The sequence below is a fragment of the Aeromonas sp. 5HA1 genome (assembly GCF_029237245.1).
Taxonomy (GTDB): domain Bacteria; phylum Pseudomonadota; class Gammaproteobacteria; order Enterobacterales; family Aeromonadaceae; genus Aeromonas; species Aeromonas salmonicida.
Genome location: NZ_JAACFW010000001.1, coordinates 1 through 57,671, shown reverse-complemented (window position 1 = coordinate 57,671; position 57,671 = coordinate 1). Strand labels below are relative to the sequence as shown.

Genomic DNA, 57,671 nt, shown 5'->3' with positions numbered 1-57,671 from the left:
CGCAGGCGGCGGCAGACGTCAAAACCCGAGAGGGTCGGCATCATGACATCCAGCAGTATGAGGTCCACCGGCTCCTGGGCCAGCTTGGCCAGGGCGTCGTGGCCATCGCTGCTGGGCAGGATGCGGTAACCGCGGGGTTGCAGCAGATGGCGCAGGATATGCAGATTGATGGGCTCGTCATCCACCACCAGTATGAGAGGCGCATCATGGGGCGGAGGCGGCAGATCATCGCTCTCCCAGTCCGGCAAGATGAGCGGCTGCTGGCGCACCAGCTGGTGTTCAATCTGGCGGCTGTCCAGGGTCAGGTTGCCCGCCTTGCCGCTGGCGAGCGGCAGGGTGAAGGCGAAGGTGGAACCAACGCTCGGCTCGCTCTCCACGAAGAGCTCGCCTCCCATCAGGTGTACCAGCTGGCGGGTGATGGAGAGGCCGAGGCCGGCACCCTGCTTGCTCACCTCGGGGCTCATCTGTACCAGTGGTTCGAAGATGTGCTCCAGATGGTCTTTGGCAATCCCGATGCCGGTGTCGGTCACCTTGATGCGCAGGAAGTTGCCCTCCACCAGGGCGCTCAGCACCACCTTGCCCTGGGGCGTGTACTTGATGGCGTTGCCCACCAGGTTGTAGAGCACCTGTTCGAGGCGCTGCTCGTCGGCCAGTACCGGCGGCAGTTCGGCCGGGCTTATGTCCACCAGAGTGAGGGGCTTGGCCTGCACCAGGTGCTGACAGAGATCCAGCACCAGCCGTATGACCCCCTTGGAGGCGACTGGCTGGGAATGGATCTCCAGCTGGCCGTAGCGCATCTGATGGTAGTCGAGCAGGTCGTCCACCAGCCGGGCCAGACCGTCGGCGCTCTTGATGATGAGGCCGAGCTGATTTTGCTGCCCTTCGGTCAAGTCCTGCTGGCTGGCGAGCATGGACTCCGCCATCCCCTTGATGCCATGGATGGGTGTGCGCAGCTCGTGGGAGGTGTTGGCCAGCAGCTCATCTTTGAGCTTGTCCGCCTGTTGCAGACTGAGGTTCTGCTTGTGGGTCAGTTTGACCTGCTGTTGCAGCTCCTGGGTCTGGCGCTCGATAAGCTCAATTTTGTCCTTCACCGAGCGCTGCATGTGGCGAAACGCCTGAGCCAGCCTGTCTATGTCATCGTCGGTGCGAGGGATAGTGATTGGGTGATCCAGGGCGCCATCGGCCACCTGCTCGGCGGCGGCGGTGAGGGATCGCAACGGGGCCGTGATGGAGTGGGAGAGCCAGCGGGAAAACAGGATCAGCAGCAGCAAGGATCCGGCTCCCAGCAGGATCACCAGCGTCTCCAGCTGACGGATGGGGCGATAGGCCTCGCTGGTGGAGATCTCGGCGATGAAGGCCCACTCGGTGTCGAACACCTTCACCTGGGTGTAGGCGGCCAGCACATCGTCATCGTGATAGGAACGAAACAGTCCGACACCCTGTTCACCGGAGAGGGCCTTGACCACCAATGGGGTCTGCAAGGGCCTGAAATTGGGGCTGAAGCTGTTCTCAATACTGAATTCCGGCGCCAGCCAGGCATTGGCACGCATCCGCTTGTCCGGCCCTATGAGGATGGTCTCGCCAGTTTCTCCCAGCCCCTCCCGCTCCGCCATGATCTGGTTGAGCTTGTCCGGCAGCAGTTCGAAGATCACCACGCCGCGCACATAGTCGTACTGCATGACGGGGGCGGCCATGTAGGCGACCACCTGGCCGGTCAGCTCGTTGCGGCCAAAGTCGGTGAATTCGAAGATCTGCTGTGGTTTCTGACCGCCGTCGAGGCGGCGCTTGATCTTGGCGAAGGTGCTGCCAAGGCCGCTGGCCTGATAGGGGCCCGAGAGCAGGTTGGTGGCAAAATTGGGGCGCTTGGTGACTGAATAGACAACGTCGCCGTTGAGATCGATGAGGAAGATGTCGCTGTAATTGGATTTGCGCACCATGTCGGCATAGCCGCGATGAAAGCGCTGGTGCACCCGGCCATACATCTCGTCTGCCAGGATCAGGGCACTGATGGCCGGTTCGATCTCGACGTTGGGCTCGGGTTTTTGCAGCTTGTCCCAGGAGCCGGGAACGTAGCGTGCCTGGGCGCGTGCGCGGGCCTCCTGCGGCGTGGTGCCGAGCTTCTCGAACGCACCGGTAAAGCCGTAGAAGCGACCGATACTGTTGCCGGCAAAATCCTGCTGGGAGAAGTTGATGATCTGTTCTTTGAGGTTGCCGAAGTAATCCTCCAGCTGGCTCTTCTTGATGTTGCGAACGGAAACCAGGTGGTTGGAAGTCTGGGTGGTGAGATCTTTGCCATGGCTGTAGAGGAAGAACAGGGTAACGACCAGGAAGGGCACCAGACCCAACATGAAAAAAGCCAGCATTAACTGCGGCCTGAGCCCACGAGGCTTGAAGATCCATTTCATCGTGTGATTTTCAATTGAGAATCCAGTTACTAAGCGGCACAAGTCTCTGACTAAAGACTAATCATTTCAATGACTTTATCTTAAATTCGCCTGTGGGGTCACAGCCTGATGTGGTTTTTTTGGTCAAGCCGTCTAAACCCTGAGCAAACAGAACGAGCAAGGGCTAAAAGTGCGAAAAAAGGGTTGTGCCCGCGCTCGGGGTACGTATAATGCGCCTCGTTGTCAGGTAACTGGCACACGGCAGTAAGGCGGGAATAGCTCAGTTGGTAGAGCACGACCTTGCCAAGGTCGGGGTCGCGAGTTCGAGTCTCGTTTCCCGCTCCAATTTCTCATAGCACCAACTATGGGTATCACTTTCAAGGCAACAGCCTTGTCAGCATGGCGCGTTAGCAAAGCGGTTATGCAGCGGATTGCAAATCCGTTTAGTCCGGTTCGACTCCGGAACGTGCCTCCATATCCTTCCAGTTCAATATCATTCCAGCGATAAATATCACACACCACAGGTGTGCTTTTCTGTTTCTCAATATCCCTGCTGAGTCAGTAACTGTTCACAGCCCTGCTGTTGCCACTCCCGTTCCAGATAGCGATTGACCTCCACCAGATCCTGCCCCCGGAATTGAAATTGCACTGCGGCCGAATGTTCGGTCAGATCCGCCATCTTCTGTTTCAGCAGGCCGCACTGCCACAGGCTGACGGTGGGCACGCCCTGATAGGCCAGGGTGATGCTGTCGCCTTGATTGAGTTGCCAATCCTGCCATTCCGACCAGAGCAAGAGGCCCAGTACCCCCAAGACCGCCATTTCCGCAGGTTTCATCGCACAAACTCCCTCCTGACTGCCAACCCATTAAATCTGGTCGACGCACATCCCTTTGCCAGTTTTTGTTACCTGTAAGTTAATTAATGTAATTGGATTTCATTATATGGCTTTTTGTGGATTTTTTTGCGAAAAAATGGCGTTATTGGTGTAGTAATCCTACAGTTTGTGGAGTAATCTTTGCTCAGTGGTCTTACCAGTAAGGAGTGCTATCATGTTTCATCCCTTTTCTCTGACTCAGATAATTCTTCGTCGTATCTATGCGCTGCTGGTGGGTATTCTGGCCTTCCCCGTTATGCTGTTTCGCAGCGATCGTGCCCGCTTCTACAGCTACTTGCATCGTATCTGGAGCAAAACCAGCACCAAGCCGGTATGGCTCAAGATGAGCGAGCGCGGCGAGCGGATCTTCTACTAGACCCCATTCATCTTAAAAAAGAGAGCTTCGGCTCTCTTTTTTATTGTGCTCCAGAAATAGCAGTGGTTCCCCTCCTGCCGAACATCTCCTATTGCTCCTTTCTGATGGACTGACCGGCGCCACAAGCGGGAGCTGATCTTTGGACTGCCGGGATCTAGCGGGCGAAAGTGCTTTTCTCGTAACCGGCTAACTTAAGGAAATATGTTTTATTAAACAATGCGTTAGATGATAACTTCTGAGCCGCCGCCCTTGTTTTGCTCTTTTCATGAAATTAATTCTCTGCTGTTCCGGTTCTATTGCAGGTACCCCGCCACGACACTGAGCGGGGTCATCACACTCAACAGCACAAGGATCACGAACATGAACGTTAAAAAAAGCACAGCGATCGCCTCCGCCATGACAGGTCTGCTGGCACTGGGTGCCCAGTTCATCGCGGCGCCAGCCATGGCTGCCGAGGAAAAGGAGAAGTGCTACGGTGTGGTCAAGGCCAGCAAGAATGACTGTGCGACCAAGAGCAATTCCTGCGCCGGGACCGCCAAGGAAAATGCCCAGGGCGATGCTTTTGTGGTGATGCCCAAAGGGCTGTGCGAGAAGCTGGTGGGCGGTTCGCTGCAACCCAAGTAAGAGACATCGGGCAGGGGATGGCCAAGGGGCCGCCCCCTGTATCCTCTCTGATTGGCGAAAGCGAGACTTGCGATGAACCCTTTGATTGGTATCGGATTACGAACTCCCCATTACGACGGGATCCGGCAAACCCTGCCGGCAGTCGGTTGGCTGGAGGTGCACAGTGAAAATTACTTCGAGCCGCACAGCCAGGGCTTTCAGGTGCTGAGTGAGTTGGCGCAACACTACCACGTCAGTCTGCACGGCGTTGGCATGTCCCTCGGCTCGGCCGACCCGCTCGATCAGCGCCACCTGCAACAGTTGTCATCATTGGCAGCGGCGATCAAGCCGGTACGGATCTCCGAACATCTGAGCTGGGGCAGCATTGGCGGACGCTACTTCAACGACCTGCTGCCTGTACCCTATACCCGTCAATCCCTTCGCAACATGAGTGACAAGATCCAGCAGGTACAACAGACCCTGGGTTGCCGGTTGCTGATGGAAAATCCCTCCTCCTATCTGCAACTGGCAGGGGAGATGAGCGAATGGGAATTTTTGGCCGAGCTGCAGCAACGCAGCGGTTGCGGCATCTTGCTCGACCTCAACAATCTCTACGTCAGTGCCTTCAACCACGGTTTCTCTTGCGATGACTATCTGGCGACGATCGATCTCGCCACCGTCGGGGAAATCCATCTGGCTGGTTATACGGAGAAACAGCTGCCCGAAGGTGCCCTCTATATCGACACCCACAGCGCCCCTGTGGTGGAGCCGGTCTGGGAACTCTATCGCCAGATCTGCCGCAAGCAGGCCATCCCCACCCTGATTGAGTGGGATCTCGAGATCCCCCCGCTGCCGGTCTTGCTGGCCGAAGCTGAGCAGGCCAGCGCCATTCTGGATGAGGCGCAAGCTGCAAACATGGTTCGGGAGCTAGCCCATGGTTGAACTGGCACAGCTGCAACGGCACTTTGCCGATGGTCTGCTGGGAGAGTCTGCCGCGATTGCCCCCCACATCAGCTCCCGGCTCTTTCCTGCCGAATCGGTGCTGCAGGTCTATCGCAACCACTTCATCCTGAGTCTTGGCGAGGTGCTGGCGAGCAGCTATCCCGCCGTCAAGGCCATGGTGGGAGACGAATTTTTCGTGGCAGCGGCCCGTGGTTTCGTGCTGGACGAGCCGCTACAGGAAGGGAGCGTCATGCACTATGGCGCCGGTTTTGGTCAGTGGCTGGCCCGCTTGCCAACTACGGCCGAGTTACCCTGGCTGGAGGCGCTGGCGCAGTTCGAGTGGCAGCTTGAGCGTGCCAGTCTGCTGCCGCTGGAGTCCCGCTGCTGGCCAGCCGAACGTCTGGCCGGATTATCGCCGCCACAATGGGAGCGGCTGCGGCTGTTGCCTGCCACGGATCTGCTGCTGGTTGCCAGCGACTACCCGGTGCTGGCCCTGTGGCAGATGGCGCTACACGGTGGGGAGGCGGTGGGGGATCTCTGTGCCCCTGTCTGGCTGGTATTGAAGAAGCAGCTGGATTATCGGGTCACGCCGTTGCCTTTAGAGGCAGGTGAGTGGGCGCTGCTGCAAGGCTGCCTGAAAGGCAGACCCTTGGCCACCCTGCTGGCAACCGATCCCGTGGCGAGTGATCATCTCACCCGCCTGGTAATGCTTGGTCTCTTGGTCGATGTGGAGGTGATGCCATGATGGGAAACAAATGGCTGGCGCTGGCCAGCTCGAGTGGCGATCTGCCACGCTGGATGAGCGGTGCCGTCTTGCTGCTGGCGAGGCTCTGGGTCGCCTCGGTCTTTATCACTTCAGGCTGGCTCAAGCTGACGGCGTGGGATTCAACCCTCTATCTGTTTGAATCCGAGTATCAGGTGCCCCTGTTGCCCTGGTTGTGGGCCGCCTATCTGGGGACGGCGACCGAGTTGCTGCTTCCCCTGTGTCTGCTGGCAGGCCTCTTTACCCGTCCGGCCGCTCTGCTGCTGTTTGGCTTCAATATCATGGCGGTGATCTCCTATCCAACCCTCTGGGCGGGCGGCTTTTACGATCATCAGCTGTGGGGCTGGATGCTGCTGACCCTGACCATCTGGGGCGGCGGTGTGCTGAGCCTTGATCACTGGCTGACAGGCCGCCGCCGGTGATGAGTCTCAGATATCTTCCGATGACAAAGGGTGTCTGATGCTGCTATTTGTCATGATGATGAACAGTCAGGGCTATTGGCCTTGTCCTCAATGGAGAGAGCAATGATTATTCGTCAGGCAGATATGGCCGATATTCCCGCCTTGGTGAGTTTGCGCATGGGGCTGTTTTGCGAGGTGGGGGAGTTGGCCGAGCCGCTGGCCGATCTGGATCTCTGGCAGGCGACCAGTGCCTATTTCAGTGCGGGGCAGGCCGATGGCAGTGCGCGCTCCTGGGTGGCGGAGGTCGAGGGAGAAGTGGTGGCGAGTGGCACCCTAGCCCTGTTTGTGCGACCACCCTATCCTGGCAATGTGTCGGGGAAGGAGGCCTACCTGCTCAATATGTATACACTGCCAGCCCATCGAAAGCAGGGCATGGCCAGCGCCCTGCTCGATGCCATGGTGGCCCATGCCAGCGCCGAGCAACTGGGTCGGGTATGGCTGCATGCCAGTGACCAGGGGCGTCCCCTGTATGAACGCATTGGTTTTGTAGCCAATCCAGCCTATCTGGAGTGGCGACCAGCGGTGTGACTCCGAGCGATGCGAAACTGATCCAACACGGGCAGATATTCGTACCAATCGTCCAGCGCAAGCGCGCCTGCTCTGTACGTTGTGTCTCTTTTCATGGATGGCAAGAAGATAACCGGGCGAGTGCCGGCAGTAAAACGTCGGTCAAAGTCTGATCCGGCGATTTCGCTCAACTATGATCAGCCTCATCATGCTCGTACTCGCCCACATTGACGGCGGTTGTCGTTTGCGAGTTCCCACATCGTCGGTAAAGGGGTATGACATCCATGTTCAATAACAAGCTGAAGGCACAACTGCTGGCCTGCCAGACGCAGCTCGGTGAGCTGCAGGGTTTTGTCGACGCGGTCAAAGGTGGGGTGGCAACCATCACCTTCACTCCGGATGGCGGTATCCTGGAGGCCAATGAGCCTTTCTTGAACCTGATGGGATACAGCGCAGCTGAACTCCATGGTCAGCATCACAGGATGTTTTGCAGCAAGGCACTGGCTCAGTCGTCTGATTACCAGCAACTCTGGGCCCAGCTACAACAAGGCAGGGTCCAATCCGGCATTGTTCCGCGCATCAACAAGCGGGGCGAGGCGCTCTGGCTGGAGGCGAGCTACTTCCCGGTGAAGCAACAGGGGCGGGTGACCCAGGTGATCAAGATTGCCAGCGATGTGACCGAGCATCACCAGCGCCTGCTGAGTCAGGAGGCCGTCTCCAAGGCCCTTGATCGCTCCCTCGCCATGATAGAGTTCACCCCGACGGGGGAGATAGTGACCGCCAATGCCAATTTCCTGAGTTGCATGGGGTACAGCCTGTCCCAGATCAAGGGGCACAACCACAGGATGTTCTGTGATGATGCCTTCTATCGCGAACAGCCCCGTTTCTGGGAAGAGCTGGCACAGGGCCAGTTCAAGTCAGGGCTTTTTCTGCGTCGCAACAGCCACGGTGATGACATCTGGCTGGAAGCCACTTACAACCCGGTCAGGGACGAGAGCGGCAAGGTGACCAAGGTGATCAAGCTGGCCACTGACATTACCGAGCGGGTGACCAAGAGTCATGCCATTCGGGATGCCGCCCAGGTGGCTCATGCCACGGCGCAGGAGACATTGCGCAGTGCGGAGCAGGGCGCCGATCTGCTGCGTTCCGTGGTGGAGACCTCCTCCCTTGTCAGTGAGCAGGTAGACAAGACCATACAGCTGGTCAATCAGCTCAACGAGCAATCCAAGAGCATCGAAGCCATCGTCTCCACCATCAGCAGCATCGCCGACCAGACCAACCTGCTGGCGCTCAATGCGGCCATCGAAGCGGCTCGCGCCGGCGATCAGGGGCGCGGGTTTGCCGTGGTGGCCGATGAAGTGCGCCAGCTCGCCGCTCGCACTTCCCTCTCTACCGACGAGATAGCCAAGGTGGTGCAGAAGAACCGGGATCTGACGGCCAGGGTGACGGACGACATGGCCAGAGTGGCCAGCAGCGCCGAGCTGGGCAAGCAACAGGTCGACAAGGTCAATGAGGTGATGGTCGAGATCCGGCAGGAAGCCAACAATGTCTCGGCGACCGTATCCAGTCTGTCCATCTGATATCAGGATTCGTTCTAGCCTGAATGGGTATAGTATTTCCTGCAGGCAAGATCGCCGTTACAGCTAATGGAGCAGCTCATGACCTTCAGCGGTCTGCGATTATCTGAACTGATTGGTTCCCTCAGTCATGCCCTCGACATGACTGAGGGGCAACCCAGAGGGCACTGCATCCGTTGTTGCTGGATAGGTTCCCGGCTGGGGGATCAGCTTGGCCTCGATGCCGGGCAGCGCCACGACCTCTATTACACCCTGCTGCTCAAGGATCTCGGTTGCAGCAGCAATGCCGCCCGCATTTGCGAGCTCTATCTCACCGACGATCTTCACTTCAAGCGTGACTTCAAGCTGGTGGATGGCTCACTCTCCGAGGTGGTCAACTTCGTGCTGGGCCACACCGGCCTGCAGGCGGATCTGCTGGGGCGCTTTCGCAGCCTGTTCCACATCTTTCGCAACGGCGATCAGATTGCCAACGAGCTGATCCAGACCCGCTGTCACCGTGGCGCCGATATCGCTCGCCAGCTGCGCTTCAGCGATGAGGTAGCCGGCGGTATCCTCTCTCTCGACGAGCACTGGAATGGCAAGGGTCGGCCGCTGCAGCTGGCCGGTGAGGCGATCCCGCTTTTCTCCCGCATCGCCCTGCTCTGTCAGGTGGTGGATGTGTTTCATGCCGCAGCAGGGCCGGAAGCGGCGCTCAAAGAGGTGCGCGAGCGCAGCGGCAGCTGGTTTGATCCCGAGCTGGTCAGGCAGTTTGAAGCCATGGCCGATGCGCCCTTCTGGCAAGGGCTGGCGGATCCCCAGCTAGCTGAGTGGGTATTTATCCATCCGGCCGGGCAGGGGGAAGTGGCGCTCGATGAAGATTATCTGGATGAGATTGCCGCCGCCTTCGGTCAGGTGGTGGACTCCAAGAGCCCCTACACAGCCGGTCACAGCGGCCGAGTGGCACTCTATACCGATATCCTCGCCACCCAGATGGGGATCCCGGAGCCACGGCGGCGCTGGCTCAAACGCGGCGCTCTGCTGCACGATGTGGGCAAGCTTGGGGTGAGCAACGCCATCCTCGACAAACCGGGCAAGCTTGATGCCGATGAGTGGGTGGCGGTGCAGATGCATGCCGCCTATACCGAGGAGATCTTGAGCCGGATCGGTGCCTTCAAGGAGCTGGCCCAGGTGGCGGGGGCCCATCATGAGCGGCTCGACGGCAAGGGCTATCCCAAGGGACTCAAGGCAGAGGAGATTGCCCTTGAGACCCGCATCATCACCACGGCCGACATCTTCGATGCCATCACCGCCAAGCGTCCCTATCGTGGTGCCATTCCCGTGCCCCAGGCGCTGGAGATGATGGCCGAGCAACTGGGGTCTGCCATAGACCCCGACTGTTTTGCTGCGCTGGAGGCGGGGATCAAGGATTTCTCCATCTACCTCACGGCAGAGCAGCCGTTGGCGGATGCCGGTTAAGTCCGTTGCCCTGACCCCTGTTCAGTCAAAGGCCCCGCTTCGCGGGGCCTTCTGTTTTCAGCGGTCGTCCGACTGGCTGCGGGGCGGGTACAGCACCAGTCCCAGCAGGCGGCGCAAGTGGGTGAGCTGCTCGGTGAGCTGCAGGTTCAGCCAGAGATAGCCGCTGATGGCGGCCTCGCCCCCGGCATCGAGCCGCACCCGGGTCGCGGCCTCCTGCAACTCGCTGATGGCCTGTTCAGCCCCTTTCAACTCGCCGCTCTTGAGCATGAGCGCCAGCTGGATCATCACGGCCTCGGTCGCCTGCTGGCAGGCGCGCAGCTCGGGGGTGCTCTGCATCAGAAAGTGGCTCTGGCGATCGCTCCAGTAGGTGTTGGCCAGCATCTCCAGGGTGCAGAGGGTGTTGCGCATCGTGGTCTGGATGGCCTCGAACAGGGCGCTGCCAAGGCGGGTCTCCTTGACCGCCGGTGTCAGCAGGGGGCGCAGGCTGACCATCTTGGAGAGCAGACGAGAGTGGCTTTGCGCCAGCCTGGGTCGTTCCAGAATATTGGGGGAGAGGTGGGTATGGTAGAGCCGGTGCGCCTGCAGCAGGGTGTCGTGCATCTGCAACCGCCAGTGGCTGTAGGCGCGCTGGGGGTAGATGCTGCAAAACAGCAGCGCCAGCAGGGAGCCCAGGATCACGTCGGCACTGCGCCAGAGCGCCGTCTCTATGTCCCCCGGCATGGCCCCCATGGTGACCCCCAGTGTGATGCCGATGAGCAACCCCACGTAGGGGCGCTTGCCGAGCGCCAGATAACCGCACAGGAACATGATGCAGCCGCACCACACCAGGGTCAGCGGCAGGGAGTAGAGCTCCAGATAGAGGGCCACCACACCGCAACCGGCGCCGAAGATGGTGCCGACCACACGTTGCAGGGCTCTTGATAGCACGTTTCCCCAGAACGAGATGGGCCCCATTACCACCACTAGCGTGATCAGCGGCCAGGTACTTTCCGGCAGCTTGAGTTCACGGGTCAGCAGAAAGGTGAGCATGAAGGCGAGCGCGATGCGCAGGCCGTGGACGATGCGATAGCGGCCATAGATCAGCAGATCGAGCCGGGAGAGCGGGGTATTCAGGCGCAAGGGACTAGCCTCGGGTCATGGGCGCAAGCACCCCGCCACGCCCGGCGGGGTGCTTGCGATTTATCAGGCCACTCGTCCCTGGAGTGGGTGGATCCAGACCCGCTCGCCGACCGCGATGGCCGGCTGGGCGGGGACAATTTCAATCAGGCAGTTGGCATCGCTCATGGAGCTGAGAATGCCGGAGCCTTGCGGGCCCGTGGTACGTACTCGCAGCACGCCGCTGGCATCCTGATGGAAGACACCGCGCAGAAACTCGGTGCGGCCAGGGCGGCTTTTCATCTGCTGCTCGGCCTGCGCAGAGAGGCGCAGCGGCTGCCAGACCCGGCCCTGCAGGCGGGCGATGGCGGGCTCGACAAATTGCAGGAAGCAGACCATGGCCGCCACCGGATTGCCCGGCAGGCCGAAGAAGGGGGTTGTCCCCAGCTTGCCAAATGCCAGCGGGCGGCCCGGACGTATCTGGATGCGCCAGAAGGCTATCTGGCCAAGCTCCGCCAGCACCTGCTTGATGAAGTCGGCATTGCCCACCGAGACGCCGCCCGAGCTCAGCACCAGATCGGCGTTGGCCGCGGCCTGTTCCAGCTGCTGGCGCAGTATGGCCGGATCATCCGGGATGATGCCCAAGTCCATCACCTCGCAGCCGGCGGCGGCGATGAGCGCCATCAGGGTGAAGCGGTTGCTGTCGAAGATATGGCCCGGGGCCAGCGTCTCACCCGGTGCCTGCACCTCATCGCCGGTGCTGAACAGCGCCACCTTGAGCGGGGTGCGTACTGACAGGCTGGCCTGACCCAAGGAGGCCGCCAGTCCCAGCTGGGGGGCACCAATACGAGTCCCGGCCGGGATGGCGACCGCGCCCTTGGCGAGATCTTCCCCGGCCAGACGCACGTTCTGCCCCGCCTTGATGGGAGCGCTCACCGTGACCCACTCCCCCTCTATTTTTGTCTCTTCCCGCATCACGACCGTATCGACGCCAGGGGGCAGCGGCGCGCCCGTCATGATCTGCACCGCCTGACCGGCCAGCACAGGCTCATGGTGCTGCTGGCCCGCCAATACCTGACCCACCAGTTGCCAGCGACCGGCGGCGAGGTCGTCGCCGCGCAGGCCAATCCCGTCCATCGCCGAGTTGGCGTGGGGGGGCACATTGATGGGGCTGACCAAGTCCTGTGCGAGCACGGCGCCGTGGCACAAGGCCAGCGGCTTGTCGCAGCAGGCGCTGCTTGGGCTGAGGGCAGCCAGAATGGCGCTGCGGGCCGCCTCCACCGACAGAAATCCCGTTCCCGGCACCTGTTCGGCATGCCCGGCCTTGCTCGCGTAGCCGCAGACGAAGTCGGCGATGGCCGCCAGATCATTGATATCGAGTTGGGGCAGAGTGGTTTCCTGCGGCGTATCGCTTGCCAGCGCGATGATATCGTCATCGTCCGGGAACAGCAGTGGCTTGCCTAGCGCTGTGCGGTGCAGCTCTATCTTGGGGAAGTGCTCGTGTTTGAACCCTTCCACCAGCAGCAGGTCGAGCCGGGTCTGGTCGAAGCTGGCCAGCAAGGCGTGAAACGGGGGCTCGGCGTCGGGCGTCTCGACGATGCGGGCGTGACGACGGCGCGAAGCCGCCATCACCTGATCCGCCCCCGCCTTGCGCAGGCGGTAGCTGTCCTTGCCCGGCTGGTCGGTGTCAAAGTCGTGATGGGCGTGCTTGAGCACACCCAGGCGCAGACCGCGACTTACCAGAATGGGGATGAGCTGTTCCAGCAGCGTGGTCTTGCCGGTACCGCTCCAGGCGGCAAAGCCGAGCAGGGGAAGAGTGGGGGCCGGTGTCATGATGCTGTGGCTCCTTGTCGGGGGTCGGTAGACGAGTTCAGCAGGCGCGCCTCGTAGGCGGCCAGCTCGGCCGGGCTGTTGAGGTTGATGAAGGCATCCGGCTGGTCGGCAAAGCTCACCACCGCCATCTTGTGGCGGGCGAACCAGATATCTATCTTGCGCTCCCCCTCGGCCAGGGCATGGGTGAGCGACGGCAGCAGAGACTTGTGCAGCAGGGCCACCACAGGTTGCAGCCAGTCACCATCGTGGGCCACCACCAGTTCGGTATCCGGGGTGAGGGCTGCGCGAAAGCGGCTCATCAGATCATGGGGCAGAGCGGGGCCATCGCAGGGGACGAACAGCACCCAGTCGTGGTGGGCGGCGGCAAGGCCGGCCTGCATGCCCGCCAGCGGGCCCAGATAGTCCGGGTTGTTGTCGCTGATGACGGTGGCCAGCGCCTGATAGCGAGTCTGACTGCGGTTGGCGTTGATCAGCACCTCATCCACCTGGGGGCACAGCCGCGCCAAAACGTGGTCGATAAGGGGGCGTCCCGCCAGTGCTACCCAGCCCTTGTCTTCGCCCCCCATGCGGGTGGCGCGGCCACCGGCCAGGATCACGGCAGAGACGGGGAAGGTGTCAGTTCTGGGTTCGCTGTTTGAGGTCATGTCGCTCGATGATTTTCAAAGGAGTGGGTTCGTGCAGCCGGCCACGGGCGAGGGTCCATTGCCGCTCGCACAGGTCGGTCAGATCGTTGCTCTGGTGGCTGATGATGACCAGGCCGCTGCCCTGTTCCTGCAGATCTTGCGCCAAGGCGGCCATCAGGGCAACCGAATGTGCATCCAGATTGGCGGTGGGTTCGTCCATCAGCAGGAAGGCGGGCTGCAACGCCCAGGCGCGGGCCATGGCCAGACGCTGGCGCTCGCCACCAGACAGTATGCTGATGTGTTCCCGCGCCAGCCCCTCCAGCTCGACCCGGCGCAGCGCCTCGAACACCCGCACCTCGTCGGCGGCCTGATGGCCGAGAGCCCAGGCCACGTTGTCGTGCACGCTGCGATCGAACAGATAAGGAGTCTGGTGCAGATAGGTGACCAGACCCGGGCCGGGATCCCGTTTGATCCACTGCTCGAGCCTGGCGCGCCAGCCGCAGGCGAGGTTGGTGTGGCCCCGGGTCGGTATCAGTAGCCCGGCCAATATCTTGAGCAGGGTCGTCTTGCCCACCCCGTTCGCCCCGCGCAGCCAGATGGCGTCGCCCGCCGCGATGGAGAGCCGCTCTATCTGGAACAGGTTGCGCTCGCCAAAGCGCATCATCAGCTGGTGGGCGGTCAGGGCCATGGGGTACTCCAGTTGATAAACAGTGGGGGCATGGTCAGTTCTTCAGATAGCTGTGACCACGGCACGCGGTCAGCAGCATCCGGTCAGGGGTAAAAGTGCGCTCTGCCATGGTCAGTTTTTCAAATAGCTGTGACCACGGCACGCGGTCAGCAGCAGGTTGAGCAGCAGGGCCAGGCTCAGCAGCACTATGCCAAGGGCAACTCCCTGGGCAAAGGCACCCTTCTGGGTTTCCAGCGCGATGGAGGTGGGGATGTTGCGGGTAAAATGCAGGATATTGCCCCCCACCATCATGGAGCAGCCCACCTCGGTGACGATGCGGCTGAAGGCGCCGATCACCGCCGCCAGCAGGCCGAAGCGGCATTCGCGCATCAGCCCGAGCAGCGCCCTCGGCCAGGAGAGTCCCAGGGTGAGTGCCGTCTCCCAGGCACGTCTGTCGCTCTGGATAAAAGCGGCGTGAGCCATGGTGGCGATGACGGGGAAGGCGATCAGCATCTGGCCCACCACCATAGCTTGTTGGGTAAAGAGCATCTTCCAGTCGCCGAAGGGGCCGGCCCGGGAGAGCAGCATGTAGAGCAAGAGGCCGATTACCACGGTCGGCACCGACTGCAAGGTATTGATGCAGGAGAGCCAGAGCCAGCGCGCCGGGATCGGCAGATAGGCGAGCGCGAATCCCAGCAGCAGCGCCGGCACCAGCACCAGCAGCAGCGCGATGCAAGAGACGGAGAAAGAGACCCCCACCACCTGCCACAGCTCGGTATCGCCCCCGAACAGCAAGGCAAGCGCCGCCAGCGTTGTATCCAGCAGAGTCGGCATCAGGCGCTTGCCTCATGGGGCAGGGCGAGGGCCATCCATGTGATTGTATGGAACAAGGGCTGCATTATTTCCCGTTGGTATCGGCCACAAACAGCGCCTGGCCTGCCACCTTGAAGTCACCGATAAGCGTCTGGCCGTGCTCGGAGATCAGCCAGTTCTTCAGGGTGCGGGCCCCTTCGGTGTTGAGATCCGGGTAGCGCTTGGGGTTGACCAGAATCACCTGATAGGGGTTGAACAGTCGCTTGTCCCCCTCCAGCAACACGGCGAGATCCAGCTTGCTCTGATAGGCGAGCCAGGTGCCGCGGTCGGTCAGGGTATAGGCGCCAAGCTCGGAGGCCATGGTGAGGGTTGGGCCCATGCCCTGGCCGATGGACTTGTAGCCGGCAAACTCGGGTTTGACGTCGGCCGCCTGCCACAGTGTCTTCTCCTTGATGTGGGTGCCGGACTCGTCCCCGCGGGAGATGAAGGTCTGCTTCTTATCCTTGATGGCCTGCAGCGCCTTGGCGGCGTCGTGCAGCTTGCCCAGGCCCGCGGGATCCTGGCTCGGGCCGACGATGACGAAGTCGTTGTACATCAGGTGCACCGGCTCTATGCCAAAGCCTGCGTCAACAAAGGCTTTTTCGGCAGACGGAGCGTGGGTCATCACCAGATCCGCGTCGCCGTTCTCACCCATTTTCAGGCTCTGGCCGGTACCGGCCGCCATCACCTGTACCGGATAACCTGTCTCCCTGGTGAACTGGGGCAGCAGCCAGCCCAGCAGGCCGGACTGCTCTGTGCTGGTGGTGGTGGCGAGGCGAATGGGCGCCTTGGCGCTCTCGGCGTGGCTGGCGGTACTCAGCAAGGGGAGGCTCAGCAGCAGGGCGGTCGAGAGGGCAAGGGCAAGACGTTTGCGCACGGTTCCTGTGATCATGATGTTCATCGTATCCGGGTGATGGGCAGAGGGCAGGACCAAGCAAGCAGGGTGCCAAGCTGGCCGTACACTGCCAGCAGCGCAGTTTTTAATGTTGAAACAGTCGGTTAAGAGCGTTAATTGCGTGATGGCCTCGTTGCTTTTAATAAAGGGGGTTGGCACTCGGGGCCGGTTAGCGACAAAATGTCCCACAGTTTATAAGGTCGGTGGGACAATCCCGGAGCCTTGTTGAATCTGAGGTACTTTTTTCATGACTGCACCCGCCAGCCGCTGGTCTGCCCTCTCTCTGCTTATCGTCGATGACGAGCCCGGCATGCGCAGCTTTCTGGCCAAGGCGCTGGCCAGGCGCTTCGCCCAGATAGAGACGGCCGCCAGCGTGGAGGAGGCGGAGGCCCTGCGCTGCCGCCTGCATTTCGATCTCATCATCGCCGACATCCGGCTGCCGGGGCGCTCCGGCATCGAGTGGCACGAAGCCATAGACCCCGCGACCCGGCGCAGCGACATCATCTTCATGACCGGCTTCGGCGACATGGATACCGCCCTCAAGGCGCTGCGGCTCGGTGCCAGCGACTTTATCCTCAAGCCCTTCAACCTGGATCAGATGGTCCAGGCGGTGGACAGGGTGATAGAGCGCCGCCAGATGGAGCGGGAGAACCTGCTGCTGCGCCGGGAGGTGAGCAAGTTGTTCCCGCCCACCCTGATCGGCGACAGCGCCAAGACCCGGGAGCTCAAGACGCTGATCGCCAGAGTTGCCCCCTCCAACGCCGCCGTGCTGGTGGAGGGGGAGTCCGGCACCGGCAAGGAGCTGGTGGCCCGCGCCCTGCATCAACTCTCCGGCCGGATGGGGGCCTTTGTGCCGCTCAACTGTGCCTCCATCGCCCCCGAGCTGCTCGAAAGCGAACTGTTCGGCCACGTGCAGGGGGCCTTCACCGGTGCCCGCAAGGGGCGCGACGGCCTGTTTCGGGTCGCCCATCAGGGCACCCTCTTTCTGGACGAGATAGGCGAGATGCCGCTCGCCATGCAATCGTCCCTGCTGCGGGCTCTGGAACAAAAAGCCATCCGGCCGGTCGGCGCCGAGCGCGAGCTGTCGGTGGATGTGCGCATCGTCGCCGCCACCAACCGCAACCTCAAAGCCGAGGTGGAGGCGGGCCGCTTTCGGGAAGATCTCTTCTACCGCCTCAACGTGGTGGCACTGCCGGTGGCGCCCCTGCGGGATCGCGTCGACGACATCCCGGCCCTGGTGCACCACTTCACCCGCCAGCTCACCGCCGAGATGGGGATGGGCTCGTTAAGCTGGACCCACGAAGACGTGGTGGCCATGCAGGCCTATCCCTGGCCCGGCAACGTGCGCGAGCTGCGCAACCTGATCGAGCGCTGCCTGCTGCTGGGCAAGCCCCCCGCCGACTATTGGCAGAGCGCCCAGTCCAGCGAGCAGAGCAAGGGGGGAGAGGGATATCCCCTGGAGTGGGCGCTGTCGGAGGTGGAGAAGGCCCACATCCTGCAAGTGGTTGAGCGTTTCGAGGGAAACAAGTCCGCCGCTTCCCGGGTGCTGGGGGTGGCGCGCAAGACCCTGGAGCGCAAGTTCAAGGAGTGGGCCATCGAATGAAAACCCGCAACCGGACGGCACCGCTATGACCCTGCTGCCGCGCTGGCTCAAGACCAAGGTACGCTGGCGCCTGCTGCTGCTTACCTCTGTGCCCATCATGCTGACCCTGGTGGGCATGATGGGGCTGACGCTTTACTGGACCCTCACCTACAGCTGGCAGAACCTGCTCACCAATGTGCGCGGTGACCTCGGGGTGGCCCACCATGCGGTGAGTGTGCAGCAGCAGCGTCAGGCCGAACACCTGGAACACCTGCGCGATGCCTGGGCGTTTCAGCTGCGACTGCGCGAGACACCCGATGAGTTGCAGCAGTGGGTGAAGCCACTGGCGGCCAACTATGACCTCGACTTTCTGCGCTTGCGCAGTGGCGCCGAACTGGATCAGTTGACGGCCCGGGAGCGCGCCACCCTCGGCGCCGGGCGCAGCATCAGCCATTTCGTGGTCTGGTCTCGTGAAGAATTGCAGGCCCTTTCGCCTACCCTTGCCAGCCGCGCCGTGTTGGACAGGGAACAGACAACCGCCACGGATCAGGAGACTCGGGGGCTTGTCAGCCTCTCACTGACCCCTGTCATGGGGCGGGATGGATCGCTCTGGGCCGTGCTGGAAGGGGGTGAGCTTATCAACGGCAGCACCCGACTGGTGGATGAGCTCAAGCGCCAGGTGTTTGCCAAAAACACCCTGCCAGAGGGGAGCATAGGGACCGTCACCCTGTTTCTCGATGATCTGCGGGTGAGCACCAATGTGCCGGTCAGCAGCAGCCGTCAGGTGGGCCGAGCCGTGGGCACCCGTGTCTCGGCGCCGGTGCGGGAACAGGTGCTGGGGAGGGGGGAGCTCTGGATCGATCGCGCCTTCGTGCACGATGCCTGGTATGTCTCCGGTTACGAGCCCCTGCTCGGGGCTGGCGGCGAGCGCATCGGTATGCTCTACGTCGGCTTTCTGGAGTGGCCCATCATTCGCACCTACCTCACCAATCTGCTGGAGCTGGGCTCAGGCGTGGTGCTGCTCTTGCTGCTCTCGGGCCTGCTGGTCTATCGCGGCGCGCGGGATCTCTTCACCCCCATAGAGCGGATGCACAAGGTGGTGCGTCAGGTGCAATATGGCAAATCGGCCAGGGTAGGGCAGTTGGCTCTGGATCCCGACCACGAGCTGGCCCAGCTGGGTCGCCAGTTTGACGCCATGCTGGACCGGCAGGATGCCCATCGCCAGCAGATGGCCCGCAGCGCCGACGAGCTGGAGCAAAAGGTGGCCGAGCGCACCTTGAGCCTCAAACAGAAGACTGCCGAGCTTGAACACCACATCCATATGCTGACCCAGGCGCGCCAGCAACTGCTTATCAGCGAGAAGCTGGCGGCCCTCGGCGAGCTGTGCGCCGGTGTGGCCCACGAGATCAATAACCCCTTGGCGGTGATCCTCGGCAATGTGGAGCTGATGAAACTGGAGCTGGGGGAGGCCGCCGAGCCGGTCAGCGAGGAGCTGGCGCTGGTGCTGGCACAGATCGAGCGCATTCGCGCCATCACCCGCAGCCTGTTGCAATACTCCCGTCCCGGCGACTATGAGACGGCGCCTGTCTGGCAGCACCTCACCCCCATCATCGAAGAGAGCCTGACCCTGGTGCGCTCCGCCCTGCGCCAGCAGCAGGTGAACCTGGTGGCCGATCTCAAGGCCCAGCAACCCATAGAGGCGGATCGCCAGCAACTGCTGCAGGTGCTGATAAACCTCTTGGTCAACGCCAGTCACGCGCTGGGGGAGCAGGGAGAGATCCGGGTCGAGAGTCGCGACTGGTTCGACGAGGCGGGAGTGCTGCAAGGGGCCGAGGTGCGGGTCATCGACAACGGCAGCGGCATAGACGCCGCCATCATGGACAAGATCTTCGACCCCTTCTTCACCACTCGCGCCACAGGCACAGGCTTGGGATTGGCCCTGAGCCATCGCATCATCAGCCGCTGGGGCGGGGAGTTGGTGGTGGCCTCCACCCTGGGGAAAGGCAGCTGCTTTACCATACGGCTGCTCAGCCGCGCCCGCCTGCCCGCTGGCAGCGAACCCCGCCAGCTGGAGGGGTGGCGCATTGCGCTGGGGGCCGAGGGGCGTGAGACAGGCGATTGATCCTGTTATAAAAAGGCCCGTTATAAACACAGCCCGTCAACATGGTTGGCGGGCTGTTTTGTCGGTGGGTGAGTGGTTATTTACTGCGGGCTCCACACCAGCTTGCCGCTTTGGGTCAGGTCATAGCCGCCGAGGCGGGCCGCCAGCTCGCGCCCTTCCGGCGATTGCAGCCAGCCGATCAGCTGCTGCAACAGGGTGCGAAAGAAGACCCCTTGCGGCATCACCAGATCGAAACACTCCTGCGACAGCGGCATAAAGCCGAGGCCAAACTCGGTGGCTGTGCTCTGGGCGCCGGGCCCTACGTCGGCATCGCCCCGGCTGATGGCGGCGGCCAGCTCCCGCTCGCTGTTGACCTCGAGGGTGCGCTCCAGCCTGGTCAGCGACTCCCCCTGGGTTTGCAGCCACTCCTGCAGGGCGCGCTGGCTGCCAGCACCCTCCTGGCGCATGGCCCAGCGCCAGTCGAGCGCCTCGTTCGCCTCCTTGGGTTGCAGCCCCTGGCGCAGCACCAGCCCCTGCACCCGCCGAAAGCCATGCACTATCACCCATTGCCGGTGGCCCTGATACTGCTGCACCAGCGCCGGATGGCGCAGGTGGGCCTCCTCGGCCTGCCCCCAGTGGATGGCGCAGAGATCCACATGGCCGCGCGCCAGCATCGCCAGCCCCTGACGGGTGCCGCACGGGGTGTAGCCCACCAGTGCCTGGGTCCCGAGCTGCCGCGCAAGCGTGCTGCAACCATAGTGCAGCAGCACGTCGTCAGAGCCCGCCAGCAGCAGCCGGTCATTCATCACCCCCTCGTGGCAGCTGCCGAGCAGCCAGCGATCGAGCAGGGATCGCGGAAACAGCCACTTGCCGGTCGCCTTGGTGGCGGGGATACGCGCCTCGTTGGCGAGCTGGTAGACCTTCTTCTCGTTGAGATCGAGATACTCGGCCACCTGCTTCACATTCATAAACTCGTTCATGGCTTGCGTTTGACCCTCTGGCTGGCGTGGTCGAGATACAGGGCGATCTGCTCGGCACTAATCAATTCATTCATGGCTTACTCTCGCTGACCCCGGCCTGAGGGGCTGCCGGGTAGCACCGGCGGCTTCTCGTCCAGCACGATATGGTCGTGGCCGCTAAAGACCTCGAAGTGGCGCCCCTTGGCGCGGGCAATCATGGTGATGCCGAGCTGGCGGGCAAGATCCAGCCCCATCTGGGTGACGCCGGAGCGCGACAACAGCACCGGAATGCCCATCTGCGCCACCTTGATCACCATCTCCGAGGTGAGCCGCCCCGTGGTGTAGAAGATCTTGTCGCTGCCACTCTCGCCGCGCATCCAGAGCTCGCCCGCCAGGGTATCCACCGCATTGTGGCGCCCCACGTCCTCGACAAAAGAGAGGATTTCGGCGCCGCGACAGATGGCGCAGCCATGGACGGCACCCGCCATCTTGTAGGTTTCGTTATGGGCCGACAGCGCCTTGAGCAGGGCATAGAGGGTGCTCTGTTTAAGCTCAGGCGCCGCCAAGACCACCCCTTCCAGCTTCTTCATCACGCTGCCATACATGGTGCCCTGACCGCAGCCGGAGGTGACCGTCTTCTTCTCCAGTGACTGGTCGAGATCTTCGGCCTGCTGGCTGCTCACCACGGCGGCGGCCTCGCTCTCCCAGTCGACGATCACCGACTCGATGGCCGAAATATCCTCGATAAAACCCTGATTTTTAAGATAACCCAGCACCAGTGCCTCGGGGCGCGCCCCCAAGGTCATCAGGGTTACTATCTCCTTCCAGTTGAGGTAGACCGTCAGTGGCCGCTCACAGGCGATTTGGCGGGTTTGCATTGTGCCCTGCTCATCCATCACCTCGACGGCCATGGTGAGCTGGGCGGCAGCATTGCTTTTGATAAAGGTCGGTGTCATGGGCCCCTCGCGACCGGTTGCCGGGATCTAAGTGGAGGGATACAGCAAGTTTTGTTCCAGATGTATGGAGATGGTATTCACCTGACACAGAATTATAAACAGCCTCGCCCTTGGTGAACGGTTACGAAAATTCTACTCCAACAATATTTCCTTCCTTATCAAATTCCATTGTGAAATCTAAATCGCTAACATTAAAATCCACAGTAATCTTTCCATCATATCCAATCCGAAATGCTATCTTTTTCTTTAAATGAGCTATAAGATCTTGCGTTTCTGTTTCATCACCTTCATCTAACCAACCATATTCTTTAGCCATTTCAATTAGGTCTTCAAAAGAATAACTCATTACTTTTTCTATCCACTCAGGTAATCTTTCATAAATAGTACAACATGCTTCCACTGCTTTTTCGTTATTAAGTTTTTCATAATTTTCAATAGAAAAAGAGACTTCTGTTCCTAAATGATTACTTGATACTAAAAAAGAATCTATTTCTTTCATGTAAATAAACTCTCCTAATACTACTTTTCCGTTTTCATATTTAACTAACTTTTGGATTTCTCCTATATGAGAAGAATAGTGACCAACTCCATTCAGCCCTCCTAGGCTGTGACTTTCTACTAGCTCTATTATTTTACCATTCTTATAAATAATCTCTTCCGTTAATTGACCGCTTATATTATACAATTTATAAAAACCGTCCATTTCACCGTTCTTGTAAGTTGCGTGTTCTTTTAATTTACCATTTTCATAATAGGTTTTAAAAAAACCTTCTAGTTCTCCATTTTTATATGATGCTTCTGCACTTAATTGTCTATTTTCATAATAATGTTTATGCAAACCTTCTTTTTTACCATTTTTATAAACTCCTTCATTGCATAGTTGACCGTTTTCATAATACCATTTATAAAAACCATCTCTTTTACCTTTTATATAGTTTACTTCACTTGCTAATTGACCACTTATATAATAATATCTCTCCACACCTTCTTTTTTACCATTTATATACGTTCTTTCTTCCATTAATTGATCATTTTCATGGTAATTTTTTTCTATCCCTGTAAAAGGTTCTTGGTTTTTGATTGTAACAACTATATTCTTTTGAATTTGTAGGCTGCTGGAGTTTACTTCTTTTTTATCTTTATTAATTGGTCGTTCTTTTTTCATAATTCACTTCCTTTTTTTAATTCTAAAAGAATCTTTGATGGAATCAATGGGCAAATTACTACTTTAGCTAAAAACCTCTACCAGGTTAATATATTAACGAGTTTTTGCCTGAAAATGTTTCTATAAACAAAATATTTTTAGAAATTCTTTCTTTGATCATCGCATATGTTTGTTTAGTTTCATCTTGGGTATTTTTGATACCCTTATATATCCATGTTTGAAAGAACAAAATTTTAATAAAGTGTCACCGATGGCTTATTGTACTATGGTGGTTGTTCGTTTTAAAAGTATATTTTAGTATGAAATACTAAATCTCTAACAACCTCCCATCATGTGCAATATATTGCACATACATATACACTATCTTTCTATCTATAATTTATCTCGTATGTTGGGCTAAATCGTAGTTTACCGGGTGATCTTGTTGATGTTGGCAATAATCTGGTCACTCGATTCTTGCCAACAATAAGTTGGATTGGGATGTGGGGAAATTGGTTTTCTTTACATGTTGGGCTTCGCTGCGCTCTGCACCAACCTACGCCCGCGCCAACCTATGTCCCGCACGACGTCCCAACCCGCAAGCCCCCATCCACCACCAAACCGGCCTTGGCCCCACTCTTGCTAAGTCTTATCCCATTGATGGCCGTGGCCGCCCTGAATGTCTCGCCGTGATCCGCCCCGAACGGGGTGGATCACGGGGGAGGGCGGCCCGGCAGAGACCTTCTGATGGGAGCCGTGACAGTGCAAGACACAAGCAAACCCCTCTCCCCGCAGCGCTGGCTGCAGCTGGAGTTAAAGGCCATCGACAGCCAGGTTGGCCGCTGGCATAGCCGCCGTTTCGAGATTGCGGCGCTCCACCCTGCCGAACCTGAGGCCGCCGGTGCGCTGCCCCTTACCCTGTTTCGCGATGAGCGGGGGGATTATCGCTTCAATTTGAGCTCCGGTTCGCCCCGCCTCTTTGTGACCGGAAGCCGCGTGGACAATGGCTTTTTGGCCGATGGCCTGACCCTGAGCCAGACCGTGGCCGCCGCCTATATGGATGGCGAGCGGCAGGTGCTCTCCTGCCCGCTGCCCGAGGCACTGCAAGCCTGGGTCGAGGCCTTTATCGGCCGCCACGGCGAGCTGCTGGAGGCCCGTCGCAAGGGCAAGAAGGGCAAGGGGCGGGCGCAGGATCAGCTCGGTCTCGATACGGCTGTAGCGACATCAAGAGACGCCGTAGATCCAGCCAGCTGCGGCGCCGTCAAGGCCACCGGCCACGATGGCCGTGAGCGTAGCAGCGACGCCGGAACCAGTGCCGGAAACAAGGCCGGAAACAGCGCCCATGAGTGAGTTCCTCAAGCGCTGGTCGTTTCGCAAGAGTGAGGCGCGCAAGCATCAGGCACTGCAGCCACGGGAAGAGGTCATTCCCGAGGCGCTTGCCGCCCCCATCGAAGGCAGTAGCGAAGGTGAAATCCCTGATAACGCACTGGATAGCCCCGTAGTCAGCACTGACAAGGGGAGTGACGAACCGCTTGCCATCGAAGGGGCTGAGAGCGGTGTTCCTCAGCTGAAAACGGCCCAGCCGGGCAAAGCCAAGCTCCCCGACAAGGAGGCGCTGCGGGCCATATTTCGCAGCCACAAGCCGGACGGGCTCGACGACTACACCCAGGATTTCAGCCAGCCCGAATTGCTGCCCGCGGCCCTGACTGCCGGGCTGCGCAACTGGCTGGTGGATCAGGTGACCGCCCTTGAGAGCGAGACGGCCAATCCAGCCACCGGAGCTGCTGAACCGGCCGCGGTTATGAGCATTGCTGCCGCAGACGAGCCGAACGGGCTGGCTGATAACCATTCTCAAACCCCCACCGACGATCGGGACATTTTGGTTTCCCGTGATGGACAAAATGTCCCAACCAAGGATGGGGGAATGGAACCCTCAGGATCCTGACTCCCTGTCAGTTACTTTTTTTCCGGGGGAGTTGGCTCGGCTCTTGCTCTCCCGGTAGACCAACAAGCGCCCCATCCCATGAGGTGGCGCGCACAGGAGTGCATGTGAGCATCGAACTACCAATTTCAACCTTGCCCCTTTATGAGGGTCGCGCGGGGCGCAGTGAGCAGCATGGCGATCGCAACAGCCGTGCCCGTGCCTATGCCCTGCAGCATACGGTCAAGACCGATAACCTGATCCCGGCCACTGTTTCTTACCAGAGTCAGGGGCGCCTGCTGCTGGTCGGCCCGGAAGATCGCATTCGCCGCGCCGCCAGCCAGTTGCCAGCCGGGGTGAAGCCTACTTTGCTGGTCACCGAATCGGTCCACGATGCCGAGGCGGCAGATCTTGAAGCCATCTTCGATGCGACCGCATCGCTGAATGCCCTGACCCTGCGCGAGTCCAGCCTGACAGGGTATCTCGGTCAGTTCCAGCTCACCGGTCTCAATGGTCAGGGGGAACGGGTTAACCTGGCTGCGCTCTGCTTTCCACAACAAGCGACTGTTGGTAGCGAACCGCGCTTCGATCTGGTGGCCGATCTGGGCCGTGCCCCGCTCTTTGCGCTGGAGCGCCCGCCGGTGGGCTATCTGCATCTCTTTGATGACGCTGACTTGGCCGAGCAGCTTGCCGAGCTCTGTGCGCTGACCGGTATCTTCGACAAGCCGCGCTATTTTCGCCTCGACCCCGAGGCCTGTGCCTTTACTGCCCGTGGCGTGCCCGGTTGCAGCCGCTGCCTCGATGTCTGCCCGACCGATGCGCTCAAGCCCATCAATGGTCGCATCCAGATCGATCCCCATCTCTGTCAGGGCTTTGGCAGCTGTGCCACTGCCTGTCCGACCGGGGCAATTGCCTATCACCAGCCCGACGCCAACACCAGCGGCGACTATCTGCTGCGTCTGCTGAAGCACTACAGGGAGGCGGGTGGCGAAGCGCCGCAACTGCTGATTGCCGGTGAAAACGAGCGTGAATGGGTGGAAACGGAACTCACCCGTTTGCCCGCTAAATGGCTGCCAGTCTGGGTGGAGGAGAGCGCGAGTTTAGGCATCGAGAGCTGGTTCGCCGCACTCGCCTACGGCGCCAGCGCGGTGCGCATTGCACTCGGTGATGATGCCCCCGCAAGCGTGCGGGCGCTGGTTGCGCGGGAACTGGCGAGTGCTGCCGTGCTGCTGACTGGTGCCGGTCTCGCTGTCAATCACATCGCCTTGTTTAACCCGGATGCCGAACAAGATAAGCCGATTTTCGGTCAGCCAGCCCTTGCGCTTTTGGACAAGCCGCTCAAGAGAGACAAGCGGGAGAATCTGTTTGCCGCTTTCGACGCCCTCTGGCAGGCCAATCAGGGCAGCCGCGAGATGTTGGCTGTGCCCCGTGGCGCCCCTTACGGCAGTGTGGAGCTGAAAGAAGCTGACTGCACCCTCTGCATGGGCTGCGTGGCGGTCTGCCCGAGTCGCGCCCTGCATGCGGTGGGCCACACGCCGGGCCTCAACTTTATCGAGCAGGACTGCATCCAGTGCGGCATGTGCGAAAAGGCGTGCCCCGAGCAGGCCATAGTGCTCACGCCCCGCCTGCAACCCGTGCCCGAGGCGCGCCGCGCCGTGCAGAGCCTGAAAGCCGAAGAGGCCGCCTGCTGCATTCGTTGTGGCAAGCCGTTCGCGCCCGCCTCGATGATCCGCCGCATCCAGCAAAAACTGGCCGGTCACTCCCACTTCCAGAACGAGGCCGCCCAGCGGCTGCTGATGTGCGAAGAGTGCCGGGTCAAGGATGTGTTTGCAGCGCTGGCGGCGGATCCTGCCGCCCAGCTCAAGATATGAAGGGCCTGTGATGAGTGAACAACCTAACAGCCATACCGCACTGAATGCAGGCGAACTGACCATGACCGAACTGGAACAGAGCAGCGCCGACATGTATGCCCTGCTGGCGAGCCTCTGGCGCGCCGCCCCCCGTGGCGAACAGCTCGCCTGGCTGCAAGGGTTGCAGGCTATGCCGGGCCCCTTTGCCAGAGGGTTGGGGCTGGTGCAGCTGGCCGCCAGCAGCCATCACGAAAACGAGCTTGCCGAGGAGTATCAGGATCTCTTTATCGGGCTGGGGCGCGGTGAAATCATGCCGTTTGCCTCCTGGTATCTCACCGGCTCCCTGATGGAGCTGCCGCTGGCGGTGCTGCGCGCAGACCTCCAGTCGCTGGGCTTCGAGCGCCAGAGCGGGGTGTGCGAGCCGGAAGATCATCTGGCCGCCCTCTGTGAGGTGATGGCGGTATTGATTGCCGAGCAGCACCCGGATCGCAACCGCTTCTATGAACGTCACCTTGCCCCCTGGGTACTCGCCTGCTGCCGTGATCAGCAACAGGCGAAAGGGGGCAGCTTCTATCGTGCGGTCGGGGCCCTTGCCGAAGACTTTTTCAAACTGGAGCAGGATCTGCGCCTGCCCTTTGGTACCCCTGTGGTGACGCTGCCATGACGCGGCTCCCACTCACTGATAGCGACGCTGGCACTGTGCTGCTGGCCATAACAAAAACAGAGGTCACAAGAATGAGCGATGAACAGCTGAAAGACCCGTCCCGCCGCAATCTGATCAAGGGAGTTGGCGTGGTCGCCACCATAGGCGTGCTGGCCGGTGCCACCGGTCGGGTGGTGGGCAAAGAGGTGCTGTCCCACGACACCGAGCCTGACAAGGGCTATCGGGAGACCCCCCATGTTCACGACTTTTATCGCACCCTGCGCGGCACCGACTGAGCCGGATCAGTGAAGGAGAACTCATGAAACTGACAAAACGTGCCGAGCAGCCCCAAGTGGGCGAGCAGGGCAATGAGGCCATTCGCGGTCAGGGGCTGACCCGTCGCGCCTTTATGGTCAACTCGGGTCTGGTAGCCGGTGGCGCCGTGGCCGCCGGTTGGCTGGCGCCAGCCATGATGCAGCGGGCCGAAGCCAAAACTGTGGCGGCCGGGGTGCCGGTCGAGGTGAAGCGCACCATCTGTTCCCACTGCTCGGTGGGCTGCGGCGTCTATGCCGAGGTGCAGAATGGCGTCTGGACCGGTCAGGAGCCGGCCTTTGATCACCCCTTCAACCTTGGCGGCCACTGCGCCAAGGGGGCGGCCCTGCGCGAGCACGGCCACGGTGAGCGTCGCCTCAAGTACCCGATGAAGCTGGTGGGCGGCAAGTGGCAGCGCATCAGCTGGGATCAGGCCATCGAAGAGGTGGGCAACGAAGTGCTGCGCCTGCGCAAGGAGTCCGGCCCCGACAGCGTCTACTGGCTCGGCTCCGCCAAGCACTCCAACGAGCAGGCCTACCTGTTTCGCAAGATGGCGTCGCTTTGGGGCACCAACAACGTGGATCACCAGGCGCGGATCTGCCACTCCACCACGGTCGCTGGCGTTGCCAATACCTGGGGCTACGGCGCCATGACCAACAGCCTGAACGACATGCACAACAGCAAGTCGATCATGTTTATCGGCTCCAACCCGGCGGAGGCCCACCCGGTCGCCATGCAGCACATCCTGCTGGCGAAAGAGCGCAACGGCTGCAAGATCCTGGTGGTCGACCCGCGCCGCACCCGCACCGCCGCCAAGGCGGACATGTACCTCTCCCTGCGTCCGGGCACCGACGTCGCCTTTATCTGGGGCATGCTCTGGCACATCTTCAAGAACGGCTGGGAAGACAAGGAGTTCATCCGCACCCGCGTCTACGGCATGGATGAGGTGCAAAAAGAGGTGGCGCGTTGGACTCCGGCCGAAGTGGAGCGGGTGACCGGCCTTAACGAACAGCAAGTGCACGATGCGGCCAAGCTGCTGGCCGACAACCGCCCCGGCTGCGTGGTCTGGTGCATGGGCGGCACCCAGCACACCACAGGCAACAACAACACCCGCGCCTACTGCATCCTCGAACTGGCTCTCGGCAACGTGGGCAAGAGCGGGGCGGGCACCAACATCTTCCGTGGTCACGACAACGTGCAGGGCGCCACCGACTTTGGCGTCACCTCCGACTCCCTGCCCGGCTACTACGGGCTGGAAGAGGGCTCCTGGAAGCACTGGGCCCGGGTGTGGGATGTGGATTACGAGTGGATCAAGGCGCGCTTCGACAACAAGGCCTACAACGGCAAGCTGCCGATGAACAACAACGGCATTCCGGTCTCCCGCTGGGTGGACGGGGTGCTGGAGAACGCCGATCTCATCGAGCAGGGCTCCAACATCCGCGCCATGTTCTACTGGGGCCATGCGGTCAACTCCCAGACCCGCGGCCCGGAAATGAAGAAGGCGATGCAAAAGCTCGACATGATGGTGATTGTCGACCCGTATCCCACCGTCGCCTCGGTGATGAACGATCGTACCGATGGCGTCTACCTGCTGCCGGCCACCACCCAGTTCGAGACCTATGGTTCCGTCACTGCCACCAACCGCTCCATGCAGTGGCGCGACAAGGTGATCGAGCCCCTGTTCGAATCCAAGGTCGACCACGAGATCATGTATCTGCTGAGCAAGAAGCTCGGCTTTGCCGACCAGCTGTTCAAGCACATCAAGGTGGAGAATAACCAGCCACTGCTGGAAGACATCACCCGCGAGTACAACCGCGGCATGTGGAGCGTGGGCTACACCGGCCAGAGCCCGGAGCGGCTCAAGGCGCACCAGCAGAACTGGCACACCTTCCACAAGACCAACCTCAAGGCCGAGGGCGGCCCGGTCAGTGGCGAAGTGTACGGTCTGCCGTGGCCCTGCTGGGGTACCCCTGAGATGAAGCACCCCGGCAGCCATATCCTCTACGACACCAGTATTCCGGTGTCGGAAGGGGGTGGCGGTTTCCGCGCCCGCTTCGGCATCGAGTATCAGGGCGTCTCGCTGCTCGCCGAAGACTCCTGGCCGAAGGGGAGCGAGGTGGAAGACGGCTATCCCGAGATCACTGCCGACCTGATGAAGCAGCTCGGCTGGTGGGATGAGCTGACCGAGGCCGAGAAGAAAGAGGCCGAGGGCAAGAACTGGAAGACTGACCTCTCCGGTGGTATCCAGCGGGTCGCCATCAAGCACGGCTTCGTGCCATACGGTAACGCCAAGGCGCGCTGCGTGGTGTGGACCTTCCCGGATCAGGTGCCCAAGCACCGCGAGCCGCTCTACACCCCGCGCCGCGACTTGCTGGCCGACTACTCCACCTGGCCTGATTCGAAGAGCCTGTGGCGCCTGCCGACCCAGTACGCCTCGGTGCAGGAGAAGGACGTCAGCAAGGCGTTCCCGATCATCCTCACCTCCGGCCGTCTGGTGGAGTACGAGGGGGGCGGTGACGAGACTCGCTCCAACCCCTGGCTGGCTGAATTGCAGCAGGAGATGTTCGTCGAGATGAACCCGGCGGATGCCAACGACGTCGGCGTGCGCGACGGTCAGGATGTGTGGGTCGAGGGGCCGGAAGGGGGCCGGGTCAAGGTGAAGGCACTGGTGACCCCGCGGGTCAAACCGGGGCTCGCCTTTATGCCGTTCCACTTCGGCGGCCACTTCGAGGGCAAGGATCTGAGATCCAAATATCCGGAAGGGTCTGACCCTTATGTGCTGGGGGAGTCGGTCAACATAGTCACCACCTATGGTTATGACCCTGTCACCCAGATGCAGGAGACCAAGGTCACCCTGTGCCGTTTTCGCAAAGTAGGAGCCTGATCCCATGGCCAGAATGAAATTCATGTGTGACACCAAGCGCTGCATCGAGTGCAACGGCTGTGTGACGGCGTGCAAGAACGAGAACGACGATGCCCTCGAGTGGGGCATCCAGCGCCGCCGGGTGGTGACCCTCAACGACGGCCTGCCGGGGGAGACCTCCATCTCGGTCGCCTGCATGCACTGCACCGACGCCCCCTGCATGGCGGTCTGCCCGGCCGACTGCTTCTATCACACTGACGACGGCATAGTGCTGCACAACAAGGATCTCTGCATCGGTTGCGGCTACTGCCTGTTTGCCTGCCCGTTCGGGGCGCCCCAGTTCCCGAAAACCGCCGCCTTTGGCGATCGGGGCAAGATGGACAAGTGCACCTTCTGTGCCGGCGGCCCGGAAGAGGATCACAGCGAGGCGGAGCGCCAGAAGTACGGTGCCAACCGCATCGCCGAGGGCAAGCTGCCCATGTGTGCCGAGCTCTGCTCCACCAAGGCACTGCTGGCGGGGGATGCGCAGGTGATCTCCGACATCTTCCGCGAGCGGGTCGCCTATCGCGGGGCCCCTCACGCCGCCTGGGGCGGGGATGAGCAGGATCTGTTCCATGACGCCAGCCAGCCGCGCGATGGCAGAGGCAAGGGGCTCAAGCTTGGCAAGCAGGAGGGCGGCCAATGAGACACTGGCTGACAGCGCTGCTGACGGCCTTGCTGCTGTTCAGCGCGCCCGGTTTCGCCGATGCCGAAAAAGAGACGGTCGGCTTTGCCGGCGCCGACTACTGGCGGGCGGTGAAGGATGGAGAGGTGGGCATCACCACTTCCGGGGGCGCCGAACACGGCGTGCTGATCAATGTGACCGGTGAACAGTGGCGTACCCTTCGCAATACCTGGGTCTCACCGTTCGGTGCTCTGGCCATAGGTGGTTCCGTCCTTGCCTTGCTGCTGTTCTACTTGTGGGCAGGCCAGCTCAAGCTGGCTCACCCTCGCACCGGTCGCAAGGTGCTGCGCTGGACCCCGTTTGAACGTGCCTTGCACTGGTATACGGCGGCGCTTTTTCTGCTGCTTGCGCTTAGTGGCCTGATCCTGCTCTACGGCAAGTTTGTGATCCGCCCGTTCGGGGATGGGGTGTGGGGGGCCGCTATTCAGGGCGCCAAGCTGACGCACAACTACCTGGGGCCTCTGTTCGTGCTGGGGCTGCTGGTGATGATCCTCAAATGGTTGCGCCACAATCTGCCGACCCGGGTGGATTGGGAGTGGTTCCGCCAGGGTGGGGGCATCTTGCCCAATGGCAAGCATCCGGATGCGGCGTTTTGCAACGGCGGGGAGAAGGTATGGTTCTGGCTGCTGTGCAGTGCGGGCCTGCTGGTCTGCATCACAGGGTTGGTGCTCGACTTCCCCCTGTTTGGCCAGACCCGGGAGGTGATGGCAGTGAGCAACCTGTTGCACGGGATCGGTGCCATCGGGCTGATTGCCGCCTCATTCGGTCACATCTACATAGGGACTGTGGGAACAGAAGGGGCGCTGGAGGGAATGAAGAGCGGCTATGTGGACGAGAGCTGGGCCAGGCAGCACCACAGGCTCTGGTTTGAAGAGGTCAAGGAGCAGCTCGACAAGCCGGATGGTCGTTGATCCGTGTCACCGAGATCGGGGCTGGTCCCGATCTCGGTATTCACCCCGTTCCAGTCGATCGAAATAGTCCTGATAGCGTCCGCTGTTGATGGCTTGCTGCAATTTCTGGTTGAACTGGGCCTGCAATCTGGCCGAGCCCGGCATCTTGCGCGGAAACATCACGAAGCTGTTGTTTTGCAAAAAGGGTGTCTGGCTGTGGGTGATGGTCGCTGCGGTGGCCGGATCAAATTCTTTGCGCAACGCGGTCAGGCCGACCCGGAGCTCCTGAGGATAGAGGTCGATACGACCGCGCAGCAATTTGCCGAAATTGAGCTTGATGTCGGTGACCCGCTGCTGGCTTACCTTGCCCTCTGCCACCATGGCATCAAGCTCGGGCCCGTAGCTGTAGGCAATATCGCCCCCCAGACGCAAACCGGCAATCTGTGCCAGTCGCTCGGCGTTCAACTGTCGTGACGTGAGAGAGAAGAAGACGAACTGCTCCTGCAATACTGGCTCGCTGAACAGAAAGTCCTTCTCCCGTTCCGGTTTGTGCATCCAGACGGCGGTGGCGTCATAGAGCTGGCTGGCTGCCGCCAGCGAATAGACCCGGCCCCAGGGGGCAAAGTGATATCTGACGCTATAGCCCGCCTCCTGAAACAGATCGCTGATGAGGTGAGCCACGGGACCGTAGTGTTTCGACTGCTCCGAGACGAAAGGGGGCCATTCACCGACTATGATGTTGAGCACCCTGGGCTGCGTGGCCAGGGCGGGGGGACTCGACATGGTCAGCAACAGCAAGACCGGCAGCATTAGACGCAGAGAAATAAGCTTGGCTATCAACAATATAGAAACCACTCTTGGCTGGTGGACAGTGAAGGATGGTCAGAATGGCCGCAATCCTAGCATGACTTTTGTCCATTTGTCGCAACACTGGCTGAGTGTCACTTTGGCTTGGTATTTTGGCCGCAGGGTATGCCCAAGCTCACAAAACCGAAAGATTAAACGTCATATGATTGATTTCATTATGAGTCTTGCTCTCCTGCCGAACGGCAACTTCACGTAAATCAAAGAGAATGACTATGGCTACCGGACAATATCTGCTGTGGAAAGATGCACAGGGACAGGATTTTCGCCCCGTTGCACTGACAGGCACTGACCTGCTCAACGATCGCAATCTCAACAAGGGCACCGCCTTCACCGAACAGGAGCGCGCCGACTTCGAGCTTGACGGCCTGCTGCCTCCTCAGGTGCAAACCTTTGAAGCCCAGCTGGAGCGGGTGTATCAGGGATTTCTGAGCGCCTGCAGCGACATCGAGAAGTACCAGAACCTGCGTGCCTTGCAGGATCGCAACGAAACCCTCTTCTATGCCCTCTTGTCCCGTCACGTTGAGGAGATGACCCCCATCATCTATACCCCGACCGTCGGCAAGGCGTGTCAGGAGTTCAGCCACCGTTACCAGAAGGCGCGCGGCCTCTATATCACCCCGAAAAACGTTGAGGACATGGGCTCTCTGGCGCGTCATCTGGACGCCAAGTCGGTGCGCATTATCGTGGTGACCGACAGTCAGGGGATCCTGGGGATCGGGGATCAGGGGGTGGGCGGCATGGGCATTCCCATCGGCAAACTCTCCCTCTATACCCTAGCGGCCGGTATTCATCCCGCCTGCTGCCTGCCCATAGCGCTGGATGTGGGCACAGACAATCAGGCCCTGCTGGATGACCCCATGTATCTGGGTCAGCCGCACAGACGGATCCGTGGCAAGGAGTACGACGATTTCATCGAAAAGTTCGTGGCCGGGGTCAAGCGCCACTTCCCGAACGCCGTGTTGCAGTGGGAAGACTTCAGCAAGTCCAACGCCTTCAACAATCTCTCCCGCTACCAGCAGGCGCTGCCCTCCTTCAACGATGACATTCAGGGCACGGGGGCCGTTGTGCTGGCCGGCATCATAGGGGCGGTCAAGGTGAAAGGGGAAACCCTGGGTCAGCAGAACTACCTGGTCTACGGCGCTGGCGCCGGTGGGGTAGGGGTGGCAGATCAGATCTGCGCAGGCATGATCCGTGAAGGGCTGGATCCCCAGGCGGCCCGCGATCGCATCTATATCCTGGATACCCAGGGGCTGGTGTGCGACAACCGCGAAGGGCTCGACGAGTACAAGCGTCGTTACGCCAAGCCGGGTCTGTTGCTGGCGGGCTGGGATACCGAAGCCCCCGGCAAGGCCAATCTGACGGACGTGTTGCGTCATGTGCCCATCACTGTGCTGCTGGGGACCAGCGGCGCCGGTGGCGCCTTCAAGGAGGAGCACATCCAACTGATGCAAAAACATTGTGCTCACCCCATGGTGTTCCCGCTTTCCAACCCGACTGCCAACTGCGAGGCGCTGCCGGAAGACATCTACCGCTGGAGTCAGGGCAAGGCGATCGTTGCCACCGGCAGTCCGTTCAATGATGTGCACTACGAGGGCAAGCGTTACCGCATCGGACAGGGCAACAACGTCTTCATCTTCCCGGGCGTGGGGTTGGCGGCCATCGTCAGCCAGCTGAGCGAGATCAGCCCGGATATCTTCACCACGGCGGCTTTCGCGCTGGCCGAGTGCGTGAACGAGGAGGATCTGGCCCAGGGCTCCGTCTATCCGCGCATTCGCGAGTTGCGCAATATCTCGGTCCACGTGGCGACCGCCGTGCTCAAAGACATAGTGCGCAAGGATCCGTCCCACCCGCTGATCGGGCAGGATCTGCAGCAGCACATCTTGAGTCACATGTGGGAGCCGCTCTACCTGCCTTATCGCCGGGTATAACCGTCCAAGAGAGCAGCATGAGAGGGAGATGGCTTGGGTCATCTCCCTTTTTTCGCTTGAGCCCGCCATGTGACTGCTCCGTCAGATTGATGCTCTTGTCATCCTGGGGTCAGTGGCGACAGAAGATCCCTGTTGGTGCTCAATACATGACCCAGCTGAAGAGCTTGTCAATAAACTCCGCCAGAAAAACGATTGGCGTCTGCCACAAAAGTGCGTAAAATCGCATACTCGATGCTTGTAGCAACGAATCCCGCCTAAAAAGCCAGTTTCATGCCCTCCCCAAGCAGTAAAAGGTAACAAGTGACGCCTTATGGCTCGTTTCGTGCCTTGAAAAAGTCTTGTGATAACTGAAAAGTGTCAAATATCCCTGTCAGTTATCAAAAAATTAAGGACATCCATGTTTTCCTTAGTCAAGCAAAGTGTCGCCGGGCTGCAAATCCTGTTTGTCGCCTTCGGTGCCATGGTTCTGGTGCCCCTGCTCACCGGACTGAACCCCTCCATGGCCCTGCTTGGCGCCGGTGTGGGAACCCTGCTGTTCCAGCTCTGCACTCGCCGCCAGGTTCCGATTTTCCTCGGTTCCAGCTTTGCCTTCATCGCCCCCATCATTTACGCCACCCAGACCTGGGGACTGCCGTCCACCATGTTTGGCCTGTTTGCTGCCGGTTTCATGTATTTCATCCTGGCGGCACTCATTCGCGTGCGTGGCATGGGCTTTGTGCACAAGCTGCTGCCCCCTGTGGTGATTGGCCCCGTGATCATGGTGATCGGCCTCTCGGTGGCCCAGGTCGCCTGTAACATGGCGATGGGACGTGCCGGTGCCGAGCAGGTAGTTCCGCCCACCACGGCCTTGACCCTGGCGGGTATCTCGCTGGCGGTGACCCTGATTGCAGCCGTGTTCTGCAAGGGCTGGATCAAGCTGATCCCCATACTGTGCGGTGTGATTGCCGGTTACGTCTCTGCCGTGCTGATGGGCCACGTGAGCTTTGATGGCATGATCAATGCTCCCTGGCTGGCGCTGCCCCATTTTGAAACACCGGAGATCAACTGGGCCGCGGCGCTGTTTATGCTGCCGGTGGCCATAGCGCCCTGTATCGAGCACATAGGTGGCGTACTCGCCATCGGCGGTGTGACCGGGCAGGACTACACCAAGAACCCGGGCCTGCACCGTACTCTGGCCGGTGACGGCATAGGTGTCTGCTTCGCCGGTTTCATCGGTGGCCCACCCGTGACCACCTACGCCGAAGTGACCGGCGCCGTGATGATCACCCGCAACTTCAACCCGGTTACCATGACCTGGGCCGCCGTGTTTGCCATCATTCTGGCCTTCTTCGGCAAGTTCAACGCCCTGCTCACCTCCATCCCCATGCCGGTGATGGGCGGTATCATGCTGCTGTTGTTCGGGTCCATCGCCGCCATCGGTCTCAAAACCCTGGTGGAATCCAAGGTGGATCTGGGACTGTCGCGCAATATCGCCATCGTGGCCGTGACCCTGACTGTGGGCGTCGGCGCGCTGGAGATGAAGATCGGTGACTTCGCCCTGGCTGGCGTCGGTCTGGCCTCGGTCGCCGCCATACTGCTCAACCTGATCCTGCCTGCCAATTCTGAAGAGGGCGTGATGGACGCCGCCAAGGATTAAGCAAGGGAGCTACCGCTCACTGTGAAAGACAAGAAGCCACCTCAGGGTGGCTTCCTGTTTTTGGTCTGGCAATGAATGAGGTATGGTTATTGTGGTGTTATTTGGCACCATTTCAGCACGAAACGCTCTATTTGGCGTATGTGTTGACGTATCTGCTTTCGTGACCTTAGCTAAAGGACAGGTTTGGCTCTGAGGTTATGCTGCGCAATATGAAAAAATGGATGTGGGTGTTTTCAATCATTTTTTTGTCCCTTGCCTCTCTGGTTGTACGACTTGTCATGGTATTGCACCGGGCAATTTTCCCATCAAGCCCTGGCCATCATGGCGCAGCCACTTCTCGTCCTGATCACCAGATCCTGAGCCTTTGGTCAGCCCAGTCAGCCACTATCTCGTTACTACAGCTGATCCACCCCCCATCTGCTTGCTGCCACATGTGTCGTGAAGGCGGTGAACCGTGAAAGCCGGCGCGACCCAGCCAGGGTCATGACAGCCCAGTCATCGATAATGGCGGGTATTTAGGGATGAGTTATGAGCAAAGTGAGGTTGCAATGACATATCAACTGTTGTGGAAAAGTGCCCTGTTCTCCGTCTCTTCGGTACTGGCCATGAGCGCAGTACAGGCCGCACCGCTGAATGTGATGACCGAGGATTATCCGCCCTTCAACATGCAGGGGGAGGGGGGCAAGATCGTCGGGCTCTCTACCGAGGTAGTGGAAGAGTTGCTCAAGCGGGCCGGCGTCGAATACAAGCTGAGCATGATGCCATGGAAGCGTGCCTATGAAGACACGCTCAGTACCCCCAATAACGCCCTCTACTCCACGACGCGGACTCCCGAGCGGGAGACTCTGTTCAAATGGGTTGGTCCTCTGGTCAACAATAACTGGGTCTTTTTTGCCAATCCCGACTCCAATATCACGATAGCGTCGCTGGAGGATGCCAAGCAGTATTCAGTCGGCGGTTATAACGGTGATGCTGCGGCAGAGTTCCTCAAGGCGCAGGGGTTCGACAAACTGCAACTGGCGGCCAATGACACGGCCAACGTGAAAAAGCTGGAGGCTGGCCGCATCGATTTGTGGGCGACCGGCGAATATCTGGCCCCATATCTGGCCAATCAGGAGAAGACCACCAATCCCAAGCCGGTATTTGTGTTCAAGGAAACCCAGATGAGTTTGGCCTTCAACAAAGAGACACCGGATGATCTCATCAACAAGCTCAACGAGATCCTTGCCGCCATGAAGGCTGACGGCACCATCGAAAAGATCAATGCCAAGTACCAGTAACACCAGGAAGCGGCCAAGTATCGATGTCGGGAGGGAACCATGGATTGGAATAGTCTGAAGTTCAGGATTGCCGTGCTGACCTCCCTGTCGGTGAGTCTGCTGCTGGTGCTGTTTGGCGGCTACAACTACAGCGCCGCCAGAGCGGATAGCTATAACAGACAGGCCGCGCTGGTCGAGCAGGCCATCAGCCGGCTGCAGTTGTCTTTGCCCGGCCCGCTCTGGAATTACGAGTCAGCGTTTATCGAGGCATCGCTGAAATCGGAGCTGGCCGCCGATGCGCTCAGCGCCCTGCTGGTAGTGAACAAAGATAAACTGGTGGCGGGGTTTGCCCGTGAGCCTGCTGGCGACATTCAGGGGGTCGCCCAGCTGCCAGCGGATACCGCCGCCTATAGCAGTCATGATCTGGTGTATGACGACAATGGCCAGCAGAACACTGTGGCCAAACTGCTGGTGCTGACCAGCGATGACACCATCCAAATACAACTTCGCCAACTGCTCATCACCACTGTCTGGCAGATAGTGGTGCTCGATATCTGCATCATATTGTTGCTGATGGTGCTTATTCATCGCAACGTGCTGCGGCCCTTGCATCAAATGAACTCAGCCGTTTCTGACCTGGCCCGGGGGGATGGTGATCTGACGCAGCGCCTCAAGATCCGCCGCCAAGACGAGATGGGGGCTCTGGCTGGCAACATCAATCAGTTTATCGCCAAGCTGCAAGGCACTGTGGCGGAGATCAACACCCTCTCAGCCGGCGTACTGCAAACGGCGGAGTTGTGCGACTCCCTGGCGACCGATACCCGCCGCGGCAGTGATGAACAGCAATCAGAGCTGGATCAGGTGGCGACCGCCATTACCGAAATGAGTCATGCAGTACAGGAGGTCGCAGGCAATGCGGTGAAAACCTCAAGTGCGACCGATGAAGCCAGTCTCTATGTCGATCAGGGCTACAACCTGGCGGGCCATGCCAATGAGGCCATTCATCAACTGGTGGGAGAGGTGGAGCGGGTCGCCAACCTGATCCGCTCGCTCTCGACGGAGAGCAGCAGCATCGGCAACATCATAGAAGTGATCAATGGCATTGCCGAGCAGACCAATCTGCTGGCGCTCAATGCCGCCATTGAAGCGGCCAGAGCCGGAGAGCAGGGCCGTGGTTTCGCCGTGGTGGCCGATGAGGTTCGTACCCTGTCCGGGCGTACCCGGCAATCAACCGAAGAGATCAGTGCCAGCATAAAGCGGCTGCAACAGGCGACACAAAATGTGGTGTCCGGCATGCAGCATAGTCAGGACAAAGCATCGAAGGCAGGTGTCGAAGCGGCAGATGTGCAGGTATCTGTCGAGAAAATAAAGACCCAGGTCAGTCTCATTCGCGAGATGAACATGTATATCGCTCAGGCGTCGGAAGAGCAGCATTCGGTGGCGCAAGAGGTCAGCAACAGTGTCAATCGCATTGCCGGACTCAATAATGACAGTGCCGCCCGGGTGGCTCAGGTAGCGGAGGCAAGCAGCGACCTGCGCCAGTTGTCGGCCCAGCTCGACAGCTTGCTCAAGCAGTTCAGGGTATGAGTTTTTGGTGGAAGCAATGGTCATGATGAGGCGTCACAGATGCCGATAGCACAGCCAATCGGGCGGCGAAATCAGCAAAATAATGAGTTTGTCGATCATCAGGGGCCATTCACGAATGGCCCCTTTGCATATCCGCTTTGCAGAAGGGGGGCGCGGCGTCAGGCGCGGCGGCTACAATCAGAACGCTTGCTCATGACCTAGGAGAGAAAGATGAAGAGAAGATGGATGCTGCTTTTACTTGGGCTGCTATGGGGTGGCGCTGTTCAGGCCGGGGCTGTGCCCTATCAGGTCGATGGTCAAGCCTTCGAGGGTTACTACCTGGCAGCCCCTGACAAGCAGGCGCCGCTGGTGGTGCTGGTACATGACTGGGACGGGTTGACGGAGTATGAAATCAAGCGAGCCAGGATGCTGGTAGCGCTGGGTTACAACGTCTTTGCCGCCGATCTGTTCGGTGCAGGAGTCAGGCCGACCGCCCTGAAGGACAAGAAACGGCTTACCGGTGCTCTGTACCAAGACAGGCCCAGGATGCGCAAGCTGTTGCAAGGGGCCTTGACCGAGGCTGCGAAGCAAGGTGGGCGGTTGGATAATGCCGTGGCCGTCGGTTACTGCTTCGGCGGTGCCGCTGTGCTTGAGCTGGCCCGCAGTGGTGCCAGTCTCAAGGGGATCGTCAGTGTGCATGGCGGGCTGGAGACACCGGCCGGGCAGGATTACCAGCAGACCCGGGCGAATTTGCTCATTCAGCACGGCAGTGCCGATCAGGCGGTGTCACTCGGTCATTTTGCGGCGCTCATTGCCGAGCTGGAGAGTGCGGGCATCAAGCATGAGGCGACCAGTTACAGCGGTGCCCCCCATGCGTTCAGTGTGTTTGGCTCGGACAATTACCGCGCCGATGCCGATGCAAAAGCCTGGCTGCGCTTCACCGAATTCCTGGGGGAAGTGACCAGGGGTTAGATCGGCCAGAGTGAGATAGATAGTGAGATAGATTGTGAGGTAGGGAGCTAGACAGCAATTTCAAGCCATGGCACTGCCATGGCTTTTTACTGTCCGCATCTCACTGTGTTGGCAAGGCCAGTATCCTCACCCACATGGCCCCTTCCCCGACAGGATGGCGCGCGAGCAGAGTTAGCTGGCCGCTATCGGGATCGATACGGTGGATGGCTACCTGGTGAGAGGCCTGCCCGGCGGCCACCAGATAGCGACCGCTGTGATCGATGGCAAAACTGCGGGGCATGGTCTCGGTCGGGAAGTGGGCGAGAGCAGTCAGGCTGCCATCTTGCTCAGCTATGCCAAATAGGGTCAGCAGGCTGCTGGCCCGCTCGCAGCTGTAGAGAAAACGGCCATCCGGCGTGACATGCAGATCCGCCCCCCAGCGCTCTCCCTGATATCCCTCGGGCAGCATATCCAGGCTCTGCTGTTGCCTGATCTGGCCATCTGCGTCACGCCGATAGCGGTTGATGGTGCAATCGAGCTCGTTCAGGCAGTAGATGTCGCCATTGACGGGATGCAGCGCCAAGTGTCTTGGCCCGGCCCCTTTTGCGGTATGCAAGTCCCCCAGGGAGTGGGGCAGCAGTTGACCATCTGCACTCAGGATAAAGCGGCGGATGGCATCTTCGGTGAGACAGGCGACCAAGGCCTCCTGTTCTCCTTGTTCGTTGGTCAGCAAGGTAACAGAGTGAGCCGTCATCAGTGGGGCCAGCTGCTGGTGCGGTGCCTGCACAATGCCGCTGGCATCGATGGGGGAGACGGTGACGTGGTTGAAGGCATAAGAGGCGGCAAACAGGAAGCGCCCGCTGGCATCGATAGCGGTATGGGAGGCGCTGCCTGCCAGAGGGGCCGAGCCCTGTTCTGCGAGTTTGCCATCTGCGTCGATCCGGTAGCTTATCACCGCAAAATCGGGGCGCACGGCAGCATGGAGCCATTTTCCGTCCGGGCTGATCACCAGGGGCTGTACCTGACCCTGTGTGCTTACCACTTGCAAGAGTTGCATCTCCCCCGAGTCGGCCAGGGAAAACACGTGGATCTGCTGGCTGCCGGGGCTGGCGACATAAACGATTTGCTGCATTGTGCTTCTCACTCCTGATTATGGGCAACGGCAGGCCAATCTTATCCCCATCCCCCGGGATCTTGCCTGTTCTTTTGTTCGGGTCGGGCACAGGGGGTTGCCATGACGGCAAAGCCAGTTGGCGTGGCTGATGGGGGACTGGCAATGAAAAGGCCCCGTGACGGGGCCTTTGGTGTTTGATACCTGTTGCATCAGCCGGGCTGCGGGCCCGGCAGGGCGGGGGGCAGGGTGGAGTCGGACTCCACTTTCTGCTCTTCGCCCTTCATGTTCTTGATGTGAATCTTCTTAATGGTCTAATTACATTGTTTTATAAGGAAAATTATTTTACACCTGATAATTAGGGCCATGCTTGGGGTCACATTGTGACATGGCGCCAGTCATACAGAGACTGGCGCCATGGTCTATCACGGTGTTTCAAGCCAAGCGTTCTCGGCCATCTGTTCTGGTGTAATCGGGTTTTGGAAGTGGTTATGAACTTCCCCGATGTGCATGGCCTTGGGTGGCTTCTGGTTAGAGGCTGTGGCCGCAACAGTTGCCTGGATCAACTGCTGGCCGAGACCGCCTGATGGGATGCTGTTCTGCTCACCTTGGCGATAGCGGGCGAGGGGGGCGTTGACCGTCTCCAGCTGCCGTTCCGGTGTCGGCATGCTCATCACTTGGGGGATGACAGGCATCGTCAGCGGTGTCATGGTCGGCATGGTGAACTCTGGCATGCTCAGCTCAGGGACTGAGCCCACATCGAGGTTGACGCCAGGCAATTTGTCGAACATCTCCAGCACCCATTTAATGGCTTTGCCGATCGCCCAGATTGGTGAGTACAGCACCTTGAAGATGGATCCAAGGATTGTGCCGGCTGATTTGCCCATCTCTGTCATGTTGCTGAATGCGCCGGTTGCCTCATTCGTTGCGCCAAAGAACTCGCCTATCTTGGAGATGACACTGGAAATGCCGTCCCAAATGACAGGAAGGATCTCAGCCCAAGGTTCAAACACCTGCGAGATAGCAGGTCCTAATGTCGATGTCAGTCCCTGAGCAAATGCCTTGATAGGGTCCCACCATAACACCAGTGCGCCAATGGCGGCCCCTACCAGGAGCACTGGCCATGCTATAGCAGCGAATAGTCCTCCAAGTGCTGAGAGAATGGTCATGACGCCACCCAGAGCCGCAAACCCTGCCACAGCCAGAACCACAGTGGAAACTGCTTTTGTAAGGTTGGGGAATAGCTTCGTCCATCTCAGCATTACACCCCCTGCATCTACGATATGGGATATCACATCGTTAATTGCAGGGGTGAGCTGGCCAAAAGCACTGGCCCGGATCGCGAACCATACCGCCTCCAGCCTCTGCCATTGATCGGTCATCGATGCCGCCATCTGTTCGGCTTTCCCCATGCCATGCGTATTGGCCAAGGCGTTGATGTTGTTGCCAAGAGCTTTGGTGTTAGTCATGAGCAACTTGATCATGGCGACGGCTTCGTCCGACCCGAACGCTTTTTTCAGCTCGTCTCCCTGGGCGATCGTCATGGTTTCACCATATCGCAATTTGAGCTGTTCAAGGATATCCAGTACCGGCATTACCTGCCCTGCGCTGTTTTTGAAATTCATCCCCAGGACTTTTTGGGCGTTCCCGATCCCTGATAAGAAAGCACTGAATTTGGTACCCGCTTCACCACCTCCCATAGTCGATTGCAGCATGCCAAGCACGGCGAACTGCTCATCCATCGAAACCCCCGCAATGTTACCGGCAGCCCCAATAGCCTCGAAAGCGTCAGCCATACCTTTACCAGTGGTCTTGAAAATCTGTACTGCAGTGGCAGTTTTTCCTGCCAGATCCTCTACCCATTGGGCCCGCCCGATGGCATTGGCCTGTTTCTCAAAGATGCTGTACATCGAGCCCATAAAGCTGGTTATCGTGCCTGTGTCCGCTTTGGTTGCCGCGGCCAGTACCCCTGATGCTTTCGTGAATGTGGAAAGTTCATACCCTTCAAGACCCGCAATTGCAGACTGAATATCATAGGAGGCTTTGACAAAATCTAAGGCTGACTTGCCGTAATCCATGCTGAAAGTCAGCGCGGTCATGCCAAGCTTATTCAACGCCTGTTCTGCAATCCCCAGTGAGGCGACCTCTCCCAGAGCGCGATCCATCTCAATAGCTGGCTGTAAGGTCGCTTGAATACCCAGAACGCCGGAGATCATTGCTCCTGCGCCCCCAGCCATTTTCCCCCAATTCTGCTGCACGCTTTCCCCAACGCTGCCAACAGCAGCATTGATCTTCGCCAGCGGCTTGGTGACCTGATCAATTAGGGCCACCTGCATCATTAACTTTTCCATCCAGGCCATATATTTATTACCTATATATACTTGTTTATACCATCTGACATTTATTAACAGTCAGTAATAATGCAATGGTTGCTAATTTAATATCTCAGGTCAACCTGAAATAGGTTGATTACTTTTCCGGTGAAAATTTCGGCCATTTATTTTTTTCAAAATTGCAAATATATAAAAATAAAGAAATTGAAGTAAGATGTTGTTTTTATTTGTTATTTTTGGTTTTCATTACCGTTCCCTTGCGAGGCGAGAGCATCATAAAAACCCACGGAAAATATGAAATGTCATGTAAAAACATGGGGTTATAAATTTTTTCTCCGGCCTGTTTGTTGGCTAAAACTGGAAAATAGTGAAATTTCTTTCACCTATTTCAGTTTTCAAAACACACGCAGAACCCAGTATTCATGCGGGTTGGCGGTACCAAATTGCACGAATCCATTTCTGCAAAAAATTATATTGATGCGCCGCGCAGGCGGGAGCGGATGAGCGCGGATTCCGTGACGTGTGCGCGTCCGTGGGGTTGTCTACTGACAGTAGCCAGGAGCATGCACTTCAGGGAGCTGGGCATGGTCATATAGTGGCTCGATATGGATGTCGTGCCAGGTAGCGTTGAGAGTCTCATTGAGAGCTTGCTGGTATGGCTATATTATGGCCACTTATTCAGTGACTTAAGGATAGACATGAGTGAGCTTAACCTTCCTCGCTACGAGCGGGATGCCATCAAAGCAATTGATACTGACACATTGGATAAGCTTATAGAGCAGAGTCTTGATGATGAACGGCCAGATGCCTTGAGGGATATCCAACTCGGCCGCTGTGGTTCATATGTTGCTTCACATCTCAGAATGTATGAGAAGGCTCTTGCTGAGTACCGCAATGCGAAAGCGGCAAGAAAGCGTGCTGATACGGAATATCGTGCTCGCCGTGCAGGGGACGACTTGGCTCACGCTGTGCGGAGTATGAAGCACCGAGTAGAAATTGAAGAGCACGATGAGCAGTTCTTCCGCATTGATGACATGTTTACGGCACCACATAATTTTAGTGAGCGCATGACCATTCGAGTCAGTTACCAGTGGCGCAAGACACTGGAAGATGAATGGGTATATGGCAGCATAGCCTTTATCCACCAAGCTAAATTGCAACCTGAATACACAATGATGCGATCGGGCAGGAAGCTGAGTGCAGCCAAATTGAAACAGAAACAGCAGGATGAGTTGTTTAGCGAATGGGAGCATCTCATGAGGCTTACACTCCAGTCTGTGCAGCAATATTTTAAAGAGGGTGGTGATGGCGCAGCGATCCCAGAAACATTCCAAGTGGTTACCGATCCGCACAATAGAATGCTGAACAATTTCAGTGCCAGATTTTGGCTTGTGCCTTCTTGATTACTACAGTCTCCCCAGTAGCCCACTGTTCAACGCGGCCAGCCAGAAGGACGGCTCTCTCCCCCAACGGGTGATCCGGTGGTTCTATTACATCTGCGCATCAATTCGAGCCATTCGCCCGCTCAAAACTGCGGTGAAAAACTTTTATGGGGACTACTGTCTACCTCTCTACCCAATGGCTCAATCCCTTATGCTGCAAGGCTTTGAGAGGGGGGAGATTGATTTTTCATTCTCACCCCACTCACTACCCAATAGCCTCACACTCTCCCCCTATGGACTTTTTGTACTGATGGCACTCATCAGACCAGAAACAAAAAAATTACATCAAGAAGGTAGACAAGGTAGACAGTGGGTAGACAGTAAAAAGTTATTATCTACCTGTCTTTAATCCTTATGTATCAAGGGTTTTTGTGTATTTGGTAGAGAGGGGGAGAAGGTTTTGAAAAAGTCTCATATCCCATGGGGTAGGGATGAAAAAAAAGGCCGCATCGTGCGACCCTGGTATTCCTTCTGGCTGGCATTATTGGTTCTCAATGAAGAGAGGCTGTGGCATGAAGACTTCCGCCGCCTCGGTCAACCCTGCGTTGGTTTGGGTGTATCCCTTGATCTTGCGAGTGCGGTACTCCCTTCCCAGCTCTCTGGCGGCGCTCTTTGCCGCCTGGCTAAACTTCTGGACTGATAGCGGGCGCCCCAGGCCGTGGTATTCCATGTAGGCCAGATAGAGATGATAGAGGTAGCGTTTCGGCTCCTGCTTGATACTCGAGTTACCCCCCATGAACAGGCCCATCGGCTCATCCATAAACGCCAGCGTTGAGCACAGGTCGATGACAGGATCCGTTGCTCGCTTGATGGTGAGAGCATCGCTTGAGTTACGTTGTTCCAGCAACAAGCGATGGGCCTGCTCTGGTTCTGCGAACCTCTCCAGCAGATGGCGGATGACGATGGGCAGTTCTGCCGCGATTTTGTCGCCGAGCAGCGGATCTTTGTCCTCCTCCGATACCACTCTGTCAAAGGTGAAGATGACCCGTCTACGTGCCACTCCACCGTTGCGTTCAGTGATGACCATGGGTTCATTATTGGTAGCCAGAACGACAGCCCTGATCACTGTGGCGAATTGCTTCTCGTATTTGCCATCTACCTCAACGAGGTCACCGCCAGTAATCGCCTTGATACCACTGCCATCGCCGATGTACTTGGGTTGGTCAGGGAGCACAATCAGGCGCTTGTCTACGAACTGGGCGCGGCCCCTGGCGTTATCGAGCGCGATCATGTTGCCGGATCCTGTGTTCCGGAGTCCGCCAGCCAGCAGGGTCGCAATGTTGGCAAACACACTCTTGCCGCTACCACCTTCCCCTGTTACCTCAAGGAATAGCTGCCAGTCATAGCGATTGGCCAGCACCATGAACAAGGCCGCCTTGATCCGCTCCATCTTGGCGATATCACTATCTGCTGCATGGGTCAGCCACTTGGTGAAGTTGGGGGCGTGCTGCTCGATGTTCTCACCTGGTTGCTGAGCACCATATTCAATGCCGTTATGGTTGAGTAGCCCATCAGCTGCAGCATGTGGCCTGAACTGGTGAGTCGCCATGTCGTATACCCCGTTGGCAAACCCGATCAGATCATCAGGGGTATTGCCGAGTGGCGAGATCATCAGCTTCATGGTGGCCACCGCTTTTGATACCGCGGAGTCACTGAACGGCACATCATGGTCTGTGAAAATGACCGCCATTTCACGGCGCAGCTCGATATCTGCCAGCGGCCCCCACAGGCTGCCATCGTAACGGTACACCCGCTCAGCCTCGATGTTGATGGCCACATCACCCAGGCGTTCGATCAGCAGGCTGGCCCGTTGGCTTGCGCTCATCTTCTCGATCGGCACGATGGGCTTTTTCATTTTCTCATTGGTTGCCCCAGGGTGCTCCGCTGCGACCAGCTCTACCTGTCCGGGTTCCTTCTGGCTGGATTCCTTGGGCGTCTCGGTTATCTGGGTTGGATGACCCCCCATGATCGCCGCCTTGGTCGCATCCAGCCCATGAGCCTGGTGATAGTCGTTCCAGTCGCCAGCCTCTGGCGGTATGACTACCTGGGCGCCGATAGCAGCGGCTGCTTGCTCCGCCTTGGCCTTGCCCGGATTGCCCTTGGTCTTGGCATCGTTGTCGGCACAGATGATCGCTCTGCATGGTTGCAGTGGGTCATCAGCCCCCCGAACCATGTTGGCGACGGCCAGCAGATTGCCCGCATCCATGGCACAGTAGACGGTTGCTCCGGTTGCCTGATGAATGCTCAAGCCGGTGGCGTAGCCTTCGCATATGGCCACCAGAGCATTGCCCGGGATCCGGTGGTATGCACCGGCCTTTTGCCCACCCGCCAGATAGCTTTTGCTTCCCTGGTCGTCGATCAGCTGAACGTTCACCAGCTGGCCACCAAAGTCAGCATAAAGTGGCACCACCAAGGAACCAGGTGAAAAGGTCATCTCCCCCACAGCGATCACGCGCTGGGATACGTTGACCTGAACACCCTGCAGCCCTTTTCCTTCAAGGTAGGGGTTCCCCCCTTGCTGACAGATCTGCATGATGTTAGCAGCTCGGCTTGCGGCCTTCTTGCGCTGTCGTTCGACTCGCTTGCGCTCCTGCTCGGCCTTGTCCTGTAACAGCAGGTGAATTCGTTCCCGCTCAGCAGGGTCTAGCCCTTCACCAGACAAACCAACCAGGGGGGCGATCAACTCGGCCGCCTCTTTGAGCTGTAGCCTGATGGCTTTCGCCACCAGGTCAAGCCCATCACCAGCACCGCACTGGCTGCAGATGAAGGTGCCACGCCCCTCTTTGTCATCCATCCGAAAGCGGTCTTTACCGCCACAGGCAGGGCAGGGACCGTGTTTACCTCTACCCGGAATATCAATCCCAACCTCAGCCAACAGAGCTGGCCAGCGGCCACATGCTGCGGCAGCCACATCAGAAACCAATGTCATCGACTGACTCACTGATCACCCCCTTGCAGAAAAACAACCAGGGTTTTGAAACTCTGTTTGCCTAACCCCATCAACTGGCGGGCTTGATCAGGCGTTACCGCAATTGAGTTGCCTTGCATCTGCTCAATGAATTTTGCCCGCTCGTTGTCGCTGTCAAACACGCCCAGAAAGCCGAGCCCTTTGTTGCGGGAGAAGGCTCTCAGCATGTTGATCTCGATGGGGATGTGAGCCTCGCTATCGGCATCAGTGGGCGTTGGGCACTTTGTCCATGCCAAATAGATCATGAGTGCAGCTCCTGTCTGGCTCCCGTGCCCATGACATTGACCTGACGAGTCTGCACCTCTACGGCATCCAGGCTGGTCAGGATCGGGATAAGCAGGTCGGCCATCATGCAGGGTTCAACCATGGACTGGTTACCGGCTATCACCTTGAGCATGGCGGCAAGGTATCTGCTGTTGCGCTGGGTCATCGCGGCCTGTTCGGTGCCTGTGCACATCTCTTCGAGCTCATCGAGCAGGTCGGCCAGTGGGCGCAGCAGATCGATCAGCAACTGGCCATCCAGCAGCTCAACATTGCGAAAGCAAGTGTGATGTAACGCGCTGGCCAGAGCATCGACTTGGGCCAGTTTGGTTTTGATGTGGGAGTTCATACTGTACCCCCTTTGCGCGGAGTGCGGGACATAAACACCAGTGGCAAACCGGCCAGTGCGGCGCGCGCCTGGGCTTCGTTCTGGCCAAATGCGGAAATGGTGCGGATGCGGCGCAGGTCTGCCAGACGGCAGACGCTCGGGGCGATCAAGAAGGTATAGATCATGGGGGTGATTTCCATCGTGTGTTAAACGATGGCGGATCGGGTAGCCGCAAAGCAGCGCCCCACGATGTAAAGGCGCAGCCGGGGCGTTTTCTTTGGCTCCCGACCCATGCCCCGAAACTGGATAGATCCCCGGCGCAGTGGCCGAAGTTTCGGGAAATGAGGGCATATTTTCATCGTGTGATTCTGCTCGCGGGTGCTTAATCCGCCAGCCATGCCGCCACTTGCTTAAGGTGGTAGCAGGAAAGATCTTACCGTCTCGATCAGTCTCAAGCAAGCTTATGTGTCTGGTTAACAGTGCTTTGGGTGGATCTTGGTCTTTGATAGACTGCATATTGTTCAATCTCGCGCTGGAATGGGGTGTGGTGATGGGGGAGGAACGCAACAAATGGGAGCCCTGGCAGGCTCCCATTTTTTAGGCATTCAGTTCCGTCATCAACCGTTGGCGTTTGCCCGGGCTATCACACTGCGTCAGCAGGTCGGAAGACCGTGGGATGGCCGGCATGGCCAGTGCTTGATAGGCGGCGGATTGATTCTCCTCCGCCGCTACCTGGTGATTTACCACGGCCTGATCCAGTGCTTTGAGCAGTTCGGTGCGCGCCCAACCCAGCGCGGCCTGCCGGTCCGTAGTGCATGCCTTGGCATGGGTGATGGCAGCCAAGTCTGCCAGTTTTGGCTTGAGTGCCTTGATGATGGTTGGTAACTCGTTCTCAAGCTCCTTGGCATAGCCGCCTATGACGAATGCTCTGCTCATCGTGACCGCCTTATGTGCATCATCCAGCGGCAGGATCAGCTGTTTCTCCTGCAGTTCGGATTGGCTGATGGCAGCCTGTGCAGCCTCGATAAGTTCGCCCAGTTCGCGATGCTCATTAGAAAACTGAACATCCGGTTCACCATGAACCAACTGGTTAACCCGCTCTTGACGCAGCTCTTCACGACGATCAGTGGCCTGCTGGATGCGATCTGTCAGGTTCTTACGCTGCTCACGCAGTGCCTGAAGTTCGTTATCAATCGCCATCATCTTGTCGTGCTCAGCTCGGAACTGGGCAATCCGTTGCTCTAGATAGCTGGCTGTCACTTCCTTGGCGCACGGGCTCTTTGTTGTTTGCTTCATAGATTTACTCCTGATGGGCGGCAATAGAGATGCTGTCGAAAGCGGCATAGGCGGTGGCGTCACCCAGTGCGTAGGATTGAGCCCGGTAGTAACGAATACCCCAGCTGGCAAGGTCATCCAGGTCATCTGCGCTAAGACGATGGGTATCGTTTACACCGATGATCTGCAGGTTTTCGGTAAAAGTGACCGCCAGTAAGGTGCCGGCCATATGCTGGTGTGACAGTACCGGCATGTCGGCAATTTTCAGTTGCTGCTCTTTGCTGCGGACTTGCCCTGGTTGCAGATAGGCTTGCTTGTGGGTTCGCAACAGGTCGCCGCCAACCAGCACACGCAAGCGCGGATCGTTGCGGTACTCTTTTGGCAGCTTGGCGACCAGCTCATAGGCCATCGTATCGAGGTCGGCATAGTTACCACCGTTGCGGGTGTCGAAGGTCACTGCATCACGCAGCACTCGCAGACCATTCTCGTCAGCGGCCTTGGCCAAGGCATGCCACCCTGGCATCACATCTTCACCATTCGGGTTAGCTACAGGGTCAGTGTTGGCTGCAGCGGACTTGCCATGAAAGCCTACTCGCAGCAGGTCATCACCAAATGCCGACAGCGCCAATGATTCAAGCACCTGATTGGCCTGTTCCTGAGTCATCCCCTCCAACATCTGGCCCAGCTGTCGCCACGTCCAGATCACGCTGCTGTCCATCTCTTCGAACTTGGGTTGGCGTGTACTCGGATCCGCTGTCACCAAGAAACGGCTACGCTCCTTGCGACCGGTGCGTAGTCCCGATTTGATTGGGTCGAACAGTGGCGCAGTGGGGTCGCTCACGTCCAGGAACGTCAACAACTCAAGGAATGGTGTTGCTTGTACGATAGCTGAACGCAGGGCACCACTGGCGCTTGGGTCAAGATTGCCGAAGTTGGATTGTGTGCCAGGAACAAAGCTCATACGCATGTTGGCTAAGAGCTCTGAGATGGTCGGTGTGTTCTTATTCATGTAGTTGTTCCCTGTGGAGTTGGCCCAAAGCTGGGATTGCCCAATAACGCTCTGGCTCTTGCTGAATTTCATATGGGTGGTACCGGTACTTGCTGGCTCATCAGTGACCCCGAGTGCACCCAGATACCAAACGCCTTTCCCTGCAAAATTCTCTTTCGGCTCTATAGAGCAGAATGCATAGCGGCCGGTTTTATTCAGCTCGATTAATGCAATAGTGGGACTCAGGATGGCAAATAATTTAATAACGTTGCCCTCCTGCTGAGTTTTTAACGCCTCGACGTGACCGAGTGGTGTAACTCGCTTATGGTCTGGCCACAAACAAGCTGTGTAATATTCTGGGTCGTACGTTTCAGCCATCTGAGTTAACCACTCCGGCTTTATTTCTCTGCCGTCTACAGTTTTTCCAGATGTGCCGATACACACCCATCCTGTTTTTAAAGTTGATGAAGTCATAGTCACTCTTTATTTGGTCGGGGGTTTACATCAGTATTACTCTGTTGTGCTTTATTTATTCGCCTTGATTATTTCTTCCAGAATGCTTTTCCGTGCACTGGGCGATAATGCGTTCATAAGGTCAATGGCGACGGCGCTGGCCTTATCAATGGATGGTCTAAGCGTATGCTTGTAGGCAAGGCTGGAAACCCAAGCATGGCAACATACTGTGCATTCGCAATACAGGTCGGTGACGTTCTCGGAAAGGTGATTGGCTTTTGTCACTCGACCAAGGCTTTGACACTGATTACAAACTACGCGCACATGTTCCCTCCTTAATGATTACTTCTTGTTGTACGCTCAGATATTTTGGCTATCAGCCAATTATTAATTTCGTGCTCCACCCATGCAACAGATTTTGGCCCGATAGATACAGGTCGAGGAAATGTACCTTCTTTCATTCTTAAATAAATGGTGGGTTTGGATAACCCAACCTTGGAAATAACATCCTTTATCCGCAGTAAGCGAATGTTTTGTTCTGGCATATGCAGGCCCTTTAAATAATTTAAGCAGTGGCAGTAATCGCATTGCTTGAGCGAGATATTACTACCTGATACTCAATGAGCCAATAACGGTCCATGTCGTACGATGATGGGCTTTGTGGGATTAAATGCTGTTTAATTGAATTTGTAATCGCAGTGATTGTTCGATATTACTCTTTGTTGCTCATAGCGATTAACGTGATGCAGAGAAATTTCATAAATCTTTTACCATGAATTTTATTCATGGTTTAAGTGTAAATTATTTCTTATTGGAATGGTTTGTTTTGGCATAAAGAATGGTCACCGATTAAAATCAGTAACCATATGAAATTATTATATTTTATTTAGATAGGAAAGTGATCGTGTCGGCCCATTGTTTGAGGGCTGCTTTACGCTCGTCAAAGAAGTCGTGATGGTTGTAGACCGCCACTATGCCCTGTGACTTGAGGGTGTGGTTCAAGATTAGCTCCGCTACTTCCTGCTGTACCCCGAGCGCAGCCAGATGCGTTCTGGCGGTATGGCGCAGAGCATGTACGTTCAGTTGCTCGATCCCCTCAACCTTGGCCCGTAGCTTCTGGATGGCGGCATTCAGGGTGGTTTGCCCCATATGTGGTTTGGTCTGCCTGGAGATGGCGGGAAAAACGTAGTCACTGCCACACCCAAGATACTTGGCCTCTTTAAGCCAGGTGATGGCTTGCTCTGGCAAAGGGATCACGATGCCACGGCCGGTCTTCGTCCGTTCTGGCGGCAGCGTCCAGGTCTGTTGCTGCAAGTCGAACTCATCCCAGGTAGCAGAAAGCAGTTCCATCTTTCGGCCACCCAGCAGCAGCAGCAGGCGAAAGGCCAGATCGCAGCTACGGCTAAACCCCCGGCAGGTCGTGATCGCACCCAGCACCTCCGTCAGCTTCTCTTTGGTCAGATAAAAGTCCCTGCTTTTCAGCTGGCCACCGGCATCAGCCAAGGTAAAGGCGGAGGCTGGGTTGCTTTCTACGATGTGCCGTTTGATGGCGTAGTCGAACAGCCGCTTGATCCAGCCAAGGATGTTATTGGCCATGGTCGGGCTTCCACGGTCGAGAATGGATTGCAGGAGCGCATCAATATGCCTGGGTTTGACATCCTCTGGCCCCAGCTTTCCCAGGTTGGCGATGATGTCCTTCTCGAAGCGCTGCCGGATCACGTGAGCATCTTTGCGGCGCCCTTCGACCTGTCTGGAAAGGAACTCATCAGCCAGGGAAGCCACCGTGAGACGGTTCGCGATGGCTGTATGCCGAGCGATGGATTCGCGCTTGCGCTCCTGCTTCTCGCCGGCTACATCAGTGCCAAGGGTGACCATGGCCATCAACCGCTTCGCTTCGTCCATTGCTTGTTTGAGCGCCATGTTATCGACATGACCGATCAGCATCTTGCGTTGCTTACCGCCGAAGCGATACCGCAACCGCCAGAACGGGCGCTTATAGTTGGCTGGCCAGCAGAGTGCGAGGTTGTCACAGACTGACCGGTTATCAAAACGCGCCCCCTGTTCACCTTCCCGCATGAGTGCCTTAAAGGTGATTTCAGCCTGCTTTCTTGGCGCCATAACGTTCCCCTGTGTGACCCTAAAGTTTTTCATAAGCAAAAAAAAGTGCGACCCCATTCTAATTAGGGTCACACTTGGGGTCACACAATTTTTAGTATCTGATGGTATCGCTTAGTTAAGAATAACTCTAAGTGTCAGGTTTTTCTGGTTTTGATACTTCTATAGCCTGCTCTGAACCATTAGACAAGTTTTTGATGTAGACATCCATCTGGTTGAACGCGATCTCGATGCCGTTCGCCTTGAACAGGGCGTCGATCTTGCGGTTCAGTTCATCCACGGCCGGGTTGCGATCGCCGAGCTCACTCACGAAGAAACGCAGCTCATGATCCAGGGTGCTGGCCCCGAAGGTGAGGAAGTAGACGATGGGTACCGGGTCTTTCAGTACGCGGCTGTTATCATCGGCTGCCTGTTTGAGCAGGGTGCGGGTCAGCTCCAGATCCGAGCCGTAAGCCACTCCCACCCGCACGATCACCCGGGTGACGGTATCGCTCAGGGACCAGTTGATCAGCCGCTCCGTCATCAGCGCCTTGTTCGGGATGATCACCTCCTTGCGATCGAAGTCGGTGATGGTGGTGGCCCGAATGCGGATCCGCGAGACGGTGCCCGAGTAGGTACCAATGGTGACAGTGTCACCGATCCGTACCGGACGCTCGAACAGTATGATGATGCCGGAGACGAAGTTGCCGACCACCTCCTGCAGACCAAAGCCGATCCCGACCGTCAGACCGGCGGCGAGCCACTGCAGCTTGTCCCACTGCATGCCCATCAGGGAGAGGGCGGTCAGGGTACCCACACCGATCAGCACATAGTTGAGCATGGTGGTGATGGCGTAGGCCGTCCCCTGGGCGAGGCGCAGCTTGGAAAGCACCAGCACCTCCAGCAGACCTGGCAGGTTGCGGGCCAGTGACCAGGCTGCGCCCAGCATGAAGATGGCTGTCAGCACATCGCTCAGGCTGACGGGATAGAGCACGGCACTGGTGCCAGAGCCCACGCTCTTGTGCCACAGCACCATGCTGTCGAGGTAGGAGAAGACCGCCACCAGATCGGACCAGAGCCAGTAGAAGGCGACGCCGAATACCAGCAGCAGCACGGTACGGGTCAGACGCAGGGATTGCTGGCTGACATCCTCCAGATCCATGGGCTGCTCCTCGATGGACTCGCCACCTTCCGCGTCTTCCTGGGATTTGTGTTCACGCTTGGCCACGGCACGGCGGTAGGCCAGACGGCGGGCCGCCAGCTCCAGACCACGCAGTGAGGTGCGGTAGACCAGGCTCCAGATGATTAGCAGGTAGAAGGATTCCACCAGACGGCCGGTCAGTTTCAGCGCCGTGTAGTAGTAGCCCAGTCCCACCAGCACCATCAGTGCCACCGGCGCCAGCGCCAGGGCGACCGCAGTGATCGACTGTTGCATGCTGCCCTCCCCCTTGATGAGGGCGCGAGAGATGGGGAACACCAGATAGGTGGTGAGGCCCAGCAGCAGCAGGGTCAGCGCCTGACCGACAACGTCGTTGCCCAGCGACGAGGGCTCTACCACAGCCTTGGTAGAGAGCATGATGAGGGGCAGCAGCGGCAACCAGAGATAGCGCATGCTGGTGCGCTTGGCCTGCAACTCGGCCTTCGGAATACGGAAATGGGATTCGGCAATGCCGCCCGGGCGCATCACCGCCAGATAGACGCTGAACACCAGATAACCGAGGGCCAGGTTGAGGGTGATCTGGAGCATCAACTTGTCACTGAGCAGGCCACAGTAAGCGAGCCAGAGACCGGCAGCCAGAATGAACAGGCTGCCCGGCAGGCGTTGCAGCACCGTATAGAGCAGGGCGCGCGGTGTGTGCCACTGGCTGTCCTGGCGAAAACGTCCCAGATCCTTGTTGATCCGCTTCAGCCGATTGAGCAGGGAGGGGCGCTTCCAGATTAGCAGGCCGCCGATCAGCAGCAGCGGGAAGGCGAGCAGGGAAACCGGCAGCAGCATCTCGCCCCAGCCGTCCCAGTCCGGTTTCAGCACCCAGTCTGAGGCTTGCTTGTAAGCCTGGGCTGGCCAGTTGATGAACCACTTCACATCGATGGGTTTGTTGCTGCTGACCCAGAAGATGTGTTGCTGCAGAGTAAATTCGATGGAGGCGTAGATCCGCGCCAGCTGCTGCTGGGTCAGCTGCAGGCTGATGGCGTTGGTCAGCTGACTGTCGAGCTGACGGTTGAGCTGGTCGAGCAGGCTGATGCGGGTGTCGAGCAGGGTGGAGAGGTTGGCTCTATCCTCTGCACTGACCGGCTCGCTGCTGCTGGCGATCAGATTGTCCAGATACTGGGTTTTCTGGAACAGTTGGTCACGTTGCTGGCTCAGTTCGAACTGGGCCAGATGCAGGTCGGCGATCTGCTCTTCCAGATTCTTGACCAGAGTGGAAGGGGCCGACTCCAGCTGCTGGTAGAGCTGATAGAGGATGCGCGACAGCAGCAGGTTGCCCTTGAGCATCTGTACCTGTTCGTTCAGGTTGCGCTCTGTCTGGGTGCCGCGTTCCAGCCAGCTCTTGGCTTGCAGGTTCTTCTGCACCAGATTGTTGAGATTGGTGGTGGCGCTGACCAGTTGCTGGCTGAGCTGGTGGTTGAGCTCCTGCTCTTTTTGTACCAGCGGGTTGTCGGCAATGGCGACCAGTTCGCCGGTCTGTTCTGCGGTTTTTTCGGTATCCCCCAGACGTTTGGCGCTGCTCTGCTCTTGCAGCAGTTGCAGTTTTTGCTCTTCGTTGGCGAGGCGGGCATTCTGGTAGTCCCGTTGCTTGACCGCCAGATCCTGCATGCTGGTACGGTTATCCAGCTGTTTTTGCAGATTGGTCAGTTGCAATTCCAGCAAGGCCAGCTCTGCGCCCAGCTTCATCTTCTCGGCACTGCTGACGCCGTCACCGACGTTGAGGCGGGTGCGGATCTCCTGGCTGCGCTGATAGGCACGGCTCATGTTGGTCTGAGCCCGCTCCGGCAGGGTTTGCAGACTGGTGAGTTGGCTGCCGATGGTGCCGAGGGTTTCCTGGGCATCCTGCATGTTGGCAATGACTTCGGGCTGGCGACTCTCCAGCTCGGCCAGACTCATGCGAGCGTACTCACTCTTGATCTGCTCGGCGCTCTTGTTCTGGGTCAGGGCATCGAGTTTGGCGCTGATGTCCCTGAGCTCACCCGGCAGAGAGCGGAGACGTTGGGTTTGACTCTTGGCCTTGGCGTGCTCCTTCTCGATGCTGTCGAGCAGGCTGAGGGTGTCTGTCAGAAACTTCTGGTCGGCCTGCTGGCTGACGGTGAGGGCATCTGATTTTCCGAGGGCATCGAGCGCCCGCTGTACGCTGGCCCGTTGGGGCACATCCTGCGCCATGGCTTGCGGGGCGCAGAGGCTGATGAGTAAGCAGAGCAGCGGCAACAGGGCTGCCGAGGCTCTTTTGAAACGTGTTGAGGGCATAAAACTTCCGGGTTATTACGCGATATTTGGGACATTTCCCACTTGGAGTGAATCCGCGTGGATTCTAACACCGGGCTTGAACGGGAAGCAGGGGGGCAGATAAAAAAAACGGCGCCCGCAGGCGCCGTTTTATCGGTTCAGGACTGATTAGAGTACGTGAACGGAGGCGGTGTTGGTGGTACCGCTCGGTACCAGGGCACCGGAGACCATGACGACCACGTCACCCTTCAGACCCATGCCGCTTTCCAGCGCTGCTTCTTTGCCGATGCGATAGAAATCGTCGGTAGAGGCAATGCTGTCAACCACGTGAGTTACCACACCCTTGGTCAGAACCAGTTGGGCAGCGGTTTTCTTGTTGGTGGTGATGGCCAGGATCCAGGCTTGCGGGAAGTACTTGCGAATGGCCTTGGCAGATTTGCCGCCTTCGGTGGCGACCACGATCAGCGGGGCGTCCAGCTTCTCGGAGGTCTCGACCGCGCCTTTACAGACCGCTTCGGTGATGCGCAGCTTGTTGCTGTCGTTGGCAGCAGACAGGTTGGACGGCATAACGGCATCGGTACGCTCGCAGATGGTGGCCATGATGGTCACGGCTTCCAGCGGGTACTTGCCCTTGGCGGACTCACCGGACAGCATGACTGCATCGGTACCGTCCAGGATGGCGTTGGCCACGTCGCCAGCTTCGGCGCGGGTCGGACGCGGGTTCTTGATCATGGAATCCAGCATCTGGGTGGCGGTGATAACCACTTTGCGTGCCTTGTTGCACTTGGTGATGATCATCTTCTGGGCGAAGATCACTTCTTCAACCGGAATTTCCACGCCCATGTCGCCACGTGCCACCATGATGCCGTCGGAGACAGCCAGGATCTCGTCGAAGTTGTCCAGGCCTTCCTGGTTTTCGA

Annotated in this window: 48 protein-coding genes and 2 tRNA genes (1 of these 50 running past the window's edge); 26 read left to right on the top strand and 24 right to left on the bottom strand. The window is 58.4% G+C overall.

Features of this window, described 5'->3' with window-relative positions:
* Nucleotides 1-2,405: the 5' portion of a response regulator gene (locus GWQ27_RS00250; RefSeq protein WP_275906395.1), read on the bottom strand. The gene continues 1,033 nt to the left of window position 1, outside the view; only the first 2,405 of its 3,438 coding nucleotides appear in the window; the start codon lies at nt 2,403-2,405; its stop codon lies beyond the left edge, outside the window.
* Between the two features lie 248 nt (nt 2,406-2,653).
* Here GWQ27_RS00250 and GWQ27_RS00245 point away from each other — a divergent pair.
* Nucleotides 2,654-2,729 (top strand) — tRNA-Gly (locus tag GWQ27_RS00245).
* A 56-nt stretch (nt 2,730-2,785) separates the two neighbouring features.
* Nucleotides 2,786-2,859 (top strand) — tRNA-Cys (locus tag GWQ27_RS00240).
* A gap of 66 nt (nt 2,860-2,925) precedes the next feature.
* Here the strand turns inward: GWQ27_RS00240 and GWQ27_RS00235 are convergent.
* Nucleotides 2,926-3,219 (bottom strand): hypothetical protein, encoded by a 294-nt coding sequence (locus GWQ27_RS00235; RefSeq protein ID WP_159165807.1) that lies wholly within the window; start codon nt 3,217-3,219, stop codon nt 2,926-2,928.
* Between the two features lie 214 nt (nt 3,220-3,433).
* Here GWQ27_RS00235 and GWQ27_RS00230 point away from each other — a divergent pair, with 214 nt between their 5' ends.
* The 8 genes from GWQ27_RS00230 (at nt 3,434) to GWQ27_RS00195 (ending at nt 9,942) form a co-directional block, all read left to right on the top strand.
* Nucleotides 3,434-3,634: a YbfA family protein gene (locus tag GWQ27_RS00230; RefSeq protein ID WP_021139055.1), complete on the top strand. Its 201-nt coding sequence runs from the start codon at nt 3,434-3,436 to the stop codon at nt 3,632-3,634.
* A gap of 360 nt (nt 3,635-3,994) precedes the next feature.
* Nucleotides 3,995-4,258, top strand: a complete 264-nt coding sequence (locus GWQ27_RS00225) for a DUF2282 domain-containing protein (RefSeq protein ID WP_265422756.1) — start codon at nt 3,995-3,997, stop codon at nt 4,256-4,258.
* Between the two features lie 72 nt (nt 4,259-4,330).
* The gene (locus GWQ27_RS00220) at nt 4,331-5,179 is read left to right on the top strand and encodes a DUF692 domain-containing protein (RefSeq protein ID WP_275906394.1); all 849 of its coding nucleotides are present in this window, start codon (nt 4,331-4,333) and stop codon (nt 5,177-5,179) included.
* Nucleotides 5,172-5,924, top strand: coding sequence for a DNA-binding domain-containing protein (locus tag GWQ27_RS00215; protein ID WP_275906393.1), 753 nt, complete (start codon nt 5,172-5,174; stop codon nt 5,922-5,924). The genes GWQ27_RS00220 and GWQ27_RS00215 overlap by 8 nt, the downstream gene beginning before the upstream one ends.
* Entirely contained in the window at nt 5,921-6,364 is a 444-nt protein-coding gene (locus GWQ27_RS00210; protein ID WP_275906392.1) for a DoxX family protein, read from the top strand. Before GWQ27_RS00215 ends, GWQ27_RS00210 begins: the two co-directional genes overlap by 4 nt.
* Nucleotides 6,365-6,466: 102 nt before the next feature.
* Entirely contained in the window at nt 6,467-6,931 is a 465-nt protein-coding gene (locus GWQ27_RS00205; protein WP_275906391.1) for a GNAT family N-acetyltransferase, read from the top strand.
* A gap of 263 nt (nt 6,932-7,194) precedes the next feature.
* On the top strand, nt 7,195-8,490 hold the full coding sequence (locus tag GWQ27_RS00200) for a PAS domain-containing methyl-accepting chemotaxis protein (protein WP_275906390.1): 1,296 nt from the start codon (nt 7,195-7,197) through the stop codon (nt 8,488-8,490).
* 78 nt (nt 8,491-8,568) lie between these two features.
* Nucleotides 8,569-9,942 carry an HD-GYP domain-containing protein gene (locus GWQ27_RS00195; RefSeq protein WP_265433658.1) on the top strand — a complete coding sequence of 458 codons (1,374 nt, stop codon included), beginning with the start codon at nt 8,569-8,571 and terminating at the stop codon, nt 9,940-9,942.
* Nucleotides 9,943-9,999: 57 nt separating this feature from the next.
* Here the strand turns inward: GWQ27_RS00195 and GWQ27_RS00190 are convergent, their stop codons facing one another.
* The 6 genes from GWQ27_RS00190 to GWQ27_RS00165 all read right to left on the bottom strand — a co-directional run bounded on the left by GWQ27_RS00190 (nt 10,000) and on the right by GWQ27_RS00165 (nt 15,904).
* Nucleotides 10,000-11,061 (bottom strand): FUSC family protein, encoded by a 1,062-nt coding sequence (locus GWQ27_RS00190; RefSeq protein WP_265433659.1) that lies wholly within the window; start codon nt 11,059-11,061, stop codon nt 10,000-10,002.
* Nucleotides 11,062-11,124: 63 nt separating this feature from the next.
* The gene (locus tag GWQ27_RS00185) at nt 11,125-12,870 is read right to left on the bottom strand and encodes a bifunctional molybdopterin-guanine dinucleotide biosynthesis adaptor protein MobB/molybdopterin molybdotransferase MoeA (protein WP_275906389.1); all 1,746 of its coding nucleotides are present in this window, start codon (nt 12,868-12,870) and stop codon (nt 11,125-11,127) included.
* Nucleotides 12,867-13,514, bottom strand: a complete 648-nt coding sequence (gene mobA / locus GWQ27_RS00180; protein WP_275906388.1) for a molybdenum cofactor guanylyltransferase MobA — start codon at nt 13,512-13,514, stop codon at nt 12,867-12,869. The genes GWQ27_RS00185 and mobA overlap by 4 nt, the downstream gene beginning before the upstream one ends.
* Nucleotides 13,486-14,181: an energy-coupling factor ABC transporter ATP-binding protein gene (locus GWQ27_RS00175; RefSeq protein WP_275906387.1), complete on the bottom strand. Its 696-nt coding sequence runs from the start codon at nt 14,179-14,181 to the stop codon at nt 13,486-13,488. Before GWQ27_RS00175 ends, mobA begins: the two co-directional genes overlap by 29 nt.
* 111 nt (nt 14,182-14,292) lie before the next feature.
* Nucleotides 14,293-14,994, bottom strand: a complete 702-nt coding sequence (locus tag GWQ27_RS00170; protein WP_275906386.1) for an ABC transporter permease — start codon at nt 14,992-14,994, stop codon at nt 14,293-14,295.
* A 64-nt stretch (nt 14,995-15,058) separates the two neighbouring features.
* Nucleotides 15,059-15,904, bottom strand: a complete 846-nt coding sequence (locus GWQ27_RS00165) for a substrate-binding domain-containing protein (RefSeq protein ID WP_275906385.1) — start codon at nt 15,902-15,904, stop codon at nt 15,059-15,061.
* Between the two features lie 250 nt (nt 15,905-16,154).
* On the opposite strand from GWQ27_RS00165, the gene GWQ27_RS00160 reads away from it, so the two are divergent.
* Together GWQ27_RS00160 and GWQ27_RS00155 are read left to right on the top strand one after the other, a co-directional pair.
* Nucleotides 16,155-17,510: a sigma-54 dependent transcriptional regulator gene (locus GWQ27_RS00160; RefSeq protein ID WP_059167896.1), complete on the top strand. Its 1,356-nt coding sequence runs from the start codon at nt 16,155-16,157 to the stop codon at nt 17,508-17,510.
* A gap of 25 nt (nt 17,511-17,535) precedes the next feature.
* Complete coding sequence (locus GWQ27_RS00155) at nt 17,536-19,611, top strand: cache domain-containing protein (RefSeq protein WP_275906384.1); 2,076 nt, start codon at nt 17,536-17,538, stop codon at nt 19,609-19,611.
* 80 nt (nt 19,612-19,691) lie between these two features.
* Here the strand turns inward: GWQ27_RS00155 and GWQ27_RS00150 are convergent, their stop codons facing one another.
* From GWQ27_RS00150 to GWQ27_RS00140, 3 genes are all read right to left on the bottom strand, one after another.
* Nucleotides 19,692-20,558 carry a helix-turn-helix transcriptional regulator gene (locus GWQ27_RS00150; RefSeq protein ID WP_275906383.1) on the bottom strand — a complete coding sequence of 289 codons (867 nt, stop codon included), beginning with the start codon at nt 20,556-20,558 and terminating at the stop codon, nt 19,692-19,694.
* Between the two features lie 89 nt (nt 20,559-20,647).
* Nucleotides 20,648-21,505, bottom strand: a complete 858-nt coding sequence (locus tag GWQ27_RS00145) for a formate dehydrogenase accessory sulfurtransferase FdhD (RefSeq protein WP_275906382.1) — start codon at nt 21,503-21,505, stop codon at nt 20,648-20,650.
* 121 nt (nt 21,506-21,626) lie between these two features.
* The gene (locus tag GWQ27_RS00140; RefSeq protein WP_275906381.1) at nt 21,627-22,670 is read right to left on the bottom strand and encodes a DUF2262 domain-containing protein; all 1,044 of its coding nucleotides are present in this window, start codon (nt 22,668-22,670) and stop codon (nt 21,627-21,629) included.
* 726 nt (nt 22,671-23,396) lie between these two features.
* On the opposite strand from GWQ27_RS00140, the gene GWQ27_RS00135 reads away from it, so the two are divergent.
* The 8 genes from GWQ27_RS00135 to GWQ27_RS00100 all read left to right on the top strand — a co-directional run bounded on the left by GWQ27_RS00135 (nt 23,397) and on the right by GWQ27_RS00100 (nt 31,873).
* Entirely contained in the window at nt 23,397-23,999 is a 603-nt protein-coding gene (locus GWQ27_RS00135; RefSeq protein WP_275906380.1) for a DUF3305 domain-containing protein, read from the top strand.
* Nucleotides 23,992-24,594 carry a DUF3306 domain-containing protein gene (locus tag GWQ27_RS00130; RefSeq protein WP_275906379.1) on the top strand — a complete coding sequence of 201 codons (603 nt, stop codon included), beginning with the start codon at nt 23,992-23,994 and terminating at the stop codon, nt 24,592-24,594. Before GWQ27_RS00135 ends, GWQ27_RS00130 begins: the two co-directional genes overlap by 8 nt.
* A 122-nt stretch (nt 24,595-24,716) precedes the next feature.
* Nucleotides 24,717-26,441: a 4Fe-4S dicluster domain-containing protein gene (locus tag GWQ27_RS00125; RefSeq protein WP_345893528.1), complete on the top strand. Its 1,725-nt coding sequence runs from the start codon at nt 24,717-24,719 to the stop codon at nt 26,439-26,441.
* Nucleotides 26,442-26,451: 10 nt separating this feature from the next.
* The gene (locus GWQ27_RS00120) at nt 26,452-27,084 is read left to right on the top strand and encodes a molecular chaperone TorD family protein (RefSeq protein ID WP_275906378.1); all 633 of its coding nucleotides are present in this window, start codon (nt 26,452-26,454) and stop codon (nt 27,082-27,084) included.
* A 71-nt stretch (nt 27,085-27,155) separates the two neighbouring features.
* Nucleotides 27,156-27,359 (top strand): transcriptional initiation protein Tat, encoded by a 204-nt coding sequence (locus tag GWQ27_RS00115; RefSeq protein WP_275906377.1) that lies wholly within the window; start codon nt 27,156-27,158, stop codon nt 27,357-27,359.
* A gap of 23 nt (nt 27,360-27,382) precedes the next feature.
* On the top strand, nt 27,383-30,259 hold the full coding sequence (locus GWQ27_RS00110; RefSeq protein WP_275906376.1) for a formate dehydrogenase subunit alpha: 2,877 nt from the start codon (nt 27,383-27,385) through the stop codon (nt 30,257-30,259).
* Nucleotides 30,260-30,263: 4 nt separating this feature from the next.
* Complete coding sequence (gene fdh3B, locus GWQ27_RS00105) at nt 30,264-30,923, top strand: formate dehydrogenase FDH3 subunit beta (protein ID WP_042013676.1); 660 nt, start codon at nt 30,264-30,266, stop codon at nt 30,921-30,923.
* A complete protein-coding gene (locus tag GWQ27_RS00100) occupies nt 30,920-31,873 on the top strand; it encodes a formate dehydrogenase subunit gamma (RefSeq protein WP_099992089.1) in 954 nt (317 codons plus the stop codon). Before fdh3B ends, GWQ27_RS00100 begins: the two co-directional genes overlap by 4 nt.
* A 6-nt stretch (nt 31,874-31,879) precedes the next feature.
* On the opposite strand, the gene GWQ27_RS00095 is transcribed toward GWQ27_RS00100, so the two are convergent.
* Entirely contained in the window at nt 31,880-32,695 is an 816-nt protein-coding gene (locus tag GWQ27_RS00095; RefSeq protein WP_275906375.1) for a transporter substrate-binding domain-containing protein, read from the bottom strand.
* A gap of 236 nt (nt 32,696-32,931) precedes the next feature.
* Here GWQ27_RS00095 and GWQ27_RS00090 point away from each other — a divergent pair, with 236 nt between their 5' ends.
* The 5 genes from GWQ27_RS00090 (at nt 32,932) to GWQ27_RS00070 (ending at nt 40,080) form a co-directional block, all read left to right on the top strand.
* Nucleotides 32,932-34,647 (top strand): NAD-dependent malic enzyme, encoded by a 1,716-nt coding sequence (locus tag GWQ27_RS00090; protein ID WP_059112058.1) that lies wholly within the window; start codon nt 32,932-32,934, stop codon nt 34,645-34,647.
* A 397-nt stretch (nt 34,648-35,044) separates the two neighbouring features.
* Nucleotides 35,045-36,283 carry a uracil-xanthine permease family protein gene (locus tag GWQ27_RS00085; protein ID WP_021139103.1) on the top strand — a complete coding sequence of 413 codons (1,239 nt, stop codon included), beginning with the start codon at nt 35,045-35,047 and terminating at the stop codon, nt 36,281-36,283.
* Nucleotides 36,284-36,831: 548 nt separating this feature from the next.
* A complete protein-coding gene (locus tag GWQ27_RS00080; protein WP_275906374.1) occupies nt 36,832-37,563 on the top strand; it encodes a transporter substrate-binding domain-containing protein in 732 nt (243 codons plus the stop codon).
* 39 nt (nt 37,564-37,602) lie between these two features.
* A complete protein-coding gene (locus GWQ27_RS00075; RefSeq protein ID WP_219593562.1) occupies nt 37,603-39,129 on the top strand; it encodes a methyl-accepting chemotaxis protein in 1,527 nt (508 codons plus the stop codon).
* Between the two features lie 210 nt (nt 39,130-39,339).
* The gene (locus tag GWQ27_RS00070; protein ID WP_275906373.1) at nt 39,340-40,080 is read left to right on the top strand and encodes a dienelactone hydrolase family protein; all 741 of its coding nucleotides are present in this window, start codon (nt 39,340-39,342) and stop codon (nt 40,078-40,080) included.
* Nucleotides 40,081-40,180: 100 nt separating this feature from the next.
* On the opposite strand, the gene GWQ27_RS00065 is transcribed toward GWQ27_RS00070, so the two are convergent.
* Entirely contained in the window at nt 40,181-41,191 is a 1,011-nt protein-coding gene (locus GWQ27_RS00065) for a beta-propeller fold lactonase family protein (RefSeq protein WP_275906372.1), read from the bottom strand.
* 404 nt (nt 41,192-41,595) lie between these two features.
* Nucleotides 41,596-43,530, bottom strand: a complete 1,935-nt coding sequence (locus GWQ27_RS00060; RefSeq protein WP_275906371.1) for a phage tail tape measure protein — start codon at nt 43,528-43,530, stop codon at nt 41,596-41,598.
* A gap of 671 nt (nt 43,531-44,201) precedes the next feature.
* Here GWQ27_RS00060 and GWQ27_RS00055 point away from each other — a divergent pair.
* Complete coding sequence (locus GWQ27_RS00055) at nt 44,202-44,906, top strand: hypothetical protein (protein WP_275906370.1); 705 nt, start codon at nt 44,202-44,204, stop codon at nt 44,904-44,906.
* A gap of 520 nt (nt 44,907-45,426) precedes the next feature.
* Here the strand turns inward: GWQ27_RS00055 and GWQ27_RS00050 are convergent.
* The 10 genes from GWQ27_RS00050 to GWQ27_RS00005 all read right to left on the bottom strand — a co-directional run.
* Nucleotides 45,427-47,874 (bottom strand): primase-helicase zinc-binding domain-containing protein, encoded by a 2,448-nt coding sequence (locus tag GWQ27_RS00050; RefSeq protein WP_275906369.1) that lies wholly within the window; start codon nt 47,872-47,874, stop codon nt 45,427-45,429.
* Between the two features lie 8 nt (nt 47,875-47,882).
* Nucleotides 47,883-48,158: a hypothetical protein gene (locus tag GWQ27_RS00045; RefSeq protein ID WP_094696886.1), complete on the bottom strand. Its 276-nt coding sequence runs from the start codon at nt 48,156-48,158 to the stop codon at nt 47,883-47,885.
* Entirely contained in the window at nt 48,155-48,523 is a 369-nt protein-coding gene (locus GWQ27_RS00040) for a hypothetical protein (protein WP_094696885.1), read from the bottom strand. Before GWQ27_RS00040 ends, GWQ27_RS00045 begins: the two co-directional genes overlap by 4 nt.
* Nucleotides 48,520-48,687 carry a hypothetical protein gene (locus GWQ27_RS00035; protein ID WP_275906368.1) on the bottom strand — a complete coding sequence of 56 codons (168 nt, stop codon included), beginning with the start codon at nt 48,685-48,687 and terminating at the stop codon, nt 48,520-48,522. Before GWQ27_RS00035 ends, GWQ27_RS00040 begins: the two co-directional genes overlap by 4 nt.
* Before the next feature lie 412 nt (nt 48,688-49,099).
* Nucleotides 49,100-49,798 carry a hypothetical protein gene (locus GWQ27_RS00030; protein ID WP_275906367.1) on the bottom strand — a complete coding sequence of 233 codons (699 nt, stop codon included), beginning with the start codon at nt 49,796-49,798 and terminating at the stop codon, nt 49,100-49,102.
* Between the two features lie 4 nt (nt 49,799-49,802).
* The gene (locus GWQ27_RS00025) at nt 49,803-51,239 is read right to left on the bottom strand and encodes a GPO family capsid scaffolding protein (RefSeq protein WP_275906366.1); all 1,437 of its coding nucleotides are present in this window, start codon (nt 51,237-51,239) and stop codon (nt 49,803-49,805) included.
* A 314-nt stretch (nt 51,240-51,553) separates the two neighbouring features.
* Nucleotides 51,554-51,763: an AlpA family transcriptional regulator gene (locus tag GWQ27_RS00020; RefSeq protein WP_275906365.1), complete on the bottom strand. Its 210-nt coding sequence runs from the start codon at nt 51,761-51,763 to the stop codon at nt 51,554-51,556.
* A 337-nt stretch (nt 51,764-52,100) separates the two neighbouring features.
* Nucleotides 52,101-53,336: a site-specific integrase gene (locus tag GWQ27_RS00015; RefSeq protein WP_275906364.1), complete on the bottom strand. Its 1,236-nt coding sequence runs from the start codon at nt 53,334-53,336 to the stop codon at nt 52,101-52,103.
* Nucleotides 53,337-53,463: 127 nt separating this feature from the next.
* The gene (gene mscK / locus GWQ27_RS00010) at nt 53,464-56,772 is read right to left on the bottom strand and encodes a mechanosensitive channel MscK (protein WP_275906363.1); all 3,309 of its coding nucleotides are present in this window, start codon (nt 56,770-56,772) and stop codon (nt 53,464-53,466) included.
* Nucleotides 56,773-56,919: 147 nt separating this feature from the next.
* A partial coding sequence (locus tag GWQ27_RS00005) for a pyruvate kinase (RefSeq protein WP_275191486.1) occupies nt 56,920-57,671 on the bottom strand: 752 nt, incomplete at its 5' end.

Excerpts from the sequence above, each read along its gene's own strand:
- mobA (WP_275906388.1), bottom strand. The coding sequence starts at position 13,514 with ATGACCTCAAACAGCGAACCCAGAACTGACACCTTCCCCGTCTCTGCC.
- GWQ27_RS00015 (WP_275906364.1), bottom strand. The coding sequence starts at position 53,336 with ATGGCGCCAAGAAAGCAGGCTGAAATCACCTTTAAGGCACTCATGCGG.
- GWQ27_RS00050 (WP_275906369.1), bottom strand. The coding sequence starts at position 47,874 with ATGACATTGGTTTCTGATGTGGCTGCCGCAGCATGTGGCCGCTGGCCA.
- GWQ27_RS00020 (WP_275906365.1), bottom strand. The coding sequence starts at position 51,763 with ATGCCAGAACAAAACATTCGCTTACTGCGGATAAAGGATGTTATTTCC.
- GWQ27_RS00175 (WP_275906387.1), bottom strand. The coding sequence starts at position 14,181 with ATGGCCCTGACCGCCCACCAGCTGATGATGCGCTTTGGCGAGCGCAAC.
- mscK (WP_275906363.1), bottom strand. The coding sequence starts at position 56,772 with ATGCCCTCAACACGTTTCAAAAGAGCCTCGGCAGCCCTGTTGCCGCTG.
- GWQ27_RS00150 (WP_275906383.1), bottom strand. The coding sequence starts at position 20,558 with ATGAATGTGAAGCAGGTGGCCGAGTATCTCGATCTCAACGAGAAGAAG.
- GWQ27_RS00115 (WP_275906377.1), top strand. The coding sequence starts at position 27,156 with ATGAGCGATGAACAGCTGAAAGACCCGTCCCGCCGCAATCTGATCAAG.
- GWQ27_RS00060 (WP_275906371.1), bottom strand. The coding sequence starts at position 43,530 with ATGGCCTGGATGGAAAAGTTAATGATGCAGGTGGCCCTAATTGATCAG.
- GWQ27_RS00035 (WP_275906368.1), bottom strand. The coding sequence starts at position 48,687 with ATGATCTATACCTTCTTGATCGCCCCGAGCGTCTGCCGTCTGGCAGAC.
- fdh3B (WP_042013676.1), top strand. The coding sequence starts at position 30,264 with ATGGCCAGAATGAAATTCATGTGTGACACCAAGCGCTGCATCGAGTGC.
- GWQ27_RS00040 (WP_094696885.1), bottom strand. The coding sequence starts at position 48,523 with ATGAACTCCCACATCAAAACCAAACTGGCCCAAGTCGATGCTCTGGCC.
- GWQ27_RS00065 (WP_275906372.1), bottom strand. The coding sequence starts at position 41,191 with ATGCAGCAAATCGTTTATGTCGCCAGCCCCGGCAGCCAGCAGATCCAC.
- GWQ27_RS00210 (WP_275906392.1), top strand. The coding sequence starts at position 5,921 with ATGATGGGAAACAAATGGCTGGCGCTGGCCAGCTCGAGTGGCGATCTG.
- GWQ27_RS00075 (WP_219593562.1), top strand. The coding sequence starts at position 37,603 with ATGGATTGGAATAGTCTGAAGTTCAGGATTGCCGTGCTGACCTCCCTG.
- GWQ27_RS00135 (WP_275906380.1), top strand. The coding sequence starts at position 23,397 with ATGGGAGCCGTGACAGTGCAAGACACAAGCAAACCCCTCTCCCCGCAG.
- GWQ27_RS00205 (WP_275906391.1), top strand. The coding sequence starts at position 6,467 with ATGATTATTCGTCAGGCAGATATGGCCGATATTCCCGCCTTGGTGAGT.
- GWQ27_RS00235 (WP_159165807.1), bottom strand. The coding sequence starts at position 3,219 with ATGAAACCTGCGGAAATGGCGGTCTTGGGGGTACTGGGCCTCTTGCTC.
- GWQ27_RS00030 (WP_275906367.1), bottom strand. The coding sequence starts at position 49,798 with ATGAAGCAAACAACAAAGAGCCCGTGCGCCAAGGAAGTGACAGCCAGC.
- GWQ27_RS00170 (WP_275906386.1), bottom strand. The coding sequence starts at position 14,994 with ATGCCGACTCTGCTGGATACAACGCTGGCGGCGCTTGCCTTGCTGTTC.
- GWQ27_RS00215 (WP_275906393.1), top strand. The coding sequence starts at position 5,172 with ATGGTTGAACTGGCACAGCTGCAACGGCACTTTGCCGATGGTCTGCTG.
- GWQ27_RS00195 (WP_265433658.1), top strand. The coding sequence starts at position 8,569 with ATGACCTTCAGCGGTCTGCGATTATCTGAACTGATTGGTTCCCTCAGT.
- GWQ27_RS00200 (WP_275906390.1), top strand. The coding sequence starts at position 7,195 with ATGTTCAATAACAAGCTGAAGGCACAACTGCTGGCCTGCCAGACGCAG.
- GWQ27_RS00085 (WP_021139103.1), top strand. The coding sequence starts at position 35,045 with ATGTTTTCCTTAGTCAAGCAAAGTGTCGCCGGGCTGCAAATCCTGTTT.
- GWQ27_RS00185 (WP_275906389.1), bottom strand. The coding sequence starts at position 12,870 with ATGACACCGGCCCCCACTCTTCCCCTGCTCGGCTTTGCCGCCTGGAGC.
- GWQ27_RS00080 (WP_275906374.1), top strand. The coding sequence starts at position 36,832 with ATGACATATCAACTGTTGTGGAAAAGTGCCCTGTTCTCCGTCTCTTCG.
- GWQ27_RS00110 (WP_275906376.1), top strand. The coding sequence starts at position 27,383 with ATGAAACTGACAAAACGTGCCGAGCAGCCCCAAGTGGGCGAGCAGGGC.
- GWQ27_RS00045 (WP_094696886.1), bottom strand. The coding sequence starts at position 48,158 with ATGATCTATTTGGCATGGACAAAGTGCCCAACGCCCACTGATGCCGAT.
- GWQ27_RS00145 (WP_275906382.1), bottom strand. The coding sequence starts at position 21,505 with ATGACACCGACCTTTATCAAAAGCAATGCTGCCGCCCAGCTCACCATG.
- GWQ27_RS00160 (WP_059167896.1), top strand. The coding sequence starts at position 16,155 with ATGACTGCACCCGCCAGCCGCTGGTCTGCCCTCTCTCTGCTTATCGTC.
- GWQ27_RS00130 (WP_275906379.1), top strand. The coding sequence starts at position 23,992 with ATGAGTGAGTTCCTCAAGCGCTGGTCGTTTCGCAAGAGTGAGGCGCGC.
- GWQ27_RS00120 (WP_275906378.1), top strand. The coding sequence starts at position 26,452 with ATGAGTGAACAACCTAACAGCCATACCGCACTGAATGCAGGCGAACTG.
- GWQ27_RS00025 (WP_275906366.1), bottom strand. The coding sequence starts at position 51,239 with ATGACTTCATCAACTTTAAAAACAGGATGGGTGTGTATCGGCACATCT.
- GWQ27_RS00155 (WP_275906384.1), top strand. The coding sequence starts at position 17,536 with ATGACCCTGCTGCCGCGCTGGCTCAAGACCAAGGTACGCTGGCGCCTG.
- GWQ27_RS00140 (WP_275906381.1), bottom strand. The coding sequence starts at position 22,670 with ATGAAAAAAGAACGACCAATTAATAAAGATAAAAAAGAAGTAAACTCC.
- GWQ27_RS00100 (WP_099992089.1), top strand. The coding sequence starts at position 30,920 with ATGAGACACTGGCTGACAGCGCTGCTGACGGCCTTGCTGCTGTTCAGC.
- GWQ27_RS00090 (WP_059112058.1), top strand. The coding sequence starts at position 32,932 with ATGGCTACCGGACAATATCTGCTGTGGAAAGATGCACAGGGACAGGAT.
- GWQ27_RS00055 (WP_275906370.1), top strand. The coding sequence starts at position 44,202 with ATGAGTGAGCTTAACCTTCCTCGCTACGAGCGGGATGCCATCAAAGCA.
- GWQ27_RS00225 (WP_265422756.1), top strand. The coding sequence starts at position 3,995 with ATGAACGTTAAAAAAAGCACAGCGATCGCCTCCGCCATGACAGGTCTG.
- GWQ27_RS00220 (WP_275906394.1), top strand. The coding sequence starts at position 4,331 with ATGAACCCTTTGATTGGTATCGGATTACGAACTCCCCATTACGACGGG.
- GWQ27_RS00165 (WP_275906385.1), bottom strand. The coding sequence starts at position 15,904 with ATGATCACAGGAACCGTGCGCAAACGTCTTGCCCTTGCCCTCTCGACC.
- GWQ27_RS00230 (WP_021139055.1), top strand. The coding sequence starts at position 3,434 with ATGTTTCATCCCTTTTCTCTGACTCAGATAATTCTTCGTCGTATCTAT.
- GWQ27_RS00070 (WP_275906373.1), top strand. The coding sequence starts at position 39,340 with ATGAAGAGAAGATGGATGCTGCTTTTACTTGGGCTGCTATGGGGTGGC.